At 66.6% G+C, this 55541-nt stretch carries 63 protein-coding genes (1 of these 63 running past the window's edge); 45 read left to right on the top strand and 18 right to left on the bottom strand.

The window, feature by feature from the left end; all coding sequences use genetic code 11:
* From ACXJ3V_RS18695 to ACXJ3V_RS18665, 7 genes are all read left to right on the top strand, one after another.
* Positions 1-448, top strand: partial view of a hypothetical protein gene (locus tag ACXJ3V_RS18695; protein ID WP_457101852.1) — the 3' portion only. It extends 98 nt beyond the left edge of the window; only the last 448 of its 546 coding nucleotides appear in the window; its start codon lies off the left edge, out of view; it ends in the stop codon at positions 446-448.
* 316 nt (positions 449-764) lie between these two features.
* Complete coding sequence (gene rpsL / locus ACXJ3V_RS18690) at positions 765-1133, top strand: 30S ribosomal protein S12 (protein WP_018187369.1); 369 nt, start codon at positions 765-767, stop codon at positions 1131-1133.
* A gap of 5 nt (positions 1134-1138) precedes the next feature.
* Positions 1139-1609 (top strand): 30S ribosomal protein S7, encoded by a 471-nt coding sequence (rpsG, locus tag ACXJ3V_RS18685; protein ID WP_056312881.1) that lies wholly within the window; start codon positions 1139-1141, stop codon positions 1607-1609.
* A 105-nt stretch (positions 1610-1714) separates the two neighbouring features.
* A complete protein-coding gene (fusA, locus tag ACXJ3V_RS18680; RefSeq protein WP_457101851.1) occupies positions 1715-3829 on the top strand; it encodes an elongation factor G in 2115 nt (704 codons plus the stop codon).
* 158 nt (positions 3830-3987) lie between these two features.
* Positions 3988-5181, top strand: a complete 1194-nt coding sequence (tuf, locus tag ACXJ3V_RS18675; protein ID WP_457101850.1) for an elongation factor Tu — start codon at positions 3988-3990, stop codon at positions 5179-5181.
* Positions 5182-5264: 83 nt separating this feature from the next.
* Positions 5265-5555, top strand: coding sequence for a hypothetical protein (locus tag ACXJ3V_RS18670; protein ID WP_457101849.1), 291 nt, complete (start codon positions 5265-5267; stop codon positions 5553-5555).
* Positions 5556-5685: 130 nt separating this feature from the next.
* Complete coding sequence (locus tag ACXJ3V_RS18665) at positions 5686-6792, top strand: glycosyltransferase (RefSeq protein ID WP_457101848.1); 1107 nt, start codon at positions 5686-5688, stop codon at positions 6790-6792.
* A gap of 12 nt (positions 6793-6804) precedes the next feature.
* Here the strand turns inward: ACXJ3V_RS18665 and ACXJ3V_RS18660 are convergent, their stop codons facing one another.
* Both ACXJ3V_RS18660 and ACXJ3V_RS18655 read right to left on the bottom strand, forming a co-directional pair.
* Positions 6805-7926: a glycosyltransferase gene (locus ACXJ3V_RS18660; protein WP_457101847.1), complete on the bottom strand. Its 1122-nt coding sequence runs from the start codon at positions 7924-7926 to the stop codon at positions 6805-6807.
* A 1-nt stretch (position 7927) separates the two neighbouring features.
* Complete coding sequence (locus ACXJ3V_RS18655; protein ID WP_457101846.1) at positions 7928-9487, bottom strand: sugar transferase; 1560 nt, start codon at positions 9485-9487, stop codon at positions 7928-7930.
* Positions 9488-10039: 552 nt separating this feature from the next.
* Here ACXJ3V_RS18655 and rpsJ point away from each other — a divergent pair.
* The 35 genes from rpsJ (at position 10040) to ACXJ3V_RS18480 (ending at position 34835) form a co-directional block, all read left to right on the top strand.
* A complete protein-coding gene (rpsJ, locus tag ACXJ3V_RS18650; RefSeq protein WP_013584016.1) occupies positions 10040-10348 on the top strand; it encodes a 30S ribosomal protein S10 in 309 nt (102 codons plus the stop codon).
* Between the two features lie 8 nt (positions 10349-10356).
* Positions 10357-11016 carry a 50S ribosomal protein L3 gene (rplC, locus tag ACXJ3V_RS18645; protein WP_457101845.1) on the top strand — a complete coding sequence of 220 codons (660 nt, stop codon included), beginning with the start codon at positions 10357-10359 and terminating at the stop codon, positions 11014-11016.
* 4 nt (positions 11017-11020) lie between these two features.
* Complete coding sequence (gene rplD / locus ACXJ3V_RS18640) at positions 11021-11707, top strand: 50S ribosomal protein L4 (protein ID WP_457101844.1); 687 nt, start codon at positions 11021-11023, stop codon at positions 11705-11707.
* Positions 11704-12003 (top strand): 50S ribosomal protein L23, encoded by a 300-nt coding sequence (gene rplW, locus ACXJ3V_RS18635; protein ID WP_457101843.1) that lies wholly within the window; start codon positions 11704-11706, stop codon positions 12001-12003. The genes rplD and rplW overlap by 4 nt, the downstream gene beginning before the upstream one ends.
* Before the next feature lie 25 nt (positions 12004-12028).
* The gene (gene rplB / locus ACXJ3V_RS18630; protein WP_457101842.1) at positions 12029-12868 is read left to right on the top strand and encodes a 50S ribosomal protein L2; all 840 of its coding nucleotides are present in this window, start codon (positions 12029-12031) and stop codon (positions 12866-12868) included.
* A 12-nt stretch (positions 12869-12880) separates the two neighbouring features.
* Positions 12881-13162 carry a 30S ribosomal protein S19 gene (rpsS, locus tag ACXJ3V_RS18625; RefSeq protein ID WP_257501491.1) on the top strand — a complete coding sequence of 94 codons (282 nt, stop codon included), beginning with the start codon at positions 12881-12883 and terminating at the stop codon, positions 13160-13162.
* Between the two features lie 25 nt (positions 13163-13187).
* Positions 13188-13583 (top strand): 50S ribosomal protein L22, encoded by a 396-nt coding sequence (gene rplV / locus ACXJ3V_RS18620; protein ID WP_457101841.1) that lies wholly within the window; start codon positions 13188-13190, stop codon positions 13581-13583.
* Entirely contained in the window at positions 13583-14344 is a 762-nt protein-coding gene (rpsC, locus tag ACXJ3V_RS18615) for a 30S ribosomal protein S3 (RefSeq protein WP_457101840.1), read from the top strand. Before rplV ends, rpsC begins: the two co-directional genes overlap by 1 nt.
* Positions 14344-14763, top strand: a complete 420-nt coding sequence (rplP, locus tag ACXJ3V_RS18610; RefSeq protein WP_457101839.1) for a 50S ribosomal protein L16 — start codon at positions 14344-14346, stop codon at positions 14761-14763. The genes rpsC and rplP overlap by 1 nt, the downstream gene beginning before the upstream one ends.
* Positions 14763-15077: a 50S ribosomal protein L29 gene (gene rpmC, locus ACXJ3V_RS18605; protein WP_457101838.1), complete on the top strand. Its 315-nt coding sequence runs from the start codon at positions 14763-14765 to the stop codon at positions 15075-15077. The genes rplP and rpmC overlap by 1 nt, the downstream gene beginning before the upstream one ends.
* Positions 15077-15463 (top strand): 30S ribosomal protein S17, encoded by a 387-nt coding sequence (gene rpsQ / locus ACXJ3V_RS18600; RefSeq protein ID WP_457101837.1) that lies wholly within the window; start codon positions 15077-15079, stop codon positions 15461-15463. Before rpmC ends, rpsQ begins: the two co-directional genes overlap by 1 nt.
* A gap of 32 nt (positions 15464-15495) precedes the next feature.
* Positions 15496-15864, top strand: a complete 369-nt coding sequence (gene rplN / locus ACXJ3V_RS18595; RefSeq protein WP_457101836.1) for a 50S ribosomal protein L14 — start codon at positions 15496-15498, stop codon at positions 15862-15864.
* Positions 15865-15866: 2 nt separating this feature from the next.
* Positions 15867-16226, top strand: a complete 360-nt coding sequence (gene rplX / locus ACXJ3V_RS18590) for a 50S ribosomal protein L24 (protein WP_457101835.1) — start codon at positions 15867-15869, stop codon at positions 16224-16226.
* Positions 16227-16228: 2 nt separating this feature from the next.
* Positions 16229-16816, top strand: a complete 588-nt coding sequence (gene rplE / locus ACXJ3V_RS18585; protein WP_457101834.1) for a 50S ribosomal protein L5 — start codon at positions 16229-16231, stop codon at positions 16814-16816.
* Positions 16817-16920: 104 nt separating this feature from the next.
* Entirely contained in the window at positions 16921-17319 is a 399-nt protein-coding gene (rpsH, locus tag ACXJ3V_RS18580; protein WP_457101833.1) for a 30S ribosomal protein S8, read from the top strand.
* A gap of 6 nt (positions 17320-17325) precedes the next feature.
* Entirely contained in the window at positions 17326-17862 is a 537-nt protein-coding gene (rplF, locus tag ACXJ3V_RS18575; protein WP_457101832.1) for a 50S ribosomal protein L6, read from the top strand.
* Between the two features lie 2 nt (positions 17863-17864).
* Positions 17865-18224 (top strand): 50S ribosomal protein L18, encoded by a 360-nt coding sequence (rplR, locus tag ACXJ3V_RS18570; RefSeq protein WP_457101831.1) that lies wholly within the window; start codon positions 17865-17867, stop codon positions 18222-18224.
* A 20-nt stretch (positions 18225-18244) separates the two neighbouring features.
* Complete coding sequence (gene rpsE / locus ACXJ3V_RS18565) at positions 18245-18916, top strand: 30S ribosomal protein S5 (RefSeq protein ID WP_457101830.1); 672 nt, start codon at positions 18245-18247, stop codon at positions 18914-18916.
* Positions 18916-19101 carry a 50S ribosomal protein L30 gene (rpmD, locus tag ACXJ3V_RS18560; protein ID WP_457101829.1) on the top strand — a complete coding sequence of 62 codons (186 nt, stop codon included), beginning with the start codon at positions 18916-18918 and terminating at the stop codon, positions 19099-19101. Before rpsE ends, rpmD begins: the two co-directional genes overlap by 1 nt.
* Entirely contained in the window at positions 19101-19712 is a 612-nt protein-coding gene (rplO, locus tag ACXJ3V_RS18555; RefSeq protein WP_457101828.1) for a 50S ribosomal protein L15, read from the top strand. Before rpmD ends, rplO begins: the two co-directional genes overlap by 1 nt.
* A 146-nt stretch (positions 19713-19858) precedes the next feature.
* The gene (secY, locus tag ACXJ3V_RS18550; RefSeq protein ID WP_457101827.1) at positions 19859-21181 is read left to right on the top strand and encodes a preprotein translocase subunit SecY; all 1323 of its coding nucleotides are present in this window, start codon (positions 19859-19861) and stop codon (positions 21179-21181) included.
* The gene (locus ACXJ3V_RS18545) at positions 21178-21795 is read left to right on the top strand and encodes an adenylate kinase (RefSeq protein WP_457101826.1); all 618 of its coding nucleotides are present in this window, start codon (positions 21178-21180) and stop codon (positions 21793-21795) included. Before secY ends, ACXJ3V_RS18545 begins: the two co-directional genes overlap by 4 nt.
* Positions 21767-22633, top strand: a complete 867-nt coding sequence (gene map / locus ACXJ3V_RS18540) for a type I methionyl aminopeptidase (protein ID WP_457101825.1) — start codon at positions 21767-21769, stop codon at positions 22631-22633. Before ACXJ3V_RS18545 ends, map begins: the two co-directional genes overlap by 29 nt.
* Before the next feature lie 11 nt (positions 22634-22644).
* Complete coding sequence (locus tag ACXJ3V_RS18535; protein WP_457101824.1) at positions 22645-23334, top strand: DsbA family protein; 690 nt, start codon at positions 22645-22647, stop codon at positions 23332-23334.
* Between the two features lie 215 nt (positions 23335-23549).
* Positions 23550-24530 carry a type IV toxin-antitoxin system AbiEi family antitoxin domain-containing protein gene (locus ACXJ3V_RS18530; protein WP_457101823.1) on the top strand — a complete coding sequence of 327 codons (981 nt, stop codon included), beginning with the start codon at positions 23550-23552 and terminating at the stop codon, positions 24528-24530.
* A gap of 286 nt (positions 24531-24816) precedes the next feature.
* Positions 24817-25038, top strand: a complete 222-nt coding sequence (gene infA / locus ACXJ3V_RS18525) for a translation initiation factor IF-1 (protein ID WP_017201569.1) — start codon at positions 24817-24819, stop codon at positions 25036-25038.
* 70 nt (positions 25039-25108) lie between these two features.
* Positions 25109-25225 carry a 50S ribosomal protein L36 gene (rpmJ, locus tag ACXJ3V_RS18520; RefSeq protein WP_183499672.1) on the top strand — a complete coding sequence of 39 codons (117 nt, stop codon included), beginning with the start codon at positions 25109-25111 and terminating at the stop codon, positions 25223-25225.
* Between the two features lie 176 nt (positions 25226-25401).
* On the top strand, positions 25402-25782 hold the full coding sequence (gene rpsM / locus ACXJ3V_RS18515) for a 30S ribosomal protein S13 (protein WP_457101822.1): 381 nt from the start codon (positions 25402-25404) through the stop codon (positions 25780-25782).
* Positions 25783-25814: 32 nt separating this feature from the next.
* Positions 25815-26213 carry a 30S ribosomal protein S11 gene (gene rpsK / locus ACXJ3V_RS18510; protein WP_457101821.1) on the top strand — a complete coding sequence of 133 codons (399 nt, stop codon included), beginning with the start codon at positions 25815-25817 and terminating at the stop codon, positions 26211-26213.
* A gap of 164 nt (positions 26214-26377) precedes the next feature.
* The gene (locus tag ACXJ3V_RS18505; RefSeq protein ID WP_457101820.1) at positions 26378-27367 is read left to right on the top strand and encodes a DNA-directed RNA polymerase subunit alpha; all 990 of its coding nucleotides are present in this window, start codon (positions 26378-26380) and stop codon (positions 27365-27367) included.
* A 74-nt stretch (positions 27368-27441) separates the two neighbouring features.
* Positions 27442-28014: a 50S ribosomal protein L17 gene (gene rplQ, locus ACXJ3V_RS18500; protein WP_457101819.1), complete on the top strand. Its 573-nt coding sequence runs from the start codon at positions 27442-27444 to the stop codon at positions 28012-28014.
* 485 nt (positions 28015-28499) lie between these two features.
* A complete protein-coding gene (locus ACXJ3V_RS18495; protein ID WP_457101818.1) occupies positions 28500-30635 on the top strand; it encodes an adenylate/guanylate cyclase domain-containing protein in 2136 nt (711 codons plus the stop codon).
* An 8-nt stretch (positions 30636-30643) separates the two neighbouring features.
* Positions 30644-32074 (top strand): mechanosensitive ion channel domain-containing protein, encoded by a 1431-nt coding sequence (locus ACXJ3V_RS18490; RefSeq protein WP_457101817.1) that lies wholly within the window; start codon positions 30644-30646, stop codon positions 32072-32074.
* A 178-nt stretch (positions 32075-32252) separates the two neighbouring features.
* Complete coding sequence (locus ACXJ3V_RS18485; RefSeq protein ID WP_457101816.1) at positions 32253-33227, top strand: tRNA pseudouridine synthase A; 975 nt, start codon at positions 32253-32255, stop codon at positions 33225-33227.
* 225 nt (positions 33228-33452) lie between these two features.
* On the top strand, positions 33453-34835 hold the full coding sequence (locus tag ACXJ3V_RS18480; RefSeq protein WP_457101815.1) for a PqqD family peptide modification chaperone: 1383 nt from the start codon (positions 33453-33455) through the stop codon (positions 34833-34835).
* Positions 34836-35278: 443 nt separating this feature from the next.
* Here ACXJ3V_RS18480 and ACXJ3V_RS18475 read toward each other — a convergent pair whose 3' ends face one another.
* Entirely contained in the window at positions 35279-35827 is a 549-nt protein-coding gene (locus ACXJ3V_RS18475) for a hypothetical protein (protein ID WP_457101814.1), read from the bottom strand.
* Between the two features lie 476 nt (positions 35828-36303).
* Between ACXJ3V_RS18475 and ACXJ3V_RS18470 the strand changes: the two genes are divergently transcribed.
* Positions 36304-37011 carry an endonuclease/exonuclease/phosphatase family protein gene (locus ACXJ3V_RS18470; RefSeq protein ID WP_457101813.1) on the top strand — a complete coding sequence of 236 codons (708 nt, stop codon included), beginning with the start codon at positions 36304-36306 and terminating at the stop codon, positions 37009-37011.
* 15 nt (positions 37012-37026) lie between these two features.
* Positions 37027-37560, top strand: coding sequence for a hypothetical protein (locus tag ACXJ3V_RS18465; RefSeq protein WP_457101812.1), 534 nt, complete (start codon positions 37027-37029; stop codon positions 37558-37560).
* On the opposite strand, the gene ACXJ3V_RS18460 is transcribed toward ACXJ3V_RS18465, so the two are convergent.
* The 6 genes from ACXJ3V_RS18460 to ACXJ3V_RS18435 all read right to left on the bottom strand — a co-directional run bounded on the left by ACXJ3V_RS18460 (position 37557) and on the right by ACXJ3V_RS18435 (position 43682).
* Positions 37557-38165, bottom strand: coding sequence for a hypothetical protein (locus ACXJ3V_RS18460; RefSeq protein ID WP_457101811.1), 609 nt, complete (start codon positions 38163-38165; stop codon positions 37557-37559). The genes ACXJ3V_RS18465 and ACXJ3V_RS18460 overlap by 4 nt on opposite strands.
* A gap of 107 nt (positions 38166-38272) precedes the next feature.
* On the bottom strand, positions 38273-38971 hold the full coding sequence (gene lepB, locus ACXJ3V_RS18455; RefSeq protein ID WP_457101810.1) for a signal peptidase I: 699 nt from the start codon (positions 38969-38971) through the stop codon (positions 38273-38275).
* A gap of 215 nt (positions 38972-39186) precedes the next feature.
* Complete coding sequence (locus tag ACXJ3V_RS18450) at positions 39187-39750, bottom strand: LPXTG cell wall anchor domain-containing protein (RefSeq protein WP_457101809.1); 564 nt, start codon at positions 39748-39750, stop codon at positions 39187-39189.
* Between the two features lie 202 nt (positions 39751-39952).
* Positions 39953-41737: a DUF4012 domain-containing protein gene (locus tag ACXJ3V_RS18445; protein ID WP_457101808.1), complete on the bottom strand. Its 1785-nt coding sequence runs from the start codon at positions 41735-41737 to the stop codon at positions 39953-39955.
* Between the two features lie 30 nt (positions 41738-41767).
* Positions 41768-43183 carry a polysaccharide biosynthesis tyrosine autokinase gene (locus tag ACXJ3V_RS18440; RefSeq protein ID WP_457101807.1) on the bottom strand — a complete coding sequence of 472 codons (1416 nt, stop codon included), beginning with the start codon at positions 43181-43183 and terminating at the stop codon, positions 41768-41770.
* A 16-nt stretch (positions 43184-43199) separates the two neighbouring features.
* Complete coding sequence (locus ACXJ3V_RS18435) at positions 43200-43682, bottom strand: hypothetical protein (RefSeq protein ID WP_457101806.1); 483 nt, start codon at positions 43680-43682, stop codon at positions 43200-43202.
* Positions 43683-43963: 281 nt separating this feature from the next.
* On the opposite strand from ACXJ3V_RS18435, the gene ACXJ3V_RS18430 reads away from it, so the two are divergent.
* Positions 43964-44563 carry a VanZ family protein gene (locus ACXJ3V_RS18430; protein WP_457101805.1) on the top strand — a complete coding sequence of 200 codons (600 nt, stop codon included), beginning with the start codon at positions 43964-43966 and terminating at the stop codon, positions 44561-44563.
* A gap of 40 nt (positions 44564-44603) precedes the next feature.
* Here ACXJ3V_RS18430 and ACXJ3V_RS18425 read toward each other — a convergent pair whose 3' ends face one another.
* The 9 genes from ACXJ3V_RS18425 to ACXJ3V_RS18385 all read right to left on the bottom strand — a co-directional run bounded on the left by ACXJ3V_RS18425 (position 44604) and on the right by ACXJ3V_RS18385 (position 54705).
* On the bottom strand, positions 44604-45518 hold the full coding sequence (locus ACXJ3V_RS18425; protein WP_457101804.1) for a nucleotidyltransferase family protein: 915 nt from the start codon (positions 45516-45518) through the stop codon (positions 44604-44606).
* A 47-nt stretch (positions 45519-45565) separates the two neighbouring features.
* Complete coding sequence (locus ACXJ3V_RS18420) at positions 45566-46876, bottom strand: UDP-glucose dehydrogenase family protein (RefSeq protein ID WP_457101803.1); 1311 nt, start codon at positions 46874-46876, stop codon at positions 45566-45568.
* Positions 46877-47006: 130 nt separating this feature from the next.
* On the bottom strand, positions 47007-48416 hold the full coding sequence (locus ACXJ3V_RS18415) for a sugar nucleotide-binding protein (RefSeq protein ID WP_457101802.1): 1410 nt from the start codon (positions 48414-48416) through the stop codon (positions 47007-47009).
* A gap of 2 nt (positions 48417-48418) precedes the next feature.
* The gene (gene rfbB / locus ACXJ3V_RS18410) at positions 48419-49417 is read right to left on the bottom strand and encodes a dTDP-glucose 4,6-dehydratase (protein ID WP_457101801.1); all 999 of its coding nucleotides are present in this window, start codon (positions 49415-49417) and stop codon (positions 48419-48421) included.
* Positions 49417-50286: a glucose-1-phosphate thymidylyltransferase RfbA gene (gene rfbA / locus ACXJ3V_RS18405; RefSeq protein ID WP_457101800.1), complete on the bottom strand. Its 870-nt coding sequence runs from the start codon at positions 50284-50286 to the stop codon at positions 49417-49419. Before rfbA ends, rfbB begins: the two co-directional genes overlap by 1 nt.
* A gap of 108 nt (positions 50287-50394) precedes the next feature.
* A complete protein-coding gene (locus ACXJ3V_RS18400) occupies positions 50395-51507 on the bottom strand; it encodes a glycosyltransferase family 4 protein (RefSeq protein ID WP_457101799.1) in 1113 nt (370 codons plus the stop codon).
* The gene (locus tag ACXJ3V_RS18395; protein WP_457101798.1) at positions 51504-52661 is read right to left on the bottom strand and encodes a glycosyltransferase; all 1158 of its coding nucleotides are present in this window, start codon (positions 52659-52661) and stop codon (positions 51504-51506) included. The genes ACXJ3V_RS18400 and ACXJ3V_RS18395 overlap by 4 nt, the downstream gene beginning before the upstream one ends.
* A gap of 8 nt (positions 52662-52669) precedes the next feature.
* The gene (locus ACXJ3V_RS18390; protein ID WP_457101797.1) at positions 52670-53845 is read right to left on the bottom strand and encodes a polysaccharide pyruvyl transferase family protein; all 1176 of its coding nucleotides are present in this window, start codon (positions 53843-53845) and stop codon (positions 52670-52672) included.
* Complete coding sequence (locus tag ACXJ3V_RS18385) at positions 53842-54705, bottom strand: hypothetical protein (protein WP_457101796.1); 864 nt, start codon at positions 54703-54705, stop codon at positions 53842-53844. Before ACXJ3V_RS18385 ends, ACXJ3V_RS18390 begins: the two co-directional genes overlap by 4 nt.
* Positions 54706-55541: the final 836 nt, after the last annotated feature.

Below are 55541 nucleotides of genomic sequence, written 5' to 3'. Positions count from 1 at the left end.
CGACGACACGCACCCGGGCAGGCGTCCGGGGCCGCAGCGCCACGCGGACCCCTCGGCCGGTGACGCGACGTCCGACGACGGGTCGACGATCGTCGTCCGCCGCAAGTCGCGTCCCCGGTMCCCGAGCGGGTCGCAGCCGAGCGCTGCCGCGCGATCGGATGCCGCGGCCGCCGCCGGCCCCCACGCCACGGTCGGCGCCGCGCCGCCGCATCGGATCGCCGCGCCGCCCGAGGCGCACGTCGCCTATCCGCCGCGGACCCCGGAGCAGCCTGAGATCACCCGCCGACCACCGTCCCCGCGGCCGTTGCAGGCACCAGTGGACCGTGCGGCGGGGGAGGCCGCCACCCGCCGCCGCCGACGCCGGACCGCGCTGATCGCCGTGGTCGCGGCATCCGTCCTCGTCGCACTTGCCGTCGCCGGAATCTTCGCGCTGGCGCTCATCCCCTGACCCTGCGAGGGGATGAGCGGCGGACGACACGCCGCGTTTGACCGGCCCTCCACCGGTCGCGTATCATCAAAGGGTGTGCGCTTTCGCGCGCCGTCCGACGTGCCCCGGCATGGACGACGGAGCCAAGAGCGCTGCATCTCAGGGATCGGACTGCGAACAGTCCGCCCCCACGGCTTATCCACCACACAAATCGCGTCAGATCATTCTGCCGCGCCGGTGGGTCCACGTGAGCCTCAGGTGAAACAGATCGAAAGATCCGTCCAGCTTCAGGTGAGACCACGACGCTGTCACCGTGCAGCACAACATAGGAGAGAACGTGCCAACCATTCAGCAGTTGGTTCGCAAGGGTCGCTCGCCCAAGGTCACCAAGACCAAGGCGCCGGCGCTCAAGGCGAACCCGCAGCAGGCGGGTGTCTGCACCCGCGTGTACACGACCACGCCCAAGAAGCCCAACTCGGCGATGCGCAAGGTCGCCCGTGTCAAGCTCCGCAACGGCACCGAGGTCACCGCCTACATCCCCGGCGAGGGCCACAACCTGCAGGAGCACTCGCTCGTGCTCGTCCGCGGCGGTCGCGTGAAGGACCTCCCCGGTGTCCGCTACAAGATCGTCCGTGGCGCCCTGGACACCCAGGCCGTCAAGAACCGTAAGCAGGCTCGCAGCCGCTACGGCGCGAAGAAGGGTTAAGGAATATGCCTCGTAAGGGACCCGCCCCGAAGCGCCCCGTCGTCAACGACCCGGTCTACGGCGCACCGATCGTCAGCCAGCTCGTGAACAAGATCCTCGTCGACGGCAAGAAGTCGCTCGCCGAGTCGATCGTGTACACCGCCCTCAAGGGCGTCGAGGCCAAGAACGGCCAGGACGCTGTCGCCACCCTGAAGAAGGCGCTCGACAACGTGCGCCCGACCCTCGAGGTCAAGAGCCGCCGCGTCGGTGGCTCGACCTACCAGGTGCCGATCGAAGTCAAGCCGCACCGTGCGAACACGCTCGCGCTGCGCTGGCTCGTGAGCTACGCCAAGGGTCGTCGTGAGAAGACGATGACCGAGCGCCTCCAGAACGAGATTCTGGATGCCTCGAACGGCCTGGGTGCCGCGGTCAAGCGCCGCGAAGACACCCACAAGATGGCCGAGTCGAACCGCGCCTTCGCGCACTACCGCTGGTAACAGCCGCTTCGTCCGGGATCGGCCCCCTGCGGGGCCGATCCCGGACACCCGGACGCTTCGACACGCTCAGCGCCCGGCCCAGAATCACAAGTTAGGAAGACACCCGTGGCACAAGACGTGCTCACCGACCTCACGAAGGTCCGCAACATCGGCATCATGGCGCACATCGATGCCGGCAAGACGACGACGACCGAGCGCATCCTGTTCTACACGGGGACCAACCACAAGATCGGTGAGACGCACGACGGCGCCTCGACCACCGACTGGATGGAGCAGGAGCAGGAGCGTGGCATCACGATCACCTCCGCTGCTGTCACGTGCTTCTGGGACAAGAACCAGATCAACATCATCGACACCCCCGGCCACGTCGACTTCACGGTCGAGGTCGAGCGCTCGCTTCGCGTGCTCGATGGCGCGGTCGCCGTCTTCGACGGCAAGGAGGGCGTCGAGCCCCAGTCCGAGACCGTCTGGCGTCAGGCCGACAAGTACGAGGTCCCGCGCATCTGCTTCGTCAACAAGATGGACAAGCTCGGCGCCGACTTCTATTTCACGGTCGACACGATCATCAACAAGCTCAAGGCCAAGCCGCTCGTGCTGCAGCTGCCGATCGGCGTCGAGAACGACTTCGTCGGCGTCGTCGACCTCGTCGAGATGCGCGCGCTGGTCTGGGCGGGCGACTCCAAGGGTGATGTCACCATGGGCGCCAAGTACGACATCCAGGAGATCCCGGCCGACATGGCCGAGGTCGTGGCCAAGTACCGCGAGATCCTGCTCGAGACCGTCGCCGAAACGGACGAGGAGCTCCTCGAGAAGCACTTCGGGGGCGAGCCCCTCACGGTCGCCGAGATCAAGGCCGCGATTCGCAAGCTGACCGTCAACTCGGAGATCTACCCCGTGCTCTGCGGCTCGGCGTTCAAGAACCGCGGCGTGCAGCCGATGCTCGACGCGGTCGTGGACTACCTCCCGTCGCCGCTGGACGTGCCCGCGATCGAGGCGCACGACCCGAAGAACGAAGAGATCGTCATCCTGCGCCACTCGGACCGCGAGGAGCCGTTCACGGCCCTGGCGTTCAAGATCGTGACGCACCCGTTCTTCGGTCGCCTCACCTACATCCGCGTGTACTCCGGTCACCTGGACTCCGGCGGACAGGTCGTCAACTCGACCAAGTCCAAGAAGGAGCGCATCGGGAAGATCTTCCAGATGTACGCCAACAAGGAGAACCCGGTCGACTCGGTCACCGCCGGTCACATCTACGCGGTCATCGGCCTCAAGGACACGACCACGGGCGACACCCTGTCGGACTCGCAGCACCAGGTCGTGCTCGAGTCGATGACGTTCCCCGAGCCGGTCATCGAGGTCGCGATCGAGCCCAAGACGAAGGCTGACCAGGAGAAGCTGGGTCTCGCGATCCAGAAGCTCGCCGAGGAGGACCCGACGTTCCGCGTCGAGCAGAACTCGGACACCGGCCAGACCGTCATCAAGGGCATGGGCGAGCTGCACCTCGACATCCTGGTCGACCGCATGAAGCGCGAATTCCGCGTCGAGGCGAACGTCGGCAAGCCGCAGGTCGCGTACCGCGAGACGATCAAGAAGGCCGTCGAGCGTCACGACTACACGCACAAGAAGCAGACCGGTGGATCCGGCCAGTTCGCGAAGATCCAGTTCGCGATCGAGCCCCTCGAGGTCACGGCCGACACGACGTACGAGTTCGAGAACAAGGTCGGCGGTGGCCGCATCCCGCGCGAGTACATCCCTTCGGTCAACGTCGGCTTCCAGGACGCGATGAACGTCGGAGTCCTCGCGGGCTACCCGATGGTCGGCGTCAAGGCGATCCTGCTCGACGGTGCCGCGCACGATGTCGACTCGTCGGAGATGGCGTTCAAGATCGCCGGCTCGATGGGCTTCAAGGAGGCGGTCCGCAAGGCGAACCCCGTCATCCTCGAGCCGATCATGTCGGTCGAGGTCCGTACTCCCGAGGAGTACATGGGCGACGTCATCGGCGACCTGAACAGCCGCCGCGGCCAGATCCAGTCGATGGAGGATGCTGCCGGCGTCAAGGTCGTCCGCGCCCTCGTGCCGCTGTCCGAGATGTTCGGCTACATCGGCGACCTCCGCTCGAAGACCTCCGGCCGCGCCGTCTACTCCATGGAGTTCGACAGCTACGCCGAGGTCCCGCGCAACGTCGCAGACGAGATCGTCCAGAAGACCAAGGGCGAGTAGTCCTCCGGATGCCGGGGGCCCAGGCCCCCGGCATCCGGTTCCACAACTTCACACAGTTTCATCCCAACCCTCTCTACTAAGGTAGAAACCAATCCCCGTAGAGAACCGGTCGCAATCCAGCGCCCGGAGCATCTACACGAATGTCCTAGGAGGACCCAGTGGCTAAGGCCAAGTTCGAGCGGACCAAGCCGCACGTGAACATCGGAACGATCGGTCACGTCGACCACGGCAAGACCACGCTCACCGCCGCGATCTCGAAGGTGCTCGCCGACAAGTACCCGTCGAAGACCAACGTGCAGCGCGACTTCGCGTCGATCGACTCCGCTCCCGAAGAGCGTCAGCGCGGCATCACGATCAACATCTCGCACGTCGAGTACGAGACGCCGAAGCGCCACTACGCGCACGTCGACGCCCCGGGTCACGCCGACTACATCAAGAACATGATCACCGGTGCTGCTCAGATGGACGGCGCGATCCTCGTGGTCGCCGCCACCGACGGCCCGATGGCCCAGACGCGCGAGCACGTGCTGCTGGCCAAGCAGGTCGGCGTGCCGTACCTGCTCGTGGCGCTCAACAAGAGCGACATGGTCGACGACGAGGAGATCCTGGAGCTCGTCGAGCTCGAGGTCCGCGAGCTGCTGTCCAGCCAGGACTTCGATGGCGACAACGCGCCGGTCATCCGCGTCTCGGGCCTCAAGGCTCTCGAGGGCGACGAGACGTGGACCCAGTCCATCCTCGACCTCATGGACGCCGTTGACGAGTCCGTTCCGGACCCGATCCGCGACAAGGACAAGCCCTTCCTCATGCCCGTCGAGGACGTCTTCACCATCACCGGCCGTGGCACGGTCGTGACGGGTCGCGCCGAGCGCGGCACCCTCGCGATCAACTCCGAGGTCGAGATCGTGGGTCTGCGCCCGACGCAGAAGACGATCGTCACCGGTATCGAGATGTTCCACAAGCAGCTCGACGAGGCATGGGCCGGCGAGAACTGTGGTCTGCTCCTGCGCGGCACCAAGCGTGACGACGTCGAGCGCGGCCAGGTTGTCGTCAAGCCCGGTTCGGTCACCCCGCACACCAACTTCGAGGGCACGGCGTACATCCTGTCCAAGGAGGAGGGCGGCCGTCACAACCCGTTCTTCACGAACTACCGCCCGCAGTTCTACTTCCGCACCACCGACGTCACCGGCGTCATCACGCTGCCTGAGGGCACCGAGATGGTCATGCCCGGCGACACCACCGACATGACCGTTGAGCTGATCCAGCCCATCGCCATGGAAGAGGGCCTCGGCTACGCGATCCGTGAGGGTGGCCGCACCGTCGGCGCCGGCACGGTCACGAAGATCCTGAAGTAGTCACTGACTGACTGCTGAAAGAGGGTCGGACCTTAGGGTCCGGCCCTCTTTTGTCGTATCCGGAGGTCTCTGAGGTTTGACGGATGCCGCGCCCGCCCGCGACGATGGGCTCCGGTGCGTCCGCCGCGGGCGCCGTGCGAAGGAGTGGACCCATGGGCTTCGATGACCTGTTCAACAAGAGCAAGAAGCTGTTCCAGGACGGCAAGGAGAAGGTCACCGACTTCGTCGAGAGCGAAAAGGGCGAGCAGCTGATCGACAAGAGCAAGCAGGTGTTCGAGGACGGCAAGGGCAAGGTCACCGAGTTCTTCGACAGCGACAGCGACAGCGACAAGGGCGAGGGAGCGGTCGGCAGCGAGCCGTCGCCCGGTCCCTGAGCCTGTCGAAGGGCGCCGATGCCTGTCTCTCGGGATCGGCAGGTAATATGACCGGACGCTGTGCGGGCGCGTAAGGCTCGTGCGGAACCCGGCTATCGGGGGCGTACTCMGGGGGGAGAGGCACTGCCCGATGAGCGGGATCATCGTCCACGAGTGGCTGCAGCGCAACGGCGGCTCCGAGAATGTCTTCGCCGTGCTCAGCGAGACGTTTCCGGATGCGGAGCGCTTCTGCCTGTGGAACGACAGCGAGGGGCGGTTCACCGGCGTCGAGGAGTCCTGGCTGGCCCGCACACCGCTGCATGGGCACAAGATGGCAGCCCTGCCGCTCATGCCCGCCGTCTGGCGGAACCTCCCTGAGCGCGACGCGGACTGGGTGCTCTGCAGCAGCCATGCGTTCGCGCATCATGCCCGGTTCGCCGGTCCTGCTCGCAGCGCGCCGAAGCTCGTCTATGCGCACACCCCGGCACGGTACGTGTGGGTGCCTGAGCTCGACGGCCGCGGCGAGAGCACCATGGCCCGCGCGGTCTCGGCGATGCTGAAGCCGCTGGATCGCCGGCGTGCCGCGGAGGCGACGGCGATCGCGGCGAACAGCCGATACGTCGCCGCGCGCATCGCCGACAAGTGGGACCGCGAAGCGCAGGTGATCTATCCACCGGTGGATGTGCACACGTTCGCCGAAGATCCGGTGGAGCTCTCCCCGGCCGATCGGGCCGTGCTCGACTCCCTTCCGGAGAGCTTCCTGCTCGGCGTCTCCCGATTCGTGCGCTACAAGCGCCTCGAAGCGGTGATCGATGCCGGCATCGCCGCGGGTCTGCCGGTCGTGCTCGCCGGCGGAGGACCTGACGGGCCGCGCCTGCGCGCGCACGCGCTGGGCCACCCCGGCGCCGTGCGCTTCGTCGACACCCCGTCGTTCGCGCTCCTCCGCGCCCTCTACCGTCGCGCCGCGGCGCTGGTGTTCGCGGCCATCGAGGACTTCGGCATCGTGCCGGTCGAGGCGATGGCCTCCGGTACCCCGGTCATCGCCAACGCGATCGGTGGCGCATCCGAGTCGGTGATCGACGGCGTCACCGGCGCGCACGTGTACGAGTGGACCCCCGCCGAGCTGCGCAGCGCCGTCGACCGTGTCGTCGGACTGTCCGCGGCGGACTGCGTCGCGCGGGCCCAGGACTTCGACACCCCGCTCTTCCAGGATGCGATCAGGCGGTGGGTCGGCGCGCACGCGCCGATCGACGCCTGAGGCCGCAGCGGGTCAGCGCAGCGGCAGCTGGGGCACGGCGATGCGCGGGCTCAGCCATGCGGTGAGCGCGCGATCGAACTGGGTGGCGTCGAATCGCCAGGCATGCTCGGTGATGCCGGCGCGCGGGAGGCCTGCGCAGACGGCCGCGGCCGCGAGCGCCTCCTCCGCGGAGCGCGGATCGAACAGCGCGCCGCCGACGCCCTCCAGCACGGACTCGCCGGACCCGCCGACGCGGTTGGCCATCACCGGGGTGCCCGCCGCCATCGCCTCGACGGCCACGATGCCGAAGTCCTCGATCGGGGGGAAGACGAACAGACCCGCCTTCGCCATCAGCGCCCGCACCATGGCGTCGCTCGGCCGCAGCAGAATGTGCACCGGCACCCGGGACTCGGCGGCCTGAGCCCGCAGCTCCGCCTCGAGCGGACCGAAGCCGGCCACCACGGTGGGCCGGTCCAGCAGCTCGCCGATCTGGATCACGGTGTCGAGCCGCTTGTAGGGGATGAAACGCGAGACGCCCAGCACGAAGTCGTCGGGGAGCGCATCGAGCGTGCGCCGCTCGGCATCGGTCAGCTGTTCGCGCCAGTCCCCGCGTACGATCCCCGCGACATCGACGGGCGGATGGATCACCTGCGCGGTGCGTCCCCAGGAGCGTTCGATCCGGTCTGCGACGAAGCGGCTGTTGGCGGCGAGTCCGGTTGAATGCTGTGCGGTGCGCTTGTCGAGCGCGCGCAGCGGCGGGCCGGCGATCTTGACCGCGAGGTTGTCACCTCGCCGATCGAGCTCCGGCGCCCACAGGTAGCGCGCCGGGGTGTGGACGTAGACGTACTTGGGTCCGTCGCCTTCCACCCGCACGTGATGGGCGAACGCGTGCGAGCTCACGAGCGTCCAGTCGTGGCTGGTCTGCCGGGGGAGGCGCCAGGTGATCGGCATGACCGGCAGGGCGAGCGCCTTGTGGCGGCGCAGCGGGGTCCGGGCGAGCCAGGTCTCACGCACGGTGCGATCGGGGAACCGCGTCCGGTCGTCGTTCCAGAGGCACAGCAGGTCGGCGTCGGGGAAGAGGGTCGCGAGCCGAGCCAGCACCCGCTCCGCCCCGCCCGCCGCCTCGATCCACTCGTTGACGATCAGCCCCGTCACGTCATGCGGCCGTTCTCCCCGGGGCGAGGGCGGCACGCAGCGTCTTGAGGAGGATGACGACGTCGCCGACCAGCGACCAGTTCTCCACGTAGGCGAGGTCGATGCGCACCGACTCCTCCCAGGAGAGGGTCGAGCGCCCGCTGATCTGCCAGATGCCGGTGATGCCCGGCTTGACGAGGAACCTGCGATGCACGTGCTCGTCGTACCGCGCGACTTCGGTCGGCAGCGCAGGGCGAGGACCGACGAGCGACATCGACCCGCCGAGGACGTTGAACAGCTGGGGGATCTCGTCGAGGCTGTAGCGGCGCAGCCGGCGCCCGAGCGGGGTGACCCGCGGGTCGACGAGCATCTTGAAGAGCACTTCGTTGCCGGAGTCGCGCTGCGCCAGCAGGTCAGGCAGCATCGACTCGGCGCCGTCGACCATCGTGCGGAACTTGAGCATCCGGAACTCACGGCCGTCGAAGCCGACGCGGCGCTGCCAGAACAGCACGGGGCCGGACGAGGACGAGGCGATCATGATGGCGATGATCGCCATCACCGGGCTCAGCAGCACGATGCCGATGGCTGCGAGCAGGATGTCCAGCGCGCGCTTCACGAATCGCTGGCCCATGCTGTAGCGCGGCGTCTCGACGTGGATCAGCGGAAGGCCCGCAACCGGTCGGGTCTGGATGCGCGGACCGACGACGTCGGCGATGGCCGGCGCGAGGACGAGGTGCCGGCTACCGGTCTCGAGCGCCCACGAGATGCGCTTCACTCCCGACGGCGGCAGCTCATCGGCGCTGGTGACCGCGACGGTGTCCGCGTCGAGATGCAGGAGCACGTCCAGGACGTCCTGCACTCCTCCGACGATCGGGATGTCGGTGTCGCGCACCGTGCCGCCGGGCTTGCCGCCCGGGGTGCACGCTCCGACGATCCGGTAGCCGGCGCTCGGCGTGCGGCGCAGGGCCGCCCCGATCTGGGCGACGGATGCCTCGGACCCCACCAGGAGCACGGTGGCGCTCCAGTGGCCCTTGGCCCGCTGGCGGATCAGCCACTTGCGCCACATCCATCGCTCGAACAGGAGGGCCAGGATGCCGAGGGGCAGGCTGATCAGCAGATACCCCCGCGCGACGTCGACGCGCAGCAGGAACGCGGCGATCGCGATCAGGCCGAACAGGCGCGTGCTGACCGAGATGACCCTGACGTACTCTGCGGCGCCGGTGCCGATCGCCCGGTCGCTGCGTGAGTCGGCGAGGCTCAGGCCCCACATCCACAGCGCGAGCAGCACGGTCGAGAAGATCCAGTACGAGACGTTGCTCAGGCGCGAGTCCTCGCGGATCGACACCTGGGCATTGCCCAGGCCGAACCAGGCCACCTGGGTTCCGTAGATGACGACGGTGAGCACGAGCAGGTCGCTGATCCACAGCCGCCGGGCGTAGCGCGCCCGCCAGTCTGCGCCGCCGCGGGCATCGCGCGTCGAGCGAGCCGGCGCACCCTGTTCGGGTGCCGGTCTGCTCGGTGAGCGAAATGACTTCGCCCGGTCGATCGGCTCTCTTGCCGATCCGACCACTTTCGACGTCACGCGAATCCCCCCCTTCCGCCACCTGGGCTTGCGGTGCCCATGGCACAGCGTGCCGCTCCCCCAAGCGACGGCCCTGTCATTCTGCCACGGTTGCTCCTCTTGTCATGAGTCAAGTGTCCGGATCGTGATCCCGCGGAGCGCGGGCGTCTGCGATCCTGGGAATGTCCCTCGGAGCGAGATCCGCGACACGCCCGAGTTTGCGACACGCCCGGGTGACACGTAGACTAGTGAGGTTCCACATTCCGGCGCCCCTCTTGGCGTGCGCTGGATCACTGCCAGGGCAGTGCATAGACGACGCGAAAGCATCATCGTCTAGGCCGCGGGCAGCAGAACCAAAATCCGACACCTCAGACAGATGGGGACGCTTGCGTCCGCGCGTGCCTGGGTGTGAAGGAGCCGGATGCCGAGGCATCCGGATTGACATGAGAACAGCGGTGCAGCAACGCACTGCAGAGCAGTGCAGAGAAGTGCCATGGCGCGCAAGCGCCACCGTGCGTCCGATGCCCCTGGGGAGCCCAGGTCGGTAAGACGCGGAATGAGAGTGAGCAGACAATGGCGGGACAGAAGATCCGCATTCGCCTGAAGTCGTACGATCACGCCGGCCTCGATTCGTCGGCCCGCAAGATCGTCGACACCGTGACCCGTGCTGGTGCAACGGTTGTGGGCCCCGTGCCCCTCCCGACCGAGAAGAACGTCGTGTGCGTCATCCGGTCGCCGCACAAGTACAAGGACAGCCGTGAGCACTTCGAGATGCGCACCCACAAGCGTCTGATCGACATCATCGACCCGACGCCCAAGGCTGTCGACTCGCTGATGCGTCTCGACCTGCCGGCCGATGTCAACATCGAGATCAAGCTCTGAGGTTCGACATGGCTGACATCAACAACAGGATTTCGCGGGGACTGCTGGGCACGAAGCTCGGCATGACCCAGGTCTGGAACGAGAATGGCAAGCTCATTCCCGTCACCGTCATCGAGGTTGCCACGAACGTGGTCACCCAGGTTCGCACCCCCGAGCGCGACGGCTACAACGCGGTTCAGATCGCCTACGGGCAGATCGACCCCCGTAAGGTCAACCAGCCGCTCACGGCCCACTTCGAGGCTGCCGGCGTGACCCCCCGTCGCCACCTCACCGAGGTTCGCACCGCCAACGCCTCCGACTACTCACTCGGTCAGGAGCTGACCGCGGAGAGCACCTTCGAGGCCGGCCAGCTGGTCGACGTCGTCGGCACCAGCAAGGGCAAGGGCTTCGCCGGTGTCATGAAGCGTCACAACTTCAAGGGCGTCTCGGCTTCGCACGGTTCGCACCGCAACCACCGCAAGCCCGGCTCGATCGGCGCATCGTCGACCCCCAGCCGTGTCTTCAAGGGCATGCGCATGGCCGGCCGGATGGGTGGCGAGCGCGTCACCGTCCTCAACCTCACGATCCACGCGGTCGACGCCGAGAAGGGTCTGCTGCTCGTCAAGGGCGCCGTCCCCGGCGCGCGCGGCCGCATCGTCTACGTCCGCAACGCAGTGAAGGGGGCCTGAGTCCATGGCTGATTCGACTCTCGCGCTCGACGTCCGAAGTGCAGATGGCAAGAAGGCAGGCTCCGTGGAGCTGCCCGCCGCGATCTTCGACGTCAAGACGAACATCCCGCTCATCCACCAGGTCGTCGTCGCGCAGCGCGCGGCGGCTCGCCAGGGCACCCACTCGACCAAGCGTCGCGGTGAGGTCTCCGGCGCCGGCCGCAAGCCCTTCAAGCAGAAGGGCACCGGTAACGCCCGTCAGGGCTCGATCCGCGCGCCGCACATGACCGGTGGTGGCATCGTCCACGGCCCGAAGCCGCGTGACTACTCGCAGCGCACCCCCAAGAAGATGATCGCCGCCGCCCTCCTGGGTGCGCTCAGCGACCGCGCTCGGGGCGACCGTCTGCACGTCGTCGACTCCTTCGGGATCGACGGCGCCCCCTCGACGAAGGCGGCCAACGCCGTCCTCACCGAGTTCGCCCCGCGCAAGCGGAACGTCCTCGTCGTGATCGAGCGCAATGACGAGATCAGCACCAAGAGCCTGCGCAACCTCGCGTACGTTCACGTGCTGACCTTCGACCAGCTGAACGCCTACGACGTGCTCGTCTCCGACGACATCGTCTTCACCAAGGCCGCCTATGACGCGTTCGTTGCGAAGAAGCTCGCCGCGAACGCCGCAGCAGAGGCCGACACCGAGGAGGTCTCGGCATGACCGGAATCAACAAGGACCCGCGGGACGTCATCCTGAAGCCGGTCGTCTCCGAGAAGAGCTACGGGCTCATCGACGAGGGCAAGTACACGTTCCTCGTGGACCCGCGCGCGACCAAGACCGAGATCAAGCTCGCCATCGAGAAGATCTTCGGCGTCAAGGTGGCCGCGGTCAACACGCTCAACCGCGTCGGCAAGGCCCGCCGCACCCGCTTCGGCACTGGAAAGCGCAAGGACACCAAGCGCGCCATCGTGACCCTGAAGTCGGGCACCATCGACATCTTCACGGCAGTCGGCTGACGGTCGGGATAGAGGACTAGAGAACATGGCTATTCGCAAGTACAAGCCCACGACCCCGGGTCGCCGCGGCTCGTCGGTGGCCGACTTCGCCGAGATCACCCGATCGACGCCTGAGAAGTCGCTCCTCCGCCCGCTGTCCAAGACCGGTGGTCGCAACAACCAGGGCCGCATCACCACCCGCCACATCGGTGGTGGCCACAAGCGCCAGTACCGCGTCATCGACTTCCGTCGCAATGACAAGGACGGCGTGGACGCCAAGGTCGCTCACATCGAGTACGACCCCAACCGCACCGCGCGCATCGCGCTGCTGCACTACGTGGACGGCGAGAAGCGCTACATCATCGCGCCGAACAAGCTGTCGCAGGGTGACGTCGTCGAGTCGGGTCCCGGTGCTGACATCAAGCCCGGCAACAACCTGCCCCTCCGCAACATCCCCACCGGTACCGTGATCCACGCGATCGAGCTCCGCCCCGGCGGCGGCGCGAAGCTGGCCCGCTCGGCCGGTGTGTCGGTTCGCCTCGTGGCGAAGGACGGCCCGTACGCCCAGCTGCGTCTCCCCTCGGGCGAGATCCGCAACGTGGACGCGCGCTGCCGCGCCACGATCGGCGAGGTCGGCAACGCCGAGCAGTCGAACATCAACTGGGGCAAGGCCGGTCGCAACCGCTGGAAGGGCATCCGCCCGACCGTCCGCGGTGTCGCGATGAACCCGGTCGACCACCCGCACGGTGGTGGTGAGGGCAAGACGTCCGGTGGTCGTCACCCCGTTTCCCCTTGGGGCCAGGCTGAGGGTCGCACCCGCCACGCCAACAAGGAGAGCGACAAGTACATCGTTCGCCGTCGCACCGCCGGCAAGAAGCGCAAGTAGGAGTAGAGGAAGATGCCACGCAGTCTTAAGAAGGGCCCCTTCGTCGACGAGCACCTGCTCCGCAAGGTGGTTGTTCAGAACGAAGCCGGTACCAAGAACGTCATCAAGACGTGGTCGCGTCGCTCGATGATCGTCCCCGCAATGCTGGGTCACACGATCGCCGTGCACGATGGTCGCAAGCACATCCCCGTGTTTGTCACCGAGACCATGGTCGGCCACAAACTGGGCGAGTTCGCGCCCACCCGCACCTTCCGCGGCCACGAGAAGGACGACAAGAAGGGCCGTCGCCGCTGACGCGGTGGCGTAAGAGGAGAGAGAAATGGTGGAGTCCATCGCACGCGTGCGACACATCCGCGTGACCCCTCAGAAGGCTCGTCGTGTCGTCGCGCTGATCAAGGGCAAGCAGGCTCAGGAGGCCCTGGCCATCCTGAAGTTCGCGCCGCAGGCCGCTAGCGAGCCGATCGCAAAGCTCGTCGCTGCCGGCATCGCGAACGCTCGCGTCACGGCCGACAAGACCGGCGAGTACCTCGATGAGCAGGATCTGTACATCGCGAACGCCTACGTGGACGAGGGGACGACGCTGAAGCGTTTCCGCCCCCGTGCACAGGGCCGCGCCTTCCAGATCAAGAAGCGCACGAGCCACATCACGGTCCTGCTGTCGACCCCCGTGGTCGCTGACGCAGCCGCAAAGACCAGTAAGAAGGCGAGCAAGTAATGGGACAGAAGGTAAACCCGTACGGCTTCCGCCTCGGTATCACCACGGACCACGTGTCGCGTTGGTTCTCGGATTCCACGAAGCCGGGCCAGCGTTACGCCGACTACGTCGCCGAGGACATCAAGATCCGGAAGCTGCTGCAGACCAACCTCGACCGCGCCGGTGTGAGCAACATCGAGATCGAGCGCACGCGTGACCGCGTTCGCGTCGACATCCACACCGCGCGTCCTGGAATCGTCATCGGCCGCCGCGGCGCCGAGGCCGAGCGCATCCGCGCCGACCTCGAGAAGCTCAGCGGCAAGCAGATCCAGCTGAACATCCTCGAGGTCAAGAACCCCGAGGCCGACGCTCAGCTCGTCGCGCAGGGCATCGCCGAGCAGCTCTCCGCACGTGTGGCTTTCCGCCGCGCGATGCGCAAGGGTCTGCAGGGTGCTCAGCGCGCCGGCGCCAAGGGTGTCCGCATCCAGGTCTCCGGCCGCCTCGGCGGCGCCGAGATGAGCCGGTCGGAGTTCTACCGCGAAGGCCGTGTGCCCCTGCACACCCTGCGCGCGAACATCGACTACGGCTTCTACGAGGCGAAGACCACCTTCGGCCGTATCGGCGTGAAGGTCTGGATCTACAAGGGCGACCTCACCGCCAAGGAACTGGCTCGCGAGCAGGCCAACGCGCCGAAGGCACCCCGTGGTCGCGATGACCGTGGTGGCGACCGTCGCCGCAGCCCGCGCAACGACGCCCCCGTCGCAGAAGGAGCGTCAGCCTGATGCTTATTCCCCGTAAGGTCAAGCACCGCAAGCAGCACCACCCGGGCCGTACCGGTCAGGCGACCGGTGGCACGAAGGTCAGCTTCGGCGAGTTCGGCATCCAGGCCCTCACGCCCGCTTATGTGACCAACCGTCAGATCGAGTCCGCTCGTATCGCGATGACGCGTCACATCAAGCGTGGCGGCAAGGTGTGGATCAACATCTACCCCGACCGTCCGCTCACCAAGAAGCCCGCTGAAACCCGCATGGGTTCGGGTAAGGGCTCGCCCGAGTGGTGGGTCGCGAACGTCAAGCCGGGTCGCGTCCTCTTCGAGGTCGCCGGTGTCAACGAGGAGCTCGCTCGCGAGGCCCTGACCCGTGCAATTCACAAGCTGCCCCTGAAGGCACGCATCATCAAGCGCGAGGAGGGCGACGCATAATGGCGATCGGCACAAAGACGCTCGCACCGAGCGAGCTCGACACGTTCGAGGACCAGCGCCTCGTCGAGGAGCTGCGCAAGGCCAAGGAAGAGCTGTTCAACCTGCGCTTCCAGTCGGCCACCGGCCAGCTCGAGAGCCACGGCCGCATTCGCGCGGTCAAGCGCGACATCGCGCGGCTCTACACCGTGATCCGTGAGCGCGAGCTCGGCATCCGTGCCACTCCCGCTCCCGTCGAGGTTGCGACGAAGGCGAAGAAGACGAAGGCCAAGAAGGCGAATGCCGCTGACTCGGCCGTGAAGGAAGAGGCCGAGTAATGGCTGAGACCACCGAGAAGAAGGCCGCCCCCAAGAAGGCGGCCCCCAAGAAGGCGGAGACCGTCGCGGTCGAAGCTGTCGAGACGGCTGCCGCCGGTCACGAGTCGTCCGCGCACGATGTGCGCGACGTCGACGCCCGCGGTTACCGCAAGTCCCGCCGCGGCTACGTGGTGAGCGACAAGATGGACAAGACGATCGTCGTCGAGGTCGAGGACCGCGTAAAGCACCCCCTCTACGGCAAGGTCATCCGTCGCACCTCGAAGGTCAAGGCGCACGATGAGGGCAACTCTGCCGGCATCGGCGACCTCGTCCTCATCAACGAGACCCGTCCGCTGAGCGCCACCAAGCGCTGGCGCCTGGTCGAGATCCTCGAGAAGGCCAAGTAGGCCTCGGCCTCTTGGAACCCAAGGAGTAACAAGTGATTCAGAACGAATCCCGACTGAAGGTCGCCGACAACACCGGCGCCAAGGAGCTGCTCACCATTCGTGTGCTCGGCGGCTCCAACCGGCGCTATGCGGGCCTGGGCGACGTCATCGTCGCCACGGTCAAGGACGCGATCCCGGGCGGCAACGTCAAGAAGGGCGATGTGGTCAAGGCCGTCATCGTCCGTACCAAGAAAGAGACCCGTCGTCCCGACGGCTCCTACATCAAGTTCGACGAGAACGCCGCCGTCATCCTGAAGAACGACGGGGAGCCCCGCGGCACCCGCATCTTCGGACCGGTCGGCCGTGAGCTTCGTGACAAGAAGTTCATGAAGATCGTCTCGCTGGCGCCGGAGGTCATTTAGTCATGGCGAAGATCAAAAAGGGTGACCTGGTTCAGGTCCTCACGGGCAAGAAGCAGGCCAACGGCGGAGACCGCGGCAAGCAGGGCAAGGTCCTCGAGGTCCTCGTCGAGCAGAACCGCGTGATCGTCGAGGGCGTGAACTACGTCACGAAGCACACCCGCGTGGGTCAGACCCAGCGCGGCACCAAGACGGGCGGCATCGAGACCTTCGAGGCCCCCATCCACATCTCCAACGTCGCCATCGTCGACCCCTCGAGCAAGAAGCCGACCCGTGTCGGCCACCGCGTCGAGGAGAAGACCAAGGACGGCGTGAAGCGCACCGTCCGCGTGCGCTACGCGAAGAAGTCAGGCAAGGACCTCTGAACATGAGCACCACTGCCGCAGTGGCTGGCAAGATCCAGCCCCGCCTGAAGCAGAAGTACAACAGCGAGATCAAGAAGGCGCTGCAGGAAGAGTTCGGCTACGCGAACGTCATGCAGATCCCCGGTCTCGTGAAGGTCGTCGTCAACACCGGTGTCGGTGAGGCTGCGCGCGACAGCAAGGTGATCGATGGTGCGGTCGACGACCTCACCAAGATCACCGGGCAGAAGCCCGTCGTCACCAAGGCCCGCAAGTCCATCGCGCAGTTCAAGCTGCGCGAGGGTCAGCCGATCGGTGCACACGTCACCCTTCGCGGCGACCGTGCCTGGGAGTTCCTCGACCGCCTGGTCAACCTCGCACTGCCCCGTATCCGCGACTTCCGCGGCCTCTCGGGTGACCAGTTCGACGGCCACGGCAACTACACGTTCGGTCTCCAGGAGCAGTCCGTGTTCCACGAGATCAACCAGGACAAGATCGACCGCGTGCGTGGTTTCGACATCACTGTCGTGACCACGGCGAACACGGATGCCGAAGGCCGCGCCCTGCTGCGCGCCCTGGGCTTCCCGTTCCGCACGGAAGACGCCCAGGCGTAACACCCCATCCCGGTCCCTGAGCTCGTCTCAGGGCCCGGGGCCCTCATAGAAGGTCGTCTGTCGTGTAACGGCAGCCGAAACCTTATGAACAAAGGAAACAACCCATGACAATGACAGACCCGGTCGCAGACATGCTGACCCGGCTGCGCAACGCGAACTCGGCGCACCACGACTCCGTGTCGCTGCCGAGCTCGAAGCTCAAGTCGCACATCGCCGAGATCCTCAAGCGTGAGGGCTACATCGCTTCCTGGGAGGTGTCGGAAGCCCGCGTGGGCCAGACCCTCACCCTCGAGCTGAAGTACGGCCCGAACCGCGAGCGGTCGATCGCCGGCATCAAGCGTGTCTCGAAGCCCGGCCTCCGCGTGTACGCGAAGTCGAGCGAGATCCCCAAGGTCCTCGGCGGCCTCGGCGTCGCCATCCTCTCCACCTCCTCCGGTCTTCTCACGGACCGCCAGGCCGAGCAGAAGGGCGTGGGTGGGGAAGTCCTCGCCTACGTGTGGTGACCTGATATGTCGCGTATTGGACGTCTCCCGATCGACATTCCCGCCGGCGTGACCATCACGGTCGACGGCCAGGATGTCGCCGTCAAGGGCCCCAAGGGCGAGCTTGCGCTCACCGTGGCCCGTCCCATCGAGGTCGTCGTCGAAGAGGGGCAGGTGCTCGTCACCCGTCCCGACGACGAGCGTGCGTCGCGGTCGCTTCACGGCCTGACCCGCACCCTCATCAACAACAACATCATCGGTGTCACCACGGGCTACACCAAGGGCCTCGAGGTCGTCGGCACGGGTTACCGCGTTGCGCAGAAGGGCAGCTCGGTCGAGTTCGCCCTGGGCTTCTCGCACCCCGTTCTGATCGACCCGCCCAAGGGCATCACCCTGACGGTCGAGGGCAACAACAAGCTCACCGTCAGCGGCATCGACAAGCAGGCCGTCGGCGAGGCGGCTGCGAACATCCGCAAGATTCGTAAGCCCGAGCCCTACAAGGGCAAGGGTGTGCGGTACGCCGGCGAGGTCGTGCGCCGCAAGGCCGGAAAGAGTGGGAAGTAACCATGGCTGTGAAGTCGAAGACAGACGCGCGTTCGCGTCGTCACGCCCGCCTTCGCAAGAAGGTCATCGGCACCGAGGCGCGTCCGCGCCTGGTCGTCACGCGTTCGGCCCGCCACGTGTTCGTGCAGGTTGTGGACGACAGCAAGGGCCACACCGTGGCATCCGCGTCGACCCTCGAAACCGACCTTCGTACGTTCGACGGTGACAAGACCGCGAAGGCCCGCAAGGTCGGCGAACTCGTCGCCGAGCGTGCCAAGGCCGCCGGCGTCGAAGACGTCGTGTTCGACCGTGGTGGCAACCGCTACGCGGGCCGGGTCGCGGCAATCGCCGACGGCGCCCGCGAAGGGGGGCTGAACCTGTGAGTGAAATCAAGGAGACCAACGTGACCGAGCCGGCTGCTGCTGCCGCCACGACTGAGGCGCCTGCCGAGGCGACCACCGAGCGGGAGCGCGAGCCCCGCCGCGGTGGCCGTGAGCGCAACGCCAACCAGCGTGACCGCGGTTCGCGTGACGCGGACAAGAGCCAGTTCCTGGAGCGCGTCGTCACGATCAACCGCGTGTCGAAGGTCGTCAAGGGCGGCCGCCGCTTCAGCTTCACGGCCCTCGTGGTCGTGGGCGACGGAAACGGCGTCGTCGGGGTCGGCTACGGCAAGGCCCGAGAGGTCCCCCTGGCGATCTCGAAGGGTGTCGAAGAGGCCAAGCGCAACTTCTTCCGCGTTCCCCGTGTCGGCTCCACCATCCCGCACCCGGTGCAGGGTGAGGCCGCTGCCGGTGTCGTGCTGCTGCGTCCGGCATCGTCCGGTACCGGTGTCATCGCGGGTGGGCCTGTGCGCGCCGTCCTCGAGTGCGCCGGCATCCACGACGTCCTCTCGAAGTCGCTCGGCTCGTCGAACACGATCAACATCGTGCACGCGACCGTCGCAGCGCTCAAGCAGCTCGAGGAGCCGCGCGCGGTCGCCGCGCGTCGTGGCCTCGAGTTCGACCAGGTCGCCCCCGCCCGGCTCGTCCGTGCCGAGGCTGAGGCTGCCGCGGCCGCACAGAAGGTAGGTGCCTGATGGCTTCGCGGCTGAAGGTCACGCAGACAAAGTCCAAGGTGAGTGAGAAGCAGAATCAGCGGGACACGCTGCGCTCGCTCGGTCTGAAGCGGATCGGCGACTCTGTCGTCCGCCCCGACGACGCGCAGACGCGCGGCTACGTCCGGACCGTCGCTCACCTCGTGAAGGTTGAGGAGATCGACTGATGGCTGAGAACGAAAAGGTCGAGGCCGTCAAGGCTGAGGCTCCCAAGAAGAAGGCCGCCCCCAAGGCTGCCGCAAAGAAGGCGCCCGCCAAGGCTGCTGCTGACAAGGCGACCACCGCCAAGAAGGCACCCGCCAAGAAGGCCGCTCCGAAGGCGGATGCCCCGGCAGCGCGCCCCGGCGTGCTCAAGGTGCACCACCTGCGTCCCGTCCCCGGGTCCAACACCGCCAAGACCCGCGTGGGTCGCGGTGAGGGCTCGAAGGGTAAGACGGCCGGTCGTGGCACCAAGGGTCAGAAGGCCCGCTACCAGGTCAAGGCCGGCTTCGAGGGTGGGCAGATGCCGCTGCACATGCGCACCCCGAAGCTCCGCGGGTTCAAGAACCCGTTCCGGGTCGAGTACCAGGTCGTCAACCTCGAGAAGCTTGCCGAGCTGTACCCCAAGGGTGGAGAGGTCACCATCGGCGACCTCGTCGCCAAGGGTGCCGTTCGCAAGAACGAGAAGGTCAAGGTGCTCGGCACCGGCGACATCGCGGTCAAGCTCACAGTGTCGGTCGACAAGGTCTCGGGTTCTGCCGAGCAGAAGATCGTCGCCGCGGGCGGTTCGGTCAAATAGCAGTGAAGCCGCGAGGGCTGGAGCAGGTCTCCAGCCCTCGCTGCTGTCTCCGGAGCCGCCCCCGCAACGTCGAGGGGTGCGCCCTGCGTTACTCTTGTTGACGGTGCGCCCCGTCGCGCACCGGCATCCCTTCTGGAGGCATCCTCTTGTTCAGCGCTATCGCGCGGGTCTTCCGTACCCCTGATCTACGTCGGAAGATCGCATTCACACTGGCGATCATCGCCCTGTACCGGCTCGGCGCGCATGTGCCGGCCCCCTTCGTCGACTTCCCGAACGTGCAGGCCTGCCTCGCGGCGAGCGCCGGCACCGAGGGTCTGCTGTCGCTGGTCAACCTGTTCTCAGGTGGCGCGCTGCTGCAGCTGTCGATCTTCGCGCTCGGCGTCATGCCGTACATCACGTCGACGATCATCATCCAGCTCCTGCGCGTGGTCATCCCGCACTTCGAGACCCTCTACAAAGAGGGCCAGTCGGGCCAGGCCAAGCTCACGCAGTACACCCGCTACCTGACGATCGCGCTGGCGCTGCTGCAGTCCACGACGCTCGTCACGGTCGCCCGCAGCGGTCAGCTGTTCGGATCGTCCGGCGTCCCGGAGTGCCAGGATCTCCTCACCAACACCATCTGGTGGGCGCAGCTCCTGATGATCATCACGCTGACCGCCGGCACCGGCCTCATCATGTGGTTCGCCGAACTCGTCACCGAGAAGGGCATCGGCAACGGCATGTCGATCCTGATCTTCACCTCCATCGCCGCAGCGTTCCCCGCATCGCTGTGGGCCATCGCGCAGACGAAGGGCTTCGAGGTCTTCCTCCTCGTCGTCGCCGTCGGCATCGTGGTGATGACGCTCGTGGTGTTCGTCGAGCAGTCCCAGCGCCGCATCCCGGTGCAGTACGCCAAGCGCATGGTCGGCCGTCGCACCTATGGCGGCACCAACACCTACATCCCGATCAAGGTGAACATGGCCGGCGTCGTGCCCGTCATCTTCGCCTCGTCGCTGCTGTACATCCCCGCCTTGATCGCGCAGTTCAACCAGCCGCAGGCCGGCGAGACCGTGCCGGGCTGGGTCGCCTGGATCCAGCTGTACCTGGTGCGCGGTGACCACCCGCTCTACATGCTCCTGTACTTCCTGCTCATCGTCGGCTTCACGTACTTCTACGTCGCGATCACGTTCAACCCGGTCGAGGTCGCCGACAACATGAAGAAGTACGGCGGCTTCATCCCCGGCATCCGTGCCGGCCGGCCGACCGCCGAGTACCTGGACTACGTGCTCACCCGCATCACGCTGCCCGGCTCGATCTACCTCGGTCTGATCGCGCTGCTTCCGCTGATCGCGCTGGCCCTCGTCGGTGCGAACCAGAACTTCCCGTTCGGCGGCACCTCGATCCTGATCATGGTCGGCGTCGGTCTCGAGACGGTCAAGCAGATCGATGCGCAGCTGCAGCAGCGGCACTACGAAGGGCTGCTCCGGTGACGGGGGCGCGCGACGCGCGTCACGTCCGGCTCCTGATCGTCGGCCCGCAGGGCTCAGGCAAGGGCACCCAGGGCATCCGCATCGCGGAGGGCTTCGGCATCCCGGCCATCTCGACCGGGGACATGTTCCGGGCCGCGGTGGCGAGCGGCTCCGAGCTGGGCACGCAGGTCACCGAGATCATCCAGGCCGGCAACCTCGTGCCCGATGAGCTGACCAGCGCGGTCGTGCGCGACCGGCTGTCGCAGCCGGATGCCGCGAGCGGCTTCCTGCTCGACGGCTACCCGCGCAACCTGGGCCAGGTCGCAGATCTCGACGCGTTCCTCGGCGGACGCGGCGAAGAGCTGGACGCGGTGATCGAGCTCGTGGTGCCGCGCGACGAGAGCATCTCCCGCCTGTCGCTGCGTGCAGCGAAGCAGGGGCGCAGCGACGACACCGAAGAGGTCATCGTCAACCGGCTCGCGATCTACGAGCGTGAGACGGCCCCGATCCTCGATGTCTACCGGCCGCGCGGCATCGTCGTCGAGATCGACGGCGTCGGCTCGCTCGACGAGATCACCGACCGGATCGTCGCCGCTCTCGAGGCCCGTGGCCTCGCGCGCGCTGCCGCCGCCTGACGTGGTCGCGTTCCGCCGCTCGATCTACAAGTCGCCCGCCCAGCTGCGGTCGATGGTGGAGCCCGGGCTGATCACGGCCGCCGCGCTGGCCGCGGTGCGCACCCTGATCGCCCCGGGTGTCACGACGGCGGAACTGGATGCCGAGGCATCCCGTGTCATCGGCGCTCGGGGCGCGCTCTCGAACTTCCAGATGGTGCGCGGGTACCGCCACACGATCTGCACGTCGGTCAACGAGCAGGTCGTGCACGGGATCCCGTCCTCGCGCGTGCTCGAGCCGGGCGACATCGTCTCGATCGACGCGGGCGCGGAGTATCGCGGCTGGAACGGCGACTCGGCCTTCACGGTCGTCGTGCCGGACCCCTCGCGCCCCGAGGTCGTCGCCGAGCGCGAGCAGCTGTCCCGCATCACCGAGGGTTCGCTGTGGGCGGGGATCGCGGCGCTCGCCACGGCCCGCCACCTGGGCGAGGTCGGCGGCGCGGTGCAGGACTACATCGTCGCGTCGGGGCTCGGCTACGGCATCTTGCGCGACTACGTCGGCCACGGCATCGGCCGCAAGATGCACGAGTCGCCGTCGGTGTTCAACTACCGCGTCCCCGAGGACGGGCCCGATGTGCGGCCCGGCCTCGCCGTGGCGATCGAGCCGATGGTCGTCATCGGAGACCAGGCGACCTTCATCGAGGACGACGGCTGGACCGTATCCACGATCGACGGCACCGCCGGCTCCCATTGGGAACATAGCGTCGCCGTGCATGATGGCGGGATCTGGGTGCTGACGGCACCCGACGGCGGGGCCGCGGGCCTCGCGCCGTTCGGTGTCGTGCCGACGGCGATCGACTGAGAGGCAGAGGTATGGCTGCGGCTGCACGCAAGGTGAACTGGTTCGCGATCTGGATCAGCGTGGGGGTCGTCGTGGCGCTCGTCGTGGTCGGCGGACTGGTCGTGTGGATGAACAACGCGGCGACCTCGACCGCACCCGGTCAGTCGCCGGAGGCCTCGAACATCGACACCGAGACCGGCGCGATCATCGTGGGCGACGGCGCGGACGTGCTCGACACCTACATCGACTTCATGTGCCCGATCTGCAACGACTTCGAGCAGAGCTACGGCCCGACGATCGAGGGCCTGGTGGACGACGGGACGATCACCCAGAACATCCACCCGATCTCTATCCTCGACCGGGCCTCGCAGGGCACCGAGTACTCCACCCGGGCTGCCAGCGCGATGTACTGCGTCGCAGTGGCGGATGCCGAGGCATCCGTCTCCTTCATGCAGGCGATGTACGCGAACCAGCCCGCGGAGGGCTCGACGGGACTGACCGACGACCAGATCCTCGCGATCGCCGAGGGCGTCGGCGTGACCGGCATCGACTCGTGCGTGAACGACGGCCGGTACATGGACTACGTCACGGCGATGACCGAGAAGACCCCGGTCAAGGAGGGCGCCGCCGGCATCGGCACTCCCACGGTGGTGCTGAACGGCGAGATCCTGACGCTGACCGGCGACCCCGAGGCCGACCTGGTGACCCCCCTCCAGGGCTGAACCTCCTCTCTGCTTCTACTTCGCGTCGAGCCGATACGTTCGCCGCGAGTCGATACGCTCCCCATGGTGGGAACGGTATCGGCTCGACGGCAACGTCTCGGCTCGCGCTGGGTTTTCGCGGCGGCGGCTCCTCCCGAGAAGGGATGGCGGCGGGGGATTCCACACCTAAGGGACGGGTCGGATGCCGGGGCCCAGCCTGGAGGCACGGTTGTGGCGTGAGAATCTCCGATGCTCGTGGCCACCTGCTGTTCCGCTCGGACCTCGCGGCGAGAGGGCTGAGCGACAGAGCGGTGTCGGCTGCGCTCGCTGACGGGACGCTGCGGCGGGTGCATCGGGGCGTCTACGTCGAAGAGTCGGTGTGGGACGCGCAGTACGCCGAGGGTCGTCATCTGCTGCAGGTGGTGGCTGTCGACGCGCAGCGCTCGAGCTCCGAGGCGCCGTACTCGCACGTCTCGGCTGGAGCGATCCACGAATTGCCGCTCTTCCGGCTTACCCCGACGCACGTCCACACAAGCAGTGCGGGGCTCGATGGCCACACGAACAGCGGGCGTCCCGGCATCGCCAGGCACGAGATCGAAGTGGCGGCGACCGAGCGCACGACGATCGACGGGATTCCGTGCACGACTCTGGCGCGCACCGTCGCGGACATCGTCCGAACGGTGCCGCTCGAGGCCGGGCTGTCAGTCGCGGACGCCGCCCTCCGCAAAGTCGCGTGGGACGGCTCCGCTCACATGTACCACTCGGCCGCGGCCCAGGAATTCATCGCCGAAGTCCTCACTATCGCAGAGCGCCACCGCAGGGCGCGGGGAGTGCGACGGGCGCGGTTGGTGATGGGCCTCGCCGACGGACGTGCCCAGCTGCCTGGCGAGAGCGTCAGCCGGCTGTACCTGCTCGACCTCGGATTCCGGGTTCCGCAGCTGCAGGTACCGATTCCCTCCCCGCATGACGGCTTCTACTACGTCGACTTCGACCTGGGGGATGCCTGGGGCGAGTTCGATGGCAAGGGCAAGTACCTGCTGCAGGCCGAAGAGCGTGGCATCAGCCTCGAGCAGGTCATGCTCGAGGAGAAGCAGCGCGAGGACTGGATCCGAGGCACCACGCACCGCAGGATGCCTCGGTGGGGGTCGGCGGACATCAAGTCTTCCGCGACGCTCGGGTCGCGGCTGGCCGCCTTCCATGTGCACCCACCCCGCTGAGCGTCACACCGCTCGCGAGCTGTGACGTTGTCCGCGAGTTGTGACGTTGCCGACGGTGGCGGGCGTATCGGCTCGCCGGGAACGTCTCGGCTCGTGCACGGGAGTCAAGCGCGGCCGGGCCGAGGGAGAGGGGGCGAGCACCCCCGCCGGGGCCCGCGCGGGTTTGCCGACCTATCCTTTATCACGTATGCTTGATCTTTGGTGCGTTGCGCCCTTGTTGGCGTGTCCAGGCACCAAACCCCCATCCACCGCAGACCGACCGGTTTGCACAAGTGTTAGCGAGCGTATGGCGAAGAAAGACGGTGTCATCGAGATCGAAGGCGTGATCTCCGAGGCGCTGCCCAACGCGATGTTCCGCGTTGAGCTCAGCAACGGACACAAGGTCCTCGCCACGATTTCGGGCAAGATGCGGCAGAACTACATCCGCATCATCCCGGAGGACCGCGTCGTCGTGGAGCTCAGCCCCTACGACCTCACCCGCGGCCGCATCGTCTACCGCTACCGCTAGACCCGGTCGAGAAGTAACGTCCCGGGCGCTCGCGCGCCCGCCCGACGAAGACAGCGAAACAGGAAACATCATGAAGGTCAAGCCCAGCGTCAAGCCGATCTGCGATCACTGCAAGGTGATCCGCCGTCACGGCGTCGTCATGGTCATCTGCAAGTCGAACCCGCGCCACAAGCAGCGTCAGGGCTAGTCACAGATCTGTCGGATGCCGCGGTACGCGGCATCCGGAACCCCACAACTGAATACACATAAAGGCAGCACCAGAACCTCCCCTCGACAAGCTCGGGGACCGGAGGGGACACCCCGGGTTGGAGGCCCGGGCACAGATGCTGCTCCACACCTCCACGTCACTCCTAGGAGATGCGCATGGCACGTCTTGCCGGCGTCGACATCCCGCGCGACAAGCGCGTGGTGATCGCCCTGACCTACATCTACGGTGTGGGTCGCACCCGTTCGAACGAAATCCTCACCGCGACCGAGATCAGCCCGGACGTCCGCGTGAAGGACCTCAGCGATGACCAGCTCATCGCGCTCCGCGACTACATCGACGCGAGCTACAAGGTTGAGGGCGACCTCCGCCGCGAGGTGGCAGCCGACATCCGCCGCAAGGTCGAGATCGGCTCCTACCAGGGCATCCGCCACCGTCGCGGCCTGCCCGTGCACGGTCAGCGCACCAAGACGAACGCGCGTACCCGCAAGGGCCCGAAGCGCACGGTCGCCGGCAAGAAGAAGGCCGGCCGCAAGTAACGCGGGCCCAGAAGGTTTAGGAGAAAACGCACATGGCACAGGCCAAGACCGCCGCGCGCAAGCCGCGTCGCAAGGAAAAGAAGAACATCGCGTTGGGCCAGGCCCACATCAAGTCGACGTTCAACAACACGATCGTCTCGATCACCGACCCGACGGGCGCCGTCATCAGCTGGGCTTCGTCCGGTGGCGTGGGCTTCAAGGGCTCGCGCAAGTCGACCCCGTACGCGGCCGGCATGGCTGCCGAGTCTGCTGCGCGTCAGGCGCAGGAGCACGGCGTCAAGAAGGTCGACGTCTTCGTGAAGGGCCCCGGCTCGGGCCGCGAGACCGCGATCCGCTCCCTCCAGGCCGCTGGCCTCGAGGTCGGCTCGATCAACGATGTGACGCCCCAGGCTCACAACGGCTGCCGTCCCCCGAAGCGCCGCCGCGTCTGATCTTCGGACCCTTCGACAGGCTCAGGGACCGATCGGCTCCTGAGCCTGCCGAGGGCCACGCACGCTTCCGGATGCCTCGGCGCGAGGCATCCGCGAAAAAAACTCAACACACCTCATCAAATGCAAGTGTCAAATAGCGGGCACTTCGCCGAAAGGAACACATAGTGCTCATCGCACAGCGTCCCACTCTGACCGAGGAGAAGATCTCGGAGTTCCGCAGCCGCTTCGTCATCGAGCCGCTGGAACCCGGCTTCGGTTACACGATCGGCAACGCGCTCCGTCGCAGCCTCCTCTCGTCGATCCCCGGTGCGGCCGTCACGAGCATCCGCCTCGACGGTGTCCTCCACGAGTTCAGCACCATTCCCGGTGTCAAGGAGGATGTCACCGAGATCATCCTGAACATCAAGCGCCTCGTCGTCTCGAGCGAGCGCGATGAGCCCATCACGGCGTACCTGCGCAAGACGGGTGCCGGCCAGGTCACGGCGGCGGACATCTCCGCTCCCGCCGGTGTGGAGATCCACAACCCCGAGCTGGTCATCGCCACGCTGAACGACACCGCGAAGTTCGAGCTGGAGCTCACCATCGAGCGTGGCCGCGGCTACGTGTCGGCGACGCAGAACCGCAACGAGTACGCCGAGGCGGGTCAGATCCCGATCGACTCGATCTACTCGCCGGTGCTCCGCGTGAGCTACCGCGTCGACGCGACCCGTGCCGGGGAGCGCACCGACTTCGACAAGCTCGTCCTGGACGTCGAGTCGAAGTCGTCGATCGCCCCGCGCGACGCCGTCGCTTCGGCCGGTCGTACGCTCACCGAGCTGTTCGGTCTCGCCCGCGAGCTGAACGTCGAGGCCGAGGGCATCGAGATCGGCCCCGCGCCGGTCGAGACCGTCCTGTCGAACGAGCTGTCGATGCCGATCGAGGACCTCGATCTGTCGGTTCGCTCGTACAACTGCCTCAAGCGCGAGGGCATCAACACGGTGTCCGAGCTCGTCGCCCTCTCGGAGACGCAGCTCATGAACATCCGCAACTTCGGTCAGAAGTCGGTCGACGAGGTGCGCGACAAGCTCATCTCGCTCGGTCTGTCGCTGAAGGACTCGGTTCCCGGGTTCGATGGCGCGCACTTCTACGGCGGCTACGACGACGAGACCATCTGACGGATGCCGAGGCCCGGCGGCGACGCCGGGCACAGGCATCCTGAGCCGAACCTTTTCCCACTGGAGTAATTGATATGCCCAAGCCCACGAAGGGTCCCCGCCTCGGCGGCGGTCCCGCCCACGAGCGCCTGCTGCTCGCGAACCTCGCTGCTGCGCTGTTCATCCACAAGAGCATCACCACCACCGAGACCAAGGCCAAGCGCCTGCGTCCGCTGGCGGAGCGCCTTGTCACGTTCGGCAAGCGCGGCGACCTGCACGCCCGCCGCCGCGTGCTGTCGGTCATCGGCAACAAGGAGGCCGTGCACGAGCTCTTCACCGAGATCGCGCCGCTCGTCGCCGACCGCCCGGGTGGCTACACCCGCATCACCAAGATCGGCAACCGCAAGGGCGACAACGCCCCCATGGCTGTCATCGAGCTCGTGCTCGAGCCGGTGAACCCGAAGGCCAAGAAGGCTGCTGCTTCTTCGTCGAAGCCGGCCGCCAAGGCCAAGGCCGCTCCCGTCGAGGAGGCTCCGGTCGAGGAGGCTCCCGCCGAGGACGTCGTCGACGCCGGTGCCGAGTCGCCCGAGGAAGGCGCGGCCGCTGAGGCCGTCGCCGAGGAGGCTGTCGTCGCCGACGACGCCGCCGCCGACGAGGCCAAGGCCTGACGCACAGCTCCATACGCACGCGAGACCCGCACGCCCTTCTGGGTGTGCGGGTCTCGCCGCGTTCGGGGGTCGTCGTTGCCTGCCCAGCCCGTCCGAGAAACCACTTTCCGGCTGAGACATCACTTCCCGCTCGAGAAACCACTTCCCGGCCGAGACATCATGCGCTGCGTGGTGTTTCGGCCGGTTTGTGGTTTCTCGAGGCGCCCCGGGCTTTAGAGAGTGCCGAGACACCACTTCCACGCTGAGACATCACACTCTCGACGACCCTGGAGGGGGTGGCAGCGAGGTGAGGAGCCATCCCAGGTCACAACTGCCACACGGGTCACATCCGCCCCTATCGGTCGGGGCGCCCGCCCCGCTATCCTGAGCGAATCCCCTGGGGTTCTGGGGATCTGGGGTTATCAGGAGTCAACGTCACCAGCGTTTCCGGAGATCGGACAACCGCGTCCGACGAAGTCGTTCCGGCCGCGGTCACCGCCGATTGGGTGGGCACACCGCGGCCGCGTCAGCGTGCCGGTCTGTCGATCTACTCGATCCTGCTGATCATGCTGCTGTCGGTCAGCGTGCTGTCGAGCATCGTGGTCGGCGTCATCGGCTACGTAAACGGCACCCAGGCCCTCCGCTCCATCGCGACCGAGAAGCTCGTCGAGATCCGCGAGAGCCGCGCCCGCGAGGTCACCGAGCTGTTCGCGACGATCGAGAACGCCGTGCGGCTCGGCGCGATGAACGAGACCAGCAAGCAGGCGGCCGTCGCCTTCACCGAGGGCTTCGCCGAGCTGCAGGCGCAGGAGCTGGATGCCGCGGCATCCGCTGCCGTCGACGGCTATTACGCCGACACCTTCGCCGCGCAGCTGTCCGAGGCGACCGGCAAGGATGTCGACGGATCCACCTTCACGCCGAAGGATGCCGCGGCCCAGTACCTGCAGTACCACTACGTGATCCCCTACGAGACGTGGGAAGACGCGATCAAGGTCGACGACGCGGGCGACGGCAGCGCGTGGTCGGCGGCGCACGCGCAGTACCACCCCTACTACCGCGCGATGACCGAACTGCAGGCGTTCGAGGACGTCCTGATGATCGACACCGCGGGCAACGTCGTCTACACGGCGTACAAGGGCGTCGACCTCGGCACGAACCTGATCGACGGACCGTATCGGATGTCGAACCTGGCCGGTGCGTACCGCGAGGCCATGAGCAGCAACATCGTGGGCGACGTCGTGCTGGCCGACTTCGCGGGCTACAGCCCGAGCCTCGGCAATCCCGCGGGCTGGGCCGTGACACCGATCGCGGTGGACGGCACGGTCATCGGAGCGCTCGCAGTGGAGCTGCCGATCGACCGGATCAACGACGTCATGACCGTCAGCGGGGAGTGGGCCGACAGCGGCCTGGGCGCCACCGGCGAGACCTACCTGGTCGGGCGCGACGGGTTCATGCGCTCGATCTCGCGGCAGCTGCAGGACTCTCCGGACGACTACCTCAAGGCCGCCATCGCGGCGGGCCTCTCGCCGGCCGCGGCGGCGCTGAGCGTGCAGAACGGCAACACCCTGCTGCAGCAGACGATCGGCGGCGACGCGGTCACCCGGGCACTGACGGGGGAGAGCGGCACCCTGCTCGCCGATGACTATCTCGGCCGCAGCAGCCTCACCTCCTACGCGCCGGTGAACGTCGACGGTCTCAACTGGGTGATCATCGCCCAGGAGTCGTACGAGGAGGCGATGGCTCCGGTCGAGGACTTCACCCGCAACCTGATCCTCTCCACCGCCGCGATGATCATCTTCGTCTGCCTGCTCTCGCTGGTGCTCGCCCAGGTCTTCGTCCGGCCCCTGCGCCGGCTGAAGGAGGCGGCGAACCGCATCGCGAAGGGCGACGAGGGCGTGCAGGTCGACGCCGGCACGAGCGACGAGCTCGCCGATGTCGCGACCGCCTTCAACGACATGAGCCGCAGCCTGCTGGTCAAGTCGCACCTGCTCGAGGAGCAGGAGAAGGCGAACGAGCGGCTGATCCTGTCGTTCATGCCCGAGGGGATGGCCGACCGCTACCGGCACGGCGACGAGGCGATCACCCAGGACAACGAGGATGTCACGGTGATCTTCGCCGACATCGTCGGGTTCGAGGAGCTCGCCCTGACCCTCTCGTCCGAAGAGGCCGTCACCAAGCTCAACGAGCTGATCCGCATCTTCGATGAGGCCGCGGTGCGGCTCGGCGTCGAGCGCGTGCGCACGACCCGGCAGTCCTATGTCGCGAGTGTCGGCCTCGGCACGCCGCGGGTCGACAACGCGCGCCGCGCGGTCGAGTTCGCGATCGAGCTCAACACGATCCTCGAGCGCTACTCCGCCCACCAGGGCGTCGAGCTCGGCCTGCGCGCAGGCCTCGACTCCGGTCAGGTGACGAGCGGCCTCATCGGGCGCGCCCGCATCGTCTACGACATGTGGGGGGATGCCGTGAACCTGGCGTTCCGCGTACAGGGCGGGTCCGACGAACCGGGCATCTACATCACCCAGCGCGTCGCGGACCGTATCCCTGACACGATCCCGGTCACCGCCGCGGGCGAGGTCGACACCAAGACCGGCACGCAGCGGGTCTGGCGGATCGACACCGCCGTTCCGGTCGCCGGGAGCTGAGGCATCCGATGGGAGACATCACCGCGCAGCCGTGGTTCTGGCCCGCCGTCATCGTCTCGGTCGGCCTGCCGCTGGTGCTCATCGGGCTGACCGAGCTCACGAACGCGCTGGCCCGCCGCGGCAGCCGCTCGGCGCCGATCGTCGCGATGGTGCGCAACTACCTGGTGCCGGTCGCCGGGATCCTGGTGCTCATCTCGCAGCCCGACGCGTGGGAGGGGTCGGGCACCTGGCCGCGGGTCGTCTGGACGATCTTCGGCCTGCTCGTGATCGTCATCACGATCAACGCGATCAACCACCTCGTCTTCCACCGGGCCGAGAAGGGGTCGTGGCGCGACCGGTTCCCGACGATCTTCAGTGATCTGATCCGGTTCGTGTTCATCATCGTCGGCATCGCGCTGGTGTTCTACTGGGTCTGGGATGCCGATGTCGCCGGCGTCTTCGCGGCGCTGGGGATCACCTCGATCGTCGTCGGACTCGCGCTGCAGAACGCGGTCGGCTCGATCGTGTCCGGTCTGTTCCTGATCTTCGAGGCGCCGTTCCAGCTCGGCGACTGGATCGACTCGGGCGGCACCCGCGGGCAGATCATCGAGGTCAACTGGCGCGCGGTGCACCTCGACACCGGCAACGGGATCGTGATCATGCCGACGGCGGAGCTCGCCGACGGGTCGTTCGTCAACCTGTCGCGCTCGCTCGACCCCTTCGCTGCCCAGGCGGAGGTGTCGTTCTCGACCGACGATGCCCCGGTGCGGGTGCGCTCCCTCATGATCGAGGTCGCGCGCGACATCCCGCTCGTCGCCGAGAACCGCGAGCCGACCGTCACGACGGTCGGCAATGCGACCTATCGGGTGATGATTCCGCTGACCTCGCCGGGCGACGAGCAGGCCGTGCTCGACGCGTTCACGACCCGCCTCTGGTACGCCGCGCGCCGCGCCGACCTGCACCTCGATGGGGATGCGACGGACGAGTGGAACTCCGCGGAGCGGCTCGACGCCGCACTGCACCAGATCTCGCCCTCACTCAGTCTGAGACCGGAGGATGCCGCGGCCCTCGCCACGACCGCGCGCCTCGAGCGCTACTGCGCGGGCGAGGTGATCCTGCGGCCGGGCGTCGTGCCGCACGCGACGCGGTTCATCCTCGCCGGACGCGTGATGCTCGGCGTGCCGACCGACTCGGGGTTCGTGCAGATCACCGAGCTGCGCCGCAACGACGCGGTCGGCCTCACGGCGCTCACCCGCGGCGCGACCATTTCGCGGGCGATCGCGCTCACCGAGGTCGAGGTGGTGTGGATCCCGGTCGAGGTGCTCGACGAGATCGTGCGCTCGCACCCGGTGCTGGCGCGCGAGATCGTGCGCGAGAACGAGAACCGCGTGCGCCTGGCCCGTTCCGCGCTGCAGGCGGTCGGCGAGACGCTCGACCTCAGCCGGAGGGTCTTCGGCTGATCCTTGGGTCGCTGGTCTGGCCGCGCGCCGGAGCGATCTCGAGCCGTGACGTTGTTCGCGAGCCGTGACGCTGCCGACGGTTGCGGTCGTATCGGCTCGACGGGAGCGTATCGGCTCGACGGGGAAGTGTGGCGGCTCCGCCAGGGACGGACGGATGCCGCGGCCCTAGGCTGGGGCGGTGCGCATCCGCCTCGACATCGCCTACGACGGCACGCACTTCCGCGGCTGGGCCCGGCAGCCCGGGCTCCGCACGGTGCAGGGGACTCTCGAGGACGGGCTTGCGCGGATCCTCGGCGGCGAACCCCGGCTGGTCGTCGCGGGACGCACCGACGCGGGGGTCCATGCGACCGGCCAGGTCGCCCACCTCGACCTCGACGAACCGCAGCAGCAGCGACTCGCGGCGCGGCAGCAGCAGCGGGCCGCGGCATCCGGATCCTCCCCGACGTCGGAGCAGCAGCGGGCGGCGGCGTCCGACTCTCCCGCCAGCGACCCAGCGACTGGCCCCGCTTCCGGCGCGGCCACCGACCCCGCTTCGGGCGCGGCCACCGGCCACGCGAGCGGCGCGCCCCGCCTCGCGTCGCGCATGCGGGGTGTGGTGGGGGCGTACTCCGACGTCGCGGTGACCCGCACCGCCGTCGCGCCGGAGGGGTTCGACGCGCGCTTCTCGGCCGTGTGGCGCCGCTACGAATACCGCGTCGCCGACCAGATCGCGGGCTACGATCCGCTCGAGCGGCACCGCACGACGACCGTGCGCGCGCAGCTGAACGCCGAAGCGATGGATGCCGCGGCCCGCTCCCTCATCGGACTCCACGACTTCGCCGCCTACTGCAAGCCGCGCGACGAGGCGACGACGATCCGGACGCTGCTCGAGTTCGACTGGCACCGCGCGCCGGACGGGGTGCTGGTCGCGAACGTAAAGGCCGACGCCTTCTGCCACTCGATGGTGCGCGCCCTCGTCGGCGCGTGCGTCGCGGTCGGCGAGGGCCGCCTGGATGTGGAGGATGTCGCGGACATCCGCGACACCGGCGACCGGGTGCCCGAGGTCAAGGTGCTCGCAGCGCGCGGGCTCACGCTGACCGCCGTCGGCTACCCCGCCGATGAGCTGCTCGCCGATCGTGCCGAGCAGACCCGCGCGCGCCGCGACCGCGAGTAGCGGCATCCGGCGTCGTCCCACGCCCTCGCCGCGCGGGCCCCGAGCCGTCGAGAAACCACACGCCCGCTGAAACACCACGCACGGCATGATGTCTCGGCCGGGATGTGATGTCTCAGCCGAAATGTGACTTCTCAGGGCGGACGGATGCCGCGGCGCGGCCGCGCCCGGGCCCTCGCTCCCACCCCCCGTCACAGCCCGGCAACGCCCTCCCCGTAAACTTCGGATGTGCCCCCAAGACTCCTGGTCGACGCCGTCGGCTCCTGCATCGAGATCGACCTGAGCCCACTCGACGACGGCGATGCCGACGCGGTGCGCACGGCGTGGGCCGATGCCCTGGCGCCGGACGACGCCGACCCGGTCGCCGTCGTCACCCCGCTGACAGCCACTCGGGAGCAGATGCTCTCGCACCTCTCGCAGGACGTCACCCTCGCCGGCATCGAGGCCGCCCGCGGGCGCGCGTGGATGCTGCACGCGGCGGGCATCGCGATGCCCGACGGCAAGGTCGTGGTGCTGGTCGGTCCGTCCGGGCGCGGCAAGACGACCGCGTCGCGCGTGCTCGGGCAGACGTACGGCTACGTCTCCGACGAGACGATCGCGATCGACGCGGACGGCCGGGTCTGGCCCTACCGCAAGCCGCTCTCCGTCATCGAAGACCCGGCCGCGCCGAAGACGCAGGTCCCGCCCTCGGCGCTGAACCTCAAGCCGCTCCCCGACGCGGAGCTGCAGGTCGCCGCGATCGTGGTGCTGGATCGTGACGAGAACCATCCCGAGGAGCCGATTGTCGAGGCATCCGATATCGGGGATGCGCTCAGCGACCTGGTCACGCAGACGAGCTTCCTGCCCGAGCAGCATGCCGCGCTGAGGTTCATCGCCGCGCTCGCGGCGGCGACCGGGGGCATCCGCACAGTGAAGTACCGCGAGGCGGCGACGCTGGTCGCGTTGATCCCGCAGCTGGTCGCCCAGCCGGCCGGGGACTTCGTGCTGCCGGAGCTTCCGCAGCACGCCGCGCCGCCGGCTGAGCCCGACCACGTCGGTCCGCGCTTCTCGCGCACGCCCGTCGCCGACGAGATCGCGCTCGAGCACCCCGATCGCGTGGCGATCCTCACCGTCGACAGCGGCCGCCACGGGCACGTCACCGTCCTGGGCGGCATCGCGCCGGCGGTCTGGCGCGTCGCCGAGGACGCCACGCTGACTCAGTTCCAGGATGCCGCGACCGCCGCCTACGGCCAGCCTCAGGGCTTCGACGCCCAGGCTGCCGTGCTCGTCGCCGTCGGACAGCTCCTCGACGCGGGACTGCTGACTTCGGATGAGCCGCTGCTCGCGCGGCGCGAGGACGTCGCGTGGGTGGACAGTGAGGATCGGATCGTCGCGCTTCCGCTCAGCCCGGCGCCGGACGGCACGATCGCTCGGCCTGCCGCGCTCGCCGGCTCGGCCGCGCTGATCTGGGAGTGGCTCGAAGACCCGATCACGCTCACCCAGCTGACCGCCCGTGCCGCCGAGGCCGCCGGCGCGGTCGAGGGCGGCAACTCGTCGGCAGTCGCCGACGACGTGGAGGCGTTCGTCGCCCAGCTGGTCGAGTCGCAGCTGATCGCCGCCCGGCCGGTGTAGTCGCGGGGCCGGGGCCTGTCGCGGGGTGCTCCTGGGACACGCTCGATTGCGGAGGCGGATGCCTCTCCTCAAACGTCATTGAACTTCGCGCTCACACGACCGGCCGGTATGGGCTGGCGCGCGAGGCGTGATGTCTCAGTCCGAAAATGGTTTCTCGGCCGCGGGGTGGCGGGTTGGCGATCGCTCGAGTCGGCGAGAAACCACATGGCGGCTGAGACACCGTGCGGGGCGTGGTGTCTCAGCGCCGAAGTGGTGTTTCAGTCGGGAACTGGTTCCTCGGGCGCGGGGTGGCGGTTCGTGAGGGCTCGAGTCGGCGAGAAACCACATGGCGGCCGAGACACCGTGCGGGGCGTGGGGTTTCAGCCGGGAAGTGGTTTCTCGGGGCGGAGGTGGTGTCTCGGGCACGCGGGACGGATGCCGGAGACCGCCCGCGCCAACCCCGCCTAGTTCTTCCGGCCCTGCGCGTAGGGGATCTGGTGGCCGGGCTTGATGAAGACGGTGAGGGGAAGGCCTGTCCACTCGGGGTCGGCAGGGTTCGTCTTCAGGGGAGTCGCGGTGAGGGTGTCTCGGCTGTTGTTGGCCTTGAGTAGTCCGGCGAATCCGGTGATATCGGTCGACCCGGGCTGCACGATCTGCGTGAAGGTTCCCCCGATCCCGGCGGGGATGGGGTCGCCGTTCTCGTCGACGAAGAAGCACTTGTTGGGGATGGTGAGCTCGATGGTGACCGTCAGCGCCGCGGTGTAGTGGTTGAACACCGTCACGGTGATGTCCCATGGAACCGGCGGCTTGGCGCGGAATACGGTTCCCCTGCCGGTCGCCGTGATCGCGGTCACCTCGACCCGAGCGTCCGCGGGCGGGGTCACCGACGCGACGGCCGCGGGCGCTGCCAGCGCCGCGACAACCACGGGCGCCCCCCACGCGGCGGCACGCATCACCTGCCGGCGGGTCAGTCTCGACGCACCGCCGCGGGAGGTCTCTGAGGCCTCGGGCATGAACGCGCTCCTATCGTCCGCGGGCGCGTCGTCGGGCCGGATGTCGGCCCGCGCACCCCCAACATCAGGCGCGTGCCGAATGCCGACGATAGCAGGCCCGTGTTACGCCGCGGTGTCGCGGCGACCCGATACGTTCCCGACGAGCCGCCACGCCCGCCACCGTCGGCCACGTCACGGCTCGACACAAGCGTCCCGGCTCGTGACGCACCCACTCCTCCGTCGAGAAACCAGAGTCCGGCTGAGACATCAGGCAGGGCGCGATGTCTCAGTCCGCAAGTGGTTTCTCAATCCGAAAGTGGTTTCTCGGGGGTGGGGAACGGCGTGGCCGCGCCACCGGCAGGGCAACGGATGCCGCGGCCCAACGCACCACCCCTCTACCAGTGTTCTGTGTGTCACGCACCCGATACCCCGCGGTCACGCTTCCGCCGTAGGCTGGCGTCGGCCATTAGCGTGGCACGCGACACAAAGGAGTCGGCATGAGGGTGATCTCGTACAACCTTCGCAAGCATCGCGCCGCCCGCGAGCTCGCACAGCTGGTCGAGACCCATGGTGCGGATGCCCTGTGCCTGCAAGAGGCCGACACCTCCGACATCCCGGAATCCATCGGCGGTTTGCGACTCGCCCACTCGACCCAGCGCAATCGCCTGGGCCTCGCCGTGTACTACCGCGAGAACACGTTCCGCGTCGTCGACGTGAAGGCGCTCGGCCTCAAGAAGTCGCTGCACGACCGCATGCTCAAGCCCGCCGAGGAGCGGATCCTGGGCGTGCGCCTGCACGACATCGACGAGAACCGCGACATCATCGTCGCGTCCTTCCATGCCGCGCCGCTCACCGCGCTCAACTCGCTGCGCCGCCACCAGATCCGCACCGCGCTCAGCGAGCTCGAACTGCTCGGCCGACACCTGCCGACCCTGATGGTCGGCGACTACAACTATCCGGTGTTCAAGGAGAACCTCGGCCAGAAGGTGCGCGAGCAGGGCTACGAGCTCAGCATGAGCGACGCGCACACCTACACGGCCTACCGCTTCTTCCGCGGGCACTACGACTTCGCGACGTCGGTCGGCTTCACCATCGACAAGGTCAAGACCCTCCCGCAGGGACTGAGCGACCACCTGCCGATCCTCATCACCGCGCAGGCGACGACGGATGCCGCGCCCGCCGCCGCGGAGCAGACCAGCGCCTGATCGGTGAGAGGTGCAATGCGCCGGTTCCGGGTGGTCGCCCTCACGATGCTCGCGGCGCTCTGGCTCTTCGTGCTGATCGGCCTGCCGCTGTACGTCTTTCCCACTGTGGATGACGTGCCGAAGAGCGAGGCGGTGATGGTGCTCGGACCGCCGTCGGATGCGCGCCTCGCGCTCGCCGAGCGCCTGCGCGACGAGGGTCTCGCCGAGCGCATTGTGATCTCGGTGCAGCCGGAGCGCGGCCAGACGGCCGACGACATCGCACTCTGCCAGGAGCCGGGCGTCACCTGCGAGGTCGCCGACCCGTTCACCACGCGCGGCGAGGTGCTGATGATGACCGAGCAGGCGAGCCCGTCGGTGATCGTCGTGACGTCCACGACGCATGTGGCGCGCACGCGGTATCTGTTCGACAAGTGCTATCCGGGACACTTCGTGGTCGTCGCGGCTGAGCAGCCCGCCACGATCGCGCAGTGGGGCTATCAGTACGTGTACCAGTCGCTTGCGTTCGTGAAGGCGGTGTTCCAGCCCTGCGCGGGTGAGCCGCTCGGTTAGGGAGTGACGGGCCCGCGGTCCACGAACTCGCGCCCGTTGCCCGCCTGCGCTGCGGGCTTCACGTTCGGCTCACTCGGGGCCGACGCGATCACCAACCACTTGCTGCCCGCAGGCGGGCCGTTCGGGTGGGCCTCGGCCAGGGGGACTGTCGCCTCGAGAAGCGCGGTGTAGCCGATGGGCACGAGCGTTCCCGTCCACAGGAAGCTGTACTGAATCCATGGCACGCGGTGCCGGTCGAGGATCGTGGTGCCGACCTGAGACACCGTCCATCCTGGCGCGCCGAGCACAATCGCGGGCTTGCCGCCGACAAGATATGTGCCGTTGGCATTGTTGATCTGCACCATCAGCAGGATGGAAGTGATCGTCCCCGTCCCGCCGTGCTTGAACCCGACTGTCGTGTTCGCCGTCAGCCCCACCACGCCGCCGGGGCCGTAGGCCCAGTAGTAGCTGACATTCGTGAAATCGAGCTTTCCGGTCGTGGTCCCGCTGGCGGCTGCTGCCGGTGCGGCGGTGGAGAGAACGATGACCGGTGCAGCCCACGCGCCGGCTTTGAGCAGCGTGCGCCGGTCGATGGTCTTCTTCGGGTGCTGGATGTCGCTGCTCACGTCGTCCTCCTGAAATCGCCGATAGGGACAGGGGAGGAACGTCGCTCGACTGTCCGTCGTGCGATCACCCATTGACCACATTGTGGCGGATGCTGATTACGCTCCGGTTACAGCACGGTCCAGCGGGTGAGGGGCCAGAAGAGCAGCACGGCCTTGCCGACCACGGTGTCGTCTTTCGCCCAGCGCCAGCAGTCCGGCGCGGGGGCGTCGCCGCGGCAGTAGACCGCGGAGTCCGCGGAGTTGGCGCGATTGTCGCCGAGCATCAACAGCGAGCCGGCCGGGACTTCGACGGGGTCGAAGCACCGCGACGATCGCGGGGTGGTCGTGCAGTCCAGCGTGCCGGGCTCGAAGGGCAGGTCGTTCGTGACGTAGGGCTCGTCACGGGGTTCGCCGTCGATGACGAGCTGCCCGGCATCCGTGCAGCACTCGACGGTCTGACCGGGCGTGCCCAAGACGCGCTTGATGAGGGTGTGGGCGCTCGTGGGCCCGAACCCGGTGACTTCGCCGATCCAGCGCAGCACGTCTTTGATGGGGTTGGCGGGCGACGGCTCGATGTTCCAGGTGGCGTCGGCGTCGAACACGACGATGTCGCCGACGCTCGGCTCGGCGCCGAGGTAGGCGAGACGGTTGACGAGCACACGGTCGCCGGGCTCGAGGGTGGCCTCCATCGACCCGGACGGCACCCAGAAGGGCTTCGCGACGAAGCTCAGGACGAGTCCCGTGATGACGAGCGCGGCGACGAGCTGAAACCAGCCGCTCCCCGTGATGCGACGCCACAGCGGGCGGGGAGCGGTCTCGTCGGGCACGCTCTCACGCTACCCGAGCGTGCGAGCCCGGTCCGCCGCCGTTCGCCCCACCGGTCGTTGAGCGAGCGAAGCGAGACGAAACGTCCGTACGCCCCCCGCAGAACCCACCGGTCGTTGAGCGAGCGAAGCGAGACGAAACGTCGTCCACCCCCCACACAACTGAAGGGAGCCCCCGGCCTACCGGCCAGGAGCTCCCTTCATGCTGTTGCTGCGGATCAGATGCCGGCAGACTGCTTGCGGTTGCGGCGAACCGTGGTCGCGACGGCAAGGGAGCCACCGACCAGGATGAGCGCGCCGCCGCCGACCCAGAGGCCGAGGAGCGAGCTGCTGTCGATGCCGGTCGAGGGCAGGGTTCCGCCGCCGCTGCCGGAGCCGGTCGTGGTGACCGTCACCGAAGCGGTGCCACCAGCGGATCCCTCAGAGGATGCCGTGATGTTGTACACACCGGAGGCGTTGCTCGGGAAGGTGACCGAAAGACCCGCGAGAGCGCCGGTGGAGGTGGCCGTCGCGGAACCGCTCGAGGTGGTGGCGAACTTCACGAAGCCGATGTCAGCGCTGGTCGCGCCTTCGATCGTGATCGTGATGGTCTCGCCTGGAGCGAACGTCTCGTCGTCGCACGAGAACGTGGTGGTCGCGCCGGGGGCGAGAGTCGTCGGCGAGGCACTGCAGGCGAGTGCGTCCGGGTAGATGGTTGCTGCTGAGGCTGCGGTGGGCAGCGCGATGGCCGAGGCCGCAACGAGAGCTGCGACCGCGATGGATTTACGGATCGAGTGCTTCATGGTGGTCGTTCGCTTTCGTGCAAGGCCGTTTAGGCGCCGAGTGGTGCAAGGAGGGGGAGGAACGGTGTTGCGGATGGAACGTGGTGCGCGAGAGCTGTGGTTCGGATGGAACGGAAGTGCCCTGGTGCGGTCATGCAAAAGGCATCGTGTCCGGATCTTCAGATCCGAAGCGACGGTGCCCTTGACCTGAGCATAGGGATACTCACAGGCAAGGGGCAACTTCGCGCGTTACGTCTGCGTTAACTGTCGGCGTCGCCCATGCAACGAGGTTCGCACCGCTCGGCGACGTAGTCCGGGCGACGATCGTCGCCGTCGCCGACTCACCCGGAGCGAGCGTCGTCTCATAGCTCAGCACCTGGCGCCCGTCGTGCGGGCCGCCGCCGAAGCCCGTGCCGCCGGTGAGCTGCGCGTCGACGAGCTCGAACCCCTTGGGGAGGTACAGATACCCCACAGTGCGGATGCTCCCTGGGGGGACTCCCCACCAGCCGGCCGCGGTGAGATAGTCGGGAAGATTCGCCGCATCGGCGGGGGCGTTGTTCGTGAGTGTGACGCTGAGCGTTGCGTCACCACTGGCCAGGCCGGCGCTGTTGAGCGTGCACGAATCCCACGCCACCGAGGTCTCGACCGATTGATAGAAATCCATCTTCGCGCCGGTGCCGTCGTTCAGAAAGACGCCAAATGATGACGTCGTGGCATCGGTGACGGGCAGCCCGCCTGCGAGCGTCGTGGCGGCGAGCACCTGCTGGTCCTCGGGGTGCGCGCTCCACAGGAGCAGGCGCCGTTCGTCTCCGGCCTTCGCCAGTGCGGTGAGGAGGGCGCCCGGATTCGCGCGGCCATCGGTCAGCGCGGTGAAGATCGATGTGGTCGCGTCGGCGAAGAACCGATCCTGCTGTTTCGTATCGGTGTAGCGCAGATACACCTCGTTCAGCAGGAGCTGCACGGCGTTCTCAGATGTCACGGTGTCGCCGCTCGGCAGGGTTACCGGGCCGGTCGCGGCCAGAATGTACGCGAGTGCCACGGGGTCTGTGGCAATCACCCCGTCGACCTGCACTCCGTGCTTTCGCGCCCAGTGCTCGCGAGCGAGCGCGGCCGTGACGGAGAAGTCCGGGACCTGGGTGACATTCTGCATCCACTGCCCGGGTCGCTGGCCATAGATGGCCGTGATCTCGCCACCGAGCGGCAGCACCGACGCGTCGGCCTTTGCGAAGTCGTTTCCGGCATCCGTCGCCACGAGCTGCATCGATCCGCCGTCCGTGTGGATCAAGACCATCGCACCGGCGATCCCGCCGAGCGACCGCGATTCCGCGTTGTTCTGGAACAGCACCAGGTAATTGCGCGGGCCATCGGCGCCCAGCATCGCCGGCAGCAGGACGGATGCACGGGCCAGGGCATCCGTCGCCGCTTCGGCCTGGTCGAGGGTCTTACTAACCTCGGCGACGACGTCACGCAGCGGGGCGACGAGCGCGGCCTCGTTGATCTTCGTGACCGAGTCGGCAGCACCGGTGATCCCCTCGGATGCAGAGGCCGCGGCATCCTGCACCGCAATGAAGCCCGACAGCTCGATGCGGCCGTCCTGCGGCTTCATGGCGGCGGGGGTGAGGGTGGAAGCGACCTGCGACAGCGGGGTGAGGGCTTTGCCGGCGACGTCGTCGGCGGCGGCCGCCAGTGTCGAGACGGCGGCGAGCTGCGGACCGAGCCAGGGGACCAGCTCGGCGGACTGCCACACCGCGTCGCTCGTGAGTGCTCGTGCGGCGGTGGTCTCGTCAGCGATCGTGGCGATCGTGTCGGAGACGGTCGCGGGGTCGCTGATCTGCTCGACCACGCTCTGGGCTTCGGCGCGGGCGGTGAGGAGATGGTCGGCGGCGAGGGCACCGCGCACCCCGATCCAGGCGAGGGCCAGGATCGCGAGCACCATCCCGCCCGCGAGGGCCGCCACGACGACGGTGCCGGCGATGCGGGCGGGGCGGGGGAGGGGGCTCGGGTTCATGTGAATCGTGATCGGTGGCAACCGGTGTGGTCAGCGCGTCGAAGCGGGGGATGCCTTCTGCGGTTCGGGTGCACGCGCGGTGTACTCGCCCTGGTACTGGTAGCCGTAGTAGGCGCTGCCGCCGCGGCGGGGCACCTTGTTGAGCACGACTCCGAGCGCGCGAGCACTGACCTTCTCGAGGTTGAGCAGCGCCTTGTTCATCATGTCGTAGGTGGTCTTGCCGGCCGACACCACGAGGATCGCGCCGTCGGCGCTCGTCGCGAGGATCGCCGCGTCGGTGACCGGCAGCAGCGGAGGGCTGTCGATGATCACGTAGGCGTGCTTCGACAGGTTGGCGATCAGCTCGCGCATGCGCTGCGAGCCCACAACTTCGCTCGGGTTCGGCGGGATCTTGCCGGCCGTGATGACCAGCAGCTTTCCCGTCGTGCCTATCGTGTGCATCACATCGGTGATCTCGGCGCGATCGGTGAGCAGGTCGGTCAGTCCGCCGCCAGCCGGAAGGCCGAAGAGTTCGGCGACCATGGGGCGGCGCAGGTCGGCGTCGATCAGCACGACGTTCTCGCCGGCCGCGGCGAGGCTCATGGCGAGATTGGCGGCGATGGTGGACTTGCCGTCGCCGGGGATCGGGCTCGTCACGACGATCGCGCGCGGGGGCTTGTCGATGTCGACGAACCGGAGGTTGGTCCGCAGCTCGCGGGTGGCCTCGGCCACAGGGGTCGCAGAGTCCTGCCGCCCGCTGAAGGTGAGCACCTTGCGCTCGCTGATGAGGTCTTTCGACTCGGGCAGGGTGCCGATGACCGAGACGCCGGTCTCGCGTTCGATATCGCGCGGATGCCGCACCCGCTGGTCGAGCACGTGCCGGAGGACGGCATAGCCGATGCCGAGTGCCAGGCCGATGAGGGCGCCGAGGATCAGGTTGAGGCGAGTGTTCGGCGACGACGGGGCGGTGGGCAGGCGCGCGGAGTCGCCGGCCACGAGGGTGACCGCTCCGGTGCCTCCGGCCCCGTTGTCTTCGAGTTCGTCGATCTCGTTCTGCATCCCGCGCACCCACGACTCCGCGAGATCACGCGCCTCAGCCGGCGACGAGGCATCCGCCGACACCCGGATGATGACCGTGTCGATCGGATTCGTGACGCCGACCCGCCCGACCAGGGCCTCGGGCGTGGTCTCGAGGCCCAGGTCGTCGATCACGTACTCGGCGACCGACCGCCAGCCGCCGATGTCGATGTACGACTTGACCACGCTCTGCGCGAGCTGATTTCCGACGAGGCGCGAGCCGGCGTCGCCGCTAGCGCTGGTGGCATTCACATAACCGCTCGTCGAGGCTGTGTAGACGCGCGCTTGCATGGCGCTCCAGCCCCAGGCCGCACCGATCCCCAGCAGCGTGAACAGCAGGATGCCGAGCCAGTGCGCCCGAAGGATCCTCAGGTAGTCACGCAGTTCCATCTACTACTCCGGGCTATCAGGCGACAGTGAAGGTGCCACTGTCCCGGGAGACTGCCTGCCCCCCGCTGGGCGTGAACGTCACCCGGAATTTATACGTCCCGGCAGTCAGAGGCTTGGTGTTGAAGTCGCCGAAGCCGACGAACACGGTGGTGCCCTGGGAAATCGCGCCGGTGTTTATGCTGCCACTCCCGCCGTTCCACGCTCCCTTGGTGACGACCGTCCCGTCCTCGGCGAGGAGGGTGATTGTGATGGTTCCGCTCGGCGTGAGAGGTCCCGAGTTTGTAATGGACACCGAGATGCCCGTGATCTTCTTTTCTGCGGTGACCTGCGTCTGGTTGTAGCCGGAGACTGCGACGATGTTTCCAGAAGCTGACGCTGCGGGTGTCGCGATCGTGATCGCGATCGCAGGCGCTGCCCAGGCGCCGGCCTTCACGAGCTGGCGACGGCTGAGGCCCGGCTTGCGGTCGGCGCCGTTGAGGTCAGATGTAGCTTCGTACATGAGTTTTCCCCCAGGGAATTCGGCTGCGCCACCCGTTAGAGGACAGGGGCGCGTGAAGAATGGAGCGTGTGCGGAGCAAGAGAACAGCGACGCAGGAGATGCGTCGCTGACAGTTCCAACGTAACAGTTGTGTTGCGTCATCTTCACCGCGGGGGGTGAGGATTTACCTGGCTGTAACTCAGCGCCCGATGGCGCCGTCGCGCAATGCTCCGGCGCGCCTCTCGGTTATGCTCGCCTGAAACGCGCGGCATCGTCGCGGCGCCCGACAACGGGAGGCCAGTGTGGATCCGCTCGCACCCGACCAGCAGGCGGATGCCGCTCGTCCGGGCGGCGACGTTCCGCCGAGACCGCCCCTTCCACCCTCGATGCCTGCGTCGGGCGGCGCCATTCACCCAGTTGCACATCGAGATCCTCTCGATGCTGCCCGCGATGAGCTCGGCATCCTGCCGAGACCGTCGCCCGCGCCCCGCGCAAAGGGCCGCACCAGGCAGGTCGCCCGCACAGCCCTCATCGTCTACGCCGCCGTCCTCGCCCTGATCGGGCTCTGGCCGTCGCGCGTCGACGACCCGGCCGGATCGTTCCTACGCGGGCTAACCCATGTGATTCCGTGGGCGACCTACGCGCGGATCGAATTCGGGGCGAACATCCTGCTGTTTGCACCATTCGGGGTGTTGCTCGCGCTTATCCTGACGCAGCGCTACCTGATCCTGCCGATCGCGTTGGTCACCACTGTCGCCATTGAGTCGCTTCAGGCCCTGGTGCTTGCGCGACGCGTTCCGAGTGTCATGGACATCGTCGCGAACCTCACCGGCGCGTGCATCGGACTGCTGATCGTCGTGTTCCTGGAGTGGTCGCGGCAGCGCCGACTCGACGACACCTGATCATCGACGCGGGTATGCGACTGCAACGACCTGCTTCGTATCACCTTCTGCGGGTCAGGGCATGAAGTGCGGTCGGCAGCCCTCGGAGGCCCGCGGGGATGCGCTCGAGGCGCGCCCGAGTTCGCCCTCGTACGGTGTCGGGCATGTTCGGGTGCGCAATGATGAGGTCTCGACGCGTCGGCCACGCGGACTGAAGAAGGACGCTCGCTTTTCTCGGCCAGGGTGTTCGTCGCAGCAGCACCAACCAGAAATAGGCCCCGCGCGAATCAGCATCGACTCGCGCTCGCCAGGCGCGAAGCTCCTCGGACTCCATCACCGGCGGGATGGAGTCTGGGCGGATCCCCAGTCGCTGAAGCACGTCGGTGAGGGTGCCGAGAGCTCCGGCGTCATCCGCAATCTTCACGATCTCCGCCAACTCACGATCGGTGAACGGCGTCGCGAGAAGTCCCTCCAGTTCATCGCGGTACCTGGGCTGAGAGAGGCCGTCGCGAAGGCAATGAAGTGCGAGCAGGATCGCACTGCCGGCCCGGCTCGGCACTTCCACGGGCTGACCCGCGAACCGTATCTGCGTGCGACTGCTCCATAGCGTTTCGAACGCCTGCGCTTCATCTGTGAGAAGGCCCGGATAGCAGCGGTGCACGTCGATGTCACAGGGCCAGTCGTCTGCGGTGAAGCTCACGGAGTGAGGGCTCCAAACGGCTCCGACAAGTGTCTGCTCGCGAGGGGTCCACCCCGCCCGTTCGATCGCCGCGCACAGTTCTGTGAAATCGCCCGGGTCGACGAGCACATCGACATCGCTCGATAGGCGCCGTTTTCTCAAACCCTGGCGGTTTAAGGCGTCCCCCTTGATCACGAGAAGGCGGATGTCGCGAATTCGGGCTATGTCGGCAACCCAGGCGGTGGCCAGCTCGACCGCTTCTACGAGCCGGAGTTCGACCGCGTCAGCATCTGCCATGTCCTCATACCCCCTCAGTCACGCTACAGGGGTGAGCGATACCCGATTCATGGTCGCCCCATCCCGTAGTACGTCCAGCCCGCCCGGCGCCACGCGGCGGCATCAAGGCAGTTGCGCCCGTCGACGACGATGCGTCCAGTCGTCAGCGATGCTGCGTAGACCGGGTCGAGTTCACGTCGGTACTCGTCCCACTCGGTGACGACGATCACCGCGTCCGCTCCGCGCAGCGCTTCGTCCCGTTCTTCGACGTAGGTGAGTTGAGGGCGAACCCGTGAGGCATTCGCGATGGCGGCTGGGTCGGTCACCGTGACTACCGCACCCAGACCGTGCAGTCGCACAGCCACGTCGAGTGCGGGTGAGTCGCGGACGTCGTCGCTGTGCGGCTTGAACGCGGCGCCCAGAACCGTGATGCGCTTCTGAACGACGTCTCCGTCGAGGGCCTCGACCACCAGTTGCGCGGCGCGATCCCGGCGACGGAGGTTGATCGCGTCGACTTCGCGAAGGAAAGCAACCGACTCTCCTCGCCCGAGCTCCTCGGCGCGGGCGGAGAAGGCGCGAATGTCCTTCGGCAGGCATCCGCCTCCGAAGCCGATGCCGGCGCCAAGAAAGCGGCGGCCAATGCGTCCGTCGTGGCCGATCGCATCGGCGAGCACAGTCACATCAGCACCGGTCACCTCGGCGATCTCGGCCATCGCGTTGATGAAGGAGATCTTCGTGGCGAGGAACGCGTTGGCCGCCACCTTGACGAGCTCCGCAGTCGCATAGTCGGTGACGATGAGGGGCGTCTGCTTCGCGATCGCTGGGTGGTAGACGCGTCGCAGGATGTCGGCGGCCCGATCGCCCTCGTCGCCACCTGGCACGCCGGCGACAAGCCGATCGGGATCGACCGTGTCTCGCACAGCCCACCCTTCCCGCAGGAACTCGGGGTTCCATACCAGGGTTGCGCCCGTGTTACTCACCCGCTCGGCCAGGCCAGCAGCAGTGCCTACCGGCACGGTTGACTTTCCGGCGACGATGTCACCCGCCCGTAGGAACGGCATCAGGCCATCGATCGCGGCGTTGACGTAGGTGAGGTCGGCGGCGCATCCGTCCTTCTGCTGGGGAGTGCCGACAACGACGAAGTGCACGTCTGCGCCGTGGACCTCGGCCATGTCGGTCGTGAACCGCAGTCGCCCCGACGCGATCCCTTCGGTGAGGATCTCGGGCAAGCCGGGTTCGAAGAACGGCGCCTCCCCTCKAGTGAGCATCGCGATCTTGCGCTCGTCGAGGTCGACGCCGACGACATCGTGGCCGATCGAAGCCATCGCGGCAGCATGAACGGCTCCCAGGTATCCGCAACCGATGACGGAGAGACGCATATGACTCCTCGCACCTAGAGCGGGATGACTTGGTCGGTAGCCAGGTGGGACGGCACCTCAATTACCAGCAGAGAGCTCCGTTTCGCATTGAAGTATTAGCCAGCTTCGCTGGTATCGAAGATCGGGTGTATCACTGTCGAAGGTAGGAAAGGAGCGACTTCTCCACGTCCTCGACCTTGAAGCCGGAGGCCTCGATCTTGCCGAGGTCGAGCAGGCTGTTGTGCGGGCGCGGCGCTACCGCCGCGGTCGCCGATGCGAAGTACTCCGCGGTCGTGACGCCGGTCACTCTTTCCGGGTCGTGGCCGGTGAGTTCGAACACGCGTCGTGCGATGTCCGCCCACGTGGTCGGCTGCCCGGCGCCCGTGAGGTTGTAGGTCCCGTAGGCAGGTCGCGTCTCGATCAGGTGACGAATGCCGCGGGCGAGGTCGGTGGTGAACGTGAGGCGCCCCGTCTGGTCGTCGACCACCCGGGGATCGATGCCGCGTTCGGCCAGCGACGCCATCGTCCGGACGAAGTTGCGCCCCTCGCCGATGACCCACGAGGTGCGGATCACGTAGTGGCGCGGCGCGGTCGCGGCAGCGGCGTCGCCGGAGGCCTTGGTCTGCCCGTACACGCCGAGCGGGCAGAGCGCGTCGGTCTCCCGGTAGGCGCGTTCGAGCGCTCCATCGAAGACGTAATCGCTCGAGATGTGAACGAGGGTGATCCCGTTCGCGGTCGCGATGGCTGCGAGGGCTGCGACCGCGCTGGCGTTCGCAGCCCAGGCATCCCGGCGGCCGTCCGGTGTCTCGGCGGTGTCGACGGCCGTGTACGCGGAGGCGTTGATGATCGTGTCGTAGTCGCGCCAGCGGCGAGCCGAAGCCAGCGACGGACCGGTGATGTCGAGGTCGGCACGAGTGGCGTACTCGAGGTGCGATGCCAGGCCGAACTCTGCCCGCAGAGCGAGTCCGAGCTGCCCGTTCGCCCCGACGACGAGGGTCTTGCGGGACGGGACCGGGATGACTTCGCTCAGTCGCGGATGAGCGAGATCCTTGGGGGAGATCTCGACGTCTGACAGAGGGATGGGCCACTGGATCGCTGTGGTCTCATCACCGAGGTTTAGGAAGGAGTACGCGGCGTCGGGCGACCAATGGTCGTTGACGAGGTAGGTGTACGCCGTGTCGGGTTCGAGGGTCTGATACGAATTGCCGACGCCGCGCGGAACGAAGATGGCGCGCGATGGGTTGAGTTCGGTGGTGTAGACGGCTCCGAAGGTTGGCCCTTCACGAAGGTCCACCCAGGCGCCGAAGATGCGCCCGGTGGCGACCGACACCCACTTGTCCCACGGTTCAGCGTGGATCCCGCGGGTCGTCCCGGCCTGGTCATTGAACGAGATGTTGTTCTGCACCGGACCGAAGTCGGGCAACCCTAAGGCGAGCATCTTCTCGCGCTGCCAGTTCTCCTTGAACCAGCCGCGGCTGTCGCCGTGCACCGGCAGATCGAAGACCACCAGCCCAGGAATGGGTGTTTCCGCGCGCGCCAAAGCCTTGCCGAACTCCGTCACGGCTACTGGCCCTTCGTGGCGTAGAACGCTTCAACGCCGTCTTTCGAGGGTGCCCACCACGACTCGTTGTCCTGGTACCACTGAATGGTCGCCGCGAGCCCGGCTTCAAAGTCTCCATAGGTCGGGGCCCATCCGAGCTCGGAGCGAAGTTTGGTGGAGTCGATGGCGTAGCGCATGTCATGCCCCGCGCGGTCGGTGACGTGGTCGTACGCATCCGCGGGCTGGCCCATGAGCGTGAGGATCAGCTCGACGACGTCTTTGTTGTTCTTCTCGCCGTCGGCGCCGATCAGGTAGGTCTCACCGATCTTGCCCTTGTCGAGGATGGTGAGCACGGCGGAGGAGTGGTCGTCGGCGTGGATCCAATCGCGCACGTTCTCGCCGGCGCCATAAAGCTTCGGGCGGATGCCGCGCACCACGTTCGTGATCTGACGTGGGATGAACTTCTCGACGTGCTGGTACGGGCCGTAATTGTTCGAGCAGTTGCTGATGGTCGCCCGCACGCCGAAGGAGCGCACCCACGCCCGCACCAGCAGATCCGACCCTGCCTTGGTGGACGAATACGGCGACGAGGGGTTATACGGCGTGTTCTCGGTGAACCGGGCAGGGTCGTCGAGTTCGAGGTCGCCATACACCTCGTCGGTGGAGATGTGATGCAAGCGGCGGTCATGCTTGCGTGCCGCTTCGAGCAGTGTGTAGGTGCCGACGATGTTGGTTTCGAGGAACGGACGCGGGTCGTGCAGCGAGTTGTCATTGTGCGATTCCGCGGCGTAATGCACGACCGCATCCACGTTGCCGAACAGCTCGTCGACGAGGGGTGCGTCGGTGATGTCTCCCTGCACGAACGTGAGCCGGTCTGGGGGGAGCCCGAGCAGCGAAGCCACATTCCCCGCATAAGTGAGCGCATCGAGCACCGTGACGTGGTGATCGGTGTGCTCGATGACGTGGTGCACAAAATTCGAGCCGATGAACCCGGCGCCGCCGGTGACCAAGAGCTTGCCCATCAGATGCCCCTCTCCAGTGTGTCGAGCAGGTACTTTCCGTACCCCGATTTCACGAGCTTCTCCGCCCGAACGCGCAGCTCGTCATCCGTGAGGAAGCCCTGCCGCCAGCCGATCTCTTCGGGAGCGCCGATCCGCAATCCCGTGCGTCGCTCGATCGTGCGCACGTAATCGCCGGCGTCTGTCATCTGATCGAAGGTCCCGGTATCGAGCCACGCGGTGCCACGGGGGAGCACCTCGACCTGTAGCTTCCCGCGAGCCAGGTACGCCCGGTTGACGTCCGTGATCTCGTACTCCCCGCGGGGGCTCGGAGCCAGGCTGCGGGCGATGTCGACCACATCGTTGTCGTAGAAGTACAGGCCGGGAACCGCGTAGTTGCTCTTCGGCACCTCCGGCTTCTCTTCGAGTGAGATCGCGCGCCCGGCATCGTCGAACTCGACGACGCCGTAGGCGGATGGCTCGGCGACCCAGTACGCGAAGATCGCCCCGCCGTCCACATCGGCGTAGCGCTTCAGCTGCGTCCCCAACCCGGGGCCATAGAGCAGGTTGTCGCCGAGCACGAGCGCGACCTTCTCGTCGCCGATGAAGTCGGCGCCGATCGTAAACGCCTGAGCGAGCCCATCCGGCGACGGCTGCCGCGCAAAGGTCAGGTTCACTCCGAACTGTGATCCATCACCAAGCAGTCGCTCGAACTGCTCCGCGTCGTGGGGGGTCGTGATGATCAAAATGTCTCGGATGCCTGCGAGCATCAGCGTCGACAGCGGGTAGTAGACCATCGGCTTGTCGTACACCGGGACCAACTGCTTCGAGATGCCGAGGGTGATGGGGTGGAGGCGGGTGCCGGAACCGCCGGCGAGGATAATTCCCTTCACTTGCTTGTCCTTTCGAGTCGCGGTCCGGGGTGCGGTCGTCTGCCGCGAGCGAGCGGAAGAGACGCAATTGGTTGGATTACATCGCAGTCGTAGCGGTGCTGTTGTTGATCAGTCAGCCCGAGATGCCGCGCGTGCCGTCGATTCATTCGCAAGCCCAAGGGTCTGCCGATACCAGGCCTCGTAGCGCGCGGCGACTTCGCCCCAATCCCTGATTGGGGGCAAGCTGCCCGTACGCGACGGGCCGCTAGCCGTCGCTGAAAGGTTAAGTAGGGCGCGTTCAAGTACGTCCGACGAATCGGGGTCTGCGTAAACAGCGCGATCGCCACCAATCTCGCGGTGCGCCGCAATGTCGGATAGTACGAGCGGGACCCCGAGAGCTAACGCTTCGAGGACTGCCATTGGCTGRGCCTCCAGCTTGGACATCGAAATGTAGGCGGACGCATCACGTACGACGGCCAGTGCATCAGGACGGGGAAGTGAACCGACCCAGATGACGCGGGAGCTAGATCGAGCTCGCAAGCTGGCTTCGTAGTCGCCTGCGTAGGAACCGACTCCACTTCCAACCACCACTAGAGGTCCGAGGTGGCTCTCTACTTCGTCTGTGTACGCATCCAGGATACGTTCGACGTTCTTCTCGGGGGTTAACCGCGACATGCACACTACGTATCGCGCAGGTAGATCGAGTGGGGCCTTCTCCGGGAGCCCCGGAATAGAGATTCCGTTCTCGATTACTGCCACGTCTTGGTCGATTTCTCGGCCCAATTCCACCGCAGTTGACCTGGATACGGCCGAAACAGCCGCGGCTCGTTTAATCGCACTCCGAGAGACGGTACGGAAGATCGCGGCCGCCGCGCGTGGCCACTTCTTTCGTTCCCAGTCAATCCCGTGCGCCGTCACGACAGCCACACTACGGAAGCCGAAGAATGGTGCAAGCAGCAGGATGAAGGCCGGACCGACACCGTGTATGTGGACAACATCAAAGTCCGCGCGTCGCAGTTTCCACAGGTCATTTATCAACTGCGAGGCGGTGTGGGTGTACTTTCCGCGAACCGATCGTGAAAGTTCGATCTGAATTCCCGCCAGTTCTGCCCCGCTTTCACCGACAAAAACGGTGACCTCATGGCCCAGTTCGATAAGACCCAGCGCGAGGCCCTCAACAACCACCTCGAGCCCACCGTGCTGCGCCGGGATGCTTCGTGCTCCGAGTTGTGCAATCTTCACCGGATAACTCCTTCGTACGCCGCCCCAACGAGGTCTAGATGGGTATCCCAAGCAACGTTGGCGCGGAAGCGGTCCAGATCACCGAACGATTCGTCCAGCGACTTCAACCCAGCGACGATCGAGTCCTTGGTCACTTCGCTCACGAGCGACATCCGAGCACCGATCGAAGCCAACTCAGGCACGCCCCCGCGTGACGTTGCAACAATCGGGACACCGTCTACTGCTGCCTCGAGTGCCGACAACGGGGCGTTTTCGGGCCATTCGCTTGGAATGACTTGGGCCCTGCATGTGCGCCTCAACTCCGCCAATGCGTCGAATGAGACGTGGCCATGAAAGCGCACGTCGGCATCGCCCGCGAGCGCTTCGAGTTCGCTGCGGAGTGGTCCGTCTCCCGCTATCGAGAGCGGGACGCCAGCAGCAACACAGGCCTCGATGATCCTGGCGACCCCCTTCTCCCGGGAGAGTCGCCCAACGTAAAGCATTGGTCCGCCGCCAACCCAAGTCAATCCGGTCGCAGTTGCTGGATTGCGTATAACGCGAACGTTTGTGTCCGCGAGCCAACTGCTCCGGAGTGCTTCCGCCATGAATTCCGATGGTGCGAGTACTACATCGGGGGTAAGTCGCCGTGACCGAACAATTCCGGCTTCAGCTGCAACTAGAGCTGACCACGCGAGGTCCGAGTGATGGCAGCGTTTGATGAGAAGCTTCGGGGACAGGTGGCGCGCGCAGGCGAAGCAATCAGCTCCTTGAACCACGGCGACATATGCCGGACAGACAAGCTTGTAGTCGTGAGCAGTATTCACCACTGGAACCTTCATTGCGCGGGCGGTGGCAATGACCGAGGAGCTCAGTTGATGTGCATAGTTGTGAAGATGGATGACGTCTGGCCGAAAGCGGCTGGCGGCAGACTCAAGGGCTCGTTGCGACCGTGACGACCACAGTACTTCCCTTGCTGCAGTCAGTTTGCGCTTGCCTTGGGCGGCGTGAAAGTCGACGACATCATATGAAAAGCCCGCGATGCCGTCGATTCTTAATTCGTCCGCACGCGCACCAAATATCGCAACGTCATCGCCCGCAGCTACTTGCTTGGTTGCTAATTGGAGCATGTATTCCTCCGCGCCACCCTTGGAATACGCGAACTTGTTCATGTGCATTACGCGCATTAGATCATCACCGCCTCTTCCACGCACTGGCGCTGCGAAGAGCCCGCAAGTGTCAGTTGGTCCGTGGAATATGAATGAATTGCAGTTAGGTCTTCATTGCAGAGATCCTCAAGACCTGCCAAACCCATCACTCCTCGGTGTTTCGGTTCATAACCCAGAATGACGACAGGCGTCGCGGTTGTTGTGGCTGCCAGTGCGGCATGCAACCGCTCACAGATCGCATACTCGCTCTCGCGCATGGCGCGTCGAACGTCTTCGTACGTTCGGGCGGTGACAATCTTGACGACCAGATCAGGGCGCACATTGGAGACAAGAGATGCCAAGGATGCGCACGCACGGTCGTCCTCGCCGTCACCGAGCTTCGGGTCCCAGCGATGCATGGGAATCAGACGAACGGATGACCCCGTCGGCAACCCCGCCACTATCGGCTCGAGTAGTGTCCAGGAGTGCGGGGTTGAGCCGGAGTCGGAGTAGAACGAGGAACCGACCGGCGCGACAGCAACGCCCTCGCGAGCTTCCGTCGTCGGGATCAACTCACCCGCGTTGAGCCATGCAAGGTCTGGCACTAGGTCGGATGTCAGGTCCAGCGATCGCAACGTACGATGCGTTCGCTCTTCGCGACTCCGCCACCTCACACCGCGAGTGTTCTTTAGCGCCCGTTGTAGCACGCGTGACTCGGCCGAACTTACGGACAGCGGCATCGTTTCGACACTAACGCCAATTGCCGTTGCGAACCGAAAGCACCAGAGAGTAATGAGTGACTCGCGTAGATACTTGTCGCCGATATAGCCACCGCCGACACCCACCAAGAGATCCGCTTCCGCGATGGCAGTTAGCCAAGGCCTAACGACAAGGCGTTGCACACCCCTGACGAACCTTCGGCGCGATCCGATTGGGAGTTTTGGGACGATGAGAATGGACGCGATGGCGATCGTCTCCCGCCCGAGCCAGGCTATACGACCAATTGGTCCTCGTGTGCGCCACTCCTGGCGCGATAGCGGTTTGAAGATGTACTCGACCGGTTGCCCCTTTAATTCACCGAATGAGTCAGGATCCGTTGCGAGCACTACCGGCGACACGCTAAAGCGCTTCGCGACGGATCCGACCGTTAGGCGAACGAGTTCTCCGTCGCCGACGTTACTCGTGCTGTAGGCGTCTGAGACAACCACTCTCATGCGTTTACCATCCAACTCTTCCAGCCCATGGCGGCTTGAAATACGAAAACGCCTGATGAGATCGAACGGCGGCGAGCAGCAAATCGGAGTGAACGGCTCAGTACTGCAACTGGGGCGAAAGTACGGGCCGTCCAACTGCCGTAGTCGCGTATGAAACACACTTTCGCGCGAGCCTGACTTGCTGCGACGCTCATTGGATACTTGACGGACGTCGACGCGCCGACATGTCGCGATTCGTTGGGCAGGACACAGAGCTCGGTAGTGAGGCCTTCTGCGTTCCTACGAAGCACCCAGTCGGAGAACTCGAGCCAAAACATCTCGGCCCGTAAAGGCGTTCGCCGCAAGGCATGCGCATCAACGCTGATGATTGCGCCGGAGGGCGCGAAAGGCGGGCAATTCACCCTCTGCTCGGTTGAAGCGGGTTTGAGTATAAATGCTCGTCTGCGTTCTCCGAACAAGAGGTTCCGGATCTCTCTCGAACCAGTGGTGGAGGGCCGGACATTCTCCATGAATGCTCTGTCGGTGGTCGAAATGATTGTCGGTACGGTGACGACGTCGGTCGATGCTGCAAGGGCCACTAACGTTTCGACGTCCGCTTCGGCGTCAGGATTGACGAGGACGAGGCGTTCACAGTCCGGCGCAATTACCTCGACGATGTACTGAACGGTCGCTGCGAAACCGCGGCGAGATGGCGTGGTAAATCCTGGAATCATCCTCGGCTGAGGTGCCGACCCGCTTGAGTCATCGACCGTGATCACTCGCATTCGAGGATCGTTTTCACTCAGGGCGAGCGCAGTGGACAGGCACCGCTCGACATCCTCAGTTGTATGGCCGAAGGTAATACATGCGATGGCAATCATCGATTCACAAGTCTCTCTACTGTGTTGCGGAAGAGGTAGTCTCGGCGCACATGGTCGGTTGACCACTTCGTTGACTCGAATAGTGCGTCACTGTCGACGGCGAGTTCGAGACTGAAGGCGCTCTGATTGCCCAGCGGCATTTGAGCGACAAGTGGTTCGTGCGCGTAAATGACGAGCTGGGGTACGGCGCAGGCTGCGAAGTCAAAGAATTGAGGGTTGAGCCCTTCAACGAACTGCGGATGATGGATGTTCAGAACTGCGGCTCGCATCGATCGAAGGCGCCAAATTGTCTCCACCCTCCCTAATGGCGGGTGATTGGATGTATTTGGTATCGCTGGCCAGTCCCCGAATGTGACGAGTCGATGACTCATGGCAAGCCTCTCGGCCAAGGCGACACGTTCCGGGTAGGCGCTCCCTACCAGAGCAAAGCAGTCGTGCGCGTATGGAGTGGCAGTGAGAAGGTTCGGGTCGGTCACCGTACTTCCCCACGGTTCCACGGCTACCCGGGACGGTTGCACACCGATCGAGTCCGACCACGATTTGTCAGGCACAGCGAAAAGGTCAAACGAGTCCAAGACCGCGTCCGAAAGCGCGCGCGGACCGATCGGAAGGTCACCCAGCAATCCGACAAGTCTGGATGTGCGGGAACGAAGGTGGGAGACGGATCGTGCCGACAGTCGGTGGGGTGATGCAACCAGAACCCAATCGAGCTCCCTTGAACGCAAACGGCTGGAAATACGTCTGTCTGCAAGTGCCCCCGCCAGGGGTGTCCGGATCAGGTGGCGATCAAGTCTCCGCCTGAGATCCCACATGGGTACCGACGTTGACTGGGGAAC

The organism is Microbacterium sp. P5_E9 (assembly GCF_054049175.1).
The sequence above is the reverse complement of the archived record's forward strand: the minus strand, read 5'-3'. Positions and strand labels throughout refer to the sequence as shown.

What these genes read in the sequence shown, in the direction of transcription:
- rpsG (WP_056312881.1), top strand. Translation starts at nt 1,139, where the DNA reads ATGCCTCGTAAGGGACCCGCCCCGAAGCGCCCCGTCGTCAACGACCCG.
- ACXJ3V_RS18670 (WP_457101849.1), top strand. Translation starts at nt 5,265, where the DNA reads ATGCCGCGCCCGCCCGCGACGATGGGCTCCGGTGCGTCCGCCGCGGGC.
- ACXJ3V_RS18665 (WP_457101848.1), top strand. Translation starts at nt 5,686, where the DNA reads ATGAGCGGGATCATCGTCCACGAGTGGCTGCAGCGCAACGGCGGCTCC.
- rpsJ (WP_013584016.1), top strand. Translation starts at nt 10,040, where the DNA reads ATGGCGGGACAGAAGATCCGCATTCGCCTGAAGTCGTACGATCACGCC.
- rplC (WP_457101845.1), top strand. Translation starts at nt 10,357, where the DNA reads ATGGCTGACATCAACAACAGGATTTCGCGGGGACTGCTGGGCACGAAG.
- rplD (WP_457101844.1), top strand. Translation starts at nt 11,021, where the DNA reads ATGGCTGATTCGACTCTCGCGCTCGACGTCCGAAGTGCAGATGGCAAG.
- rplW (WP_457101843.1), top strand. Translation starts at nt 11,704, where the DNA reads ATGACCGGAATCAACAAGGACCCGCGGGACGTCATCCTGAAGCCGGTC.
- rplB (WP_457101842.1), top strand. Translation starts at nt 12,029, where the DNA reads ATGGCTATTCGCAAGTACAAGCCCACGACCCCGGGTCGCCGCGGCTCG.
- rpsS (WP_257501491.1), top strand. Translation starts at nt 12,881, where the DNA reads ATGCCACGCAGTCTTAAGAAGGGCCCCTTCGTCGACGAGCACCTGCTC.
- rplV (WP_457101841.1), top strand. Translation starts at nt 13,188, where the DNA reads ATGGTGGAGTCCATCGCACGCGTGCGACACATCCGCGTGACCCCTCAG.
- rpsC (WP_457101840.1), top strand. Translation starts at nt 13,583, where the DNA reads ATGGGACAGAAGGTAAACCCGTACGGCTTCCGCCTCGGTATCACCACG.
- rplP (WP_457101839.1), top strand. Translation starts at nt 14,344, where the DNA reads ATGCTTATTCCCCGTAAGGTCAAGCACCGCAAGCAGCACCACCCGGGC.
- rpmC (WP_457101838.1), top strand. Translation starts at nt 14,763, where the DNA reads ATGGCGATCGGCACAAAGACGCTCGCACCGAGCGAGCTCGACACGTTC.
- rpsQ (WP_457101837.1), top strand. Translation starts at nt 15,077, where the DNA reads ATGGCTGAGACCACCGAGAAGAAGGCCGCCCCCAAGAAGGCGGCCCCC.
- rplX (WP_457101835.1), top strand. Translation starts at nt 15,867, where the DNA reads ATGGCGAAGATCAAAAAGGGTGACCTGGTTCAGGTCCTCACGGGCAAG.
- rplE (WP_457101834.1), top strand. Translation starts at nt 16,229, where the DNA reads ATGAGCACCACTGCCGCAGTGGCTGGCAAGATCCAGCCCCGCCTGAAG.
- rpsH (WP_457101833.1), top strand. Translation starts at nt 16,921, where the DNA reads ATGACAATGACAGACCCGGTCGCAGACATGCTGACCCGGCTGCGCAAC.
- rplF (WP_457101832.1), top strand. Translation starts at nt 17,326, where the DNA reads ATGTCGCGTATTGGACGTCTCCCGATCGACATTCCCGCCGGCGTGACC.
- rplR (WP_457101831.1), top strand. Translation starts at nt 17,865, where the DNA reads ATGGCTGTGAAGTCGAAGACAGACGCGCGTTCGCGTCGTCACGCCCGC.
- rpmD (WP_457101829.1), top strand. Translation starts at nt 18,916, where the DNA reads ATGGCTTCGCGGCTGAAGGTCACGCAGACAAAGTCCAAGGTGAGTGAG.
- rplO (WP_457101828.1), top strand. Translation starts at nt 19,101, where the DNA reads ATGGCTGAGAACGAAAAGGTCGAGGCCGTCAAGGCTGAGGCTCCCAAG.
- ACXJ3V_RS18535 (WP_457101824.1), top strand. Translation starts at nt 22,645, where the DNA reads ATGGCTGCGGCTGCACGCAAGGTGAACTGGTTCGCGATCTGGATCAGC.
- infA (WP_017201569.1), top strand. Translation starts at nt 24,817, where the DNA reads ATGGCGAAGAAAGACGGTGTCATCGAGATCGAAGGCGTGATCTCCGAG.
- rpmJ (WP_183499672.1), top strand. Translation starts at nt 25,109, where the DNA reads ATGAAGGTCAAGCCCAGCGTCAAGCCGATCTGCGATCACTGCAAGGTG.
- rpsM (WP_457101822.1), top strand. Translation starts at nt 25,402, where the DNA reads ATGGCACGTCTTGCCGGCGTCGACATCCCGCGCGACAAGCGCGTGGTG.
- rpsK (WP_457101821.1), top strand. Translation starts at nt 25,815, where the DNA reads ATGGCACAGGCCAAGACCGCCGCGCGCAAGCCGCGTCGCAAGGAAAAG.
- rplQ (WP_457101819.1), top strand. Translation starts at nt 27,442, where the DNA reads ATGCCCAAGCCCACGAAGGGTCCCCGCCTCGGCGGCGGTCCCGCCCAC.
- ACXJ3V_RS18490 (WP_457101817.1), top strand. Translation starts at nt 30,644, where the DNA reads ATGGGAGACATCACCGCGCAGCCGTGGTTCTGGCCCGCCGTCATCGTC.
- ACXJ3V_RS18475 (WP_457101814.1), bottom strand. Translation starts at nt 35,827, where the DNA reads ATGCCCGAGGCCTCAGAGACCTCCCGCGGCGGTGCGTCGAGACTGACC.
- ACXJ3V_RS18470 (WP_457101813.1), top strand. Translation starts at nt 36,304, where the DNA reads ATGAGGGTGATCTCGTACAACCTTCGCAAGCATCGCGCCGCCCGCGAG.
- ACXJ3V_RS18465 (WP_457101812.1), top strand. Translation starts at nt 37,027, where the DNA reads ATGCGCCGGTTCCGGGTGGTCGCCCTCACGATGCTCGCGGCGCTCTGG.
- ACXJ3V_RS18450 (WP_457101809.1), bottom strand. Translation starts at nt 39,750, where the DNA reads ATGAAGCACTCGATCCGTAAATCCATCGCGGTCGCAGCTCTCGTTGCG.
- ACXJ3V_RS18445 (WP_457101808.1), bottom strand. Translation starts at nt 41,737, where the DNA reads ATGAACCCGAGCCCCCTCCCCCGCCCCGCCCGCATCGCCGGCACCGTC.
- ACXJ3V_RS18440 (WP_457101807.1), bottom strand. Translation starts at nt 43,183, where the DNA reads ATGGAACTGCGTGACTACCTGAGGATCCTTCGGGCGCACTGGCTCGGC.
- ACXJ3V_RS18435 (WP_457101806.1), bottom strand. Translation starts at nt 43,682, where the DNA reads ATGTACGAAGCTACATCTGACCTCAACGGCGCCGACCGCAAGCCGGGC.
- ACXJ3V_RS18425 (WP_457101804.1), bottom strand. Translation starts at nt 45,518, where the DNA reads ATGGCAGATGCTGACGCGGTCGAACTCCGGCTCGTAGAAGCGGTCGAG.
- rfbB (WP_457101801.1), bottom strand. Translation starts at nt 49,417, where the DNA reads ATGGGCAAGCTCTTGGTCACCGGCGGCGCCGGGTTCATCGGCTCGAAT.
- ACXJ3V_RS18395 (WP_457101798.1), bottom strand. Translation starts at nt 52,661, where the DNA reads ATGCACATGAACAAGTTCGCGTATTCCAAGGGTGGCGCGGAGGAATAC.
- ACXJ3V_RS18390 (WP_457101797.1), bottom strand. Translation starts at nt 53,845, where the DNA reads ATGAGAGTGGTTGTCTCAGACGCCTACAGCACGAGTAACGTCGGCGAC.
- ACXJ3V_RS18385 (WP_457101796.1), bottom strand. Translation starts at nt 54,705, where the DNA reads ATGATTGCCATCGCATGTATTACCTTCGGCCATACAACTGAGGATGTC.